The 57,671-nt window shown below is 28.9% G+C and carries 49 protein-coding genes (1 of these 49 only partly in view); 35 read left to right on the top strand and 14 right to left on the bottom strand.

What is annotated here, in order from left to right; all coding sequences use genetic code 11:
* Positions 1 to 96 precede the first annotated feature (96 nt).
* The 8 genes from BR69_RS0117620 to BR69_RS0117585 all read left to right on the top strand — a co-directional run bounded on the left by BR69_RS0117620 (position 97) and on the right by BR69_RS0117585 (position 5,389).
* Positions 97 to 732, top strand: a complete 636-nt coding sequence (locus BR69_RS0117620) for a hypothetical protein (protein ID WP_027634389.1) — start codon at positions 97 to 99, stop codon at positions 730 to 732.
* A gap of 418 nt (positions 733 to 1,150) precedes the next feature.
* Positions 1,151 to 1,390, top strand: a complete 240-nt coding sequence (locus BR69_RS0117615) for a helix-turn-helix transcriptional regulator (RefSeq protein WP_027634388.1) — start codon at positions 1,151 to 1,153, stop codon at positions 1,388 to 1,390.
* A gap of 1 nt (position 1,391) precedes the next feature.
* On the top strand, positions 1,392 to 1,844 hold the full coding sequence (gene def, locus BR69_RS0117610) for a peptide deformylase (protein ID WP_027634387.1): 453 nt from the start codon (positions 1,392 to 1,394) through the stop codon (positions 1,842 to 1,844).
* A 155-nt stretch (positions 1,845 to 1,999) separates the two neighbouring features.
* A complete protein-coding gene (locus BR69_RS0117605) occupies positions 2,000 to 2,707 on the top strand; it encodes a DNA alkylation repair protein (protein ID WP_027634386.1) in 708 nt (235 codons plus the stop codon).
* A 167-nt stretch (positions 2,708 to 2,874) separates the two neighbouring features.
* Complete coding sequence (locus BR69_RS0117600; RefSeq protein WP_027634385.1) at positions 2,875 to 3,261, top strand: hypothetical protein; 387 nt, start codon at positions 2,875 to 2,877, stop codon at positions 3,259 to 3,261.
* Positions 3,262 to 3,765: 504 nt separating this feature from the next.
* Positions 3,766 to 4,035, top strand: a complete 270-nt coding sequence (locus BR69_RS0117595) for a CD3324 family protein (protein ID WP_027634384.1) — start codon at positions 3,766 to 3,768, stop codon at positions 4,033 to 4,035.
* 215 nt (positions 4,036 to 4,250) lie between these two features.
* Positions 4,251 to 4,727, top strand: coding sequence for a GNAT family N-acetyltransferase (locus BR69_RS0117590; protein ID WP_027634383.1), 477 nt, complete (start codon positions 4,251 to 4,253; stop codon positions 4,725 to 4,727).
* A 95-nt stretch (positions 4,728 to 4,822) separates the two neighbouring features.
* The gene (locus tag BR69_RS0117585; protein WP_027634382.1) at positions 4,823 to 5,389 is read left to right on the top strand and encodes a GNAT family N-acetyltransferase; all 567 of its coding nucleotides are present in this window, start codon (positions 4,823 to 4,825) and stop codon (positions 5,387 to 5,389) included.
* 304 nt (positions 5,390 to 5,693) lie between these two features.
* Here the strand turns inward: BR69_RS0117585 and BR69_RS0117580 are convergent, their stop codons facing one another.
* The gene (locus BR69_RS0117580) at positions 5,694 to 6,875 is read right to left on the bottom strand and encodes a 3D domain-containing protein (protein ID WP_027634381.1); all 1,182 of its coding nucleotides are present in this window, start codon (positions 6,873 to 6,875) and stop codon (positions 5,694 to 5,696) included.
* Positions 6,876 to 7,330: 455 nt separating this feature from the next.
* On the opposite strand from BR69_RS0117580, the gene BR69_RS0117575 reads away from it, so the two are divergent.
* The 8 genes from BR69_RS0117575 (at position 7,331) to BR69_RS0117540 (ending at position 16,228) form a co-directional block, all read left to right on the top strand.
* A complete protein-coding gene (locus tag BR69_RS0117575) occupies positions 7,331 to 8,233 on the top strand; it encodes a MerR family transcriptional regulator (protein ID WP_027634380.1) in 903 nt (300 codons plus the stop codon).
* A gap of 156 nt (positions 8,234 to 8,389) precedes the next feature.
* Positions 8,390 to 8,770 (top strand): VOC family protein, encoded by a 381-nt coding sequence (locus BR69_RS0117570; RefSeq protein WP_027634379.1) that lies wholly within the window; start codon positions 8,390 to 8,392, stop codon positions 8,768 to 8,770.
* Positions 8,771 to 9,365: 595 nt separating this feature from the next.
* Complete coding sequence (locus BR69_RS0117565; protein WP_027634378.1) at positions 9,366 to 10,064, top strand: response regulator transcription factor; 699 nt, start codon at positions 9,366 to 9,368, stop codon at positions 10,062 to 10,064.
* A gap of 126 nt (positions 10,065 to 10,190) precedes the next feature.
* Positions 10,191 to 11,111: an ATP-binding cassette domain-containing protein gene (locus tag BR69_RS0117560; RefSeq protein WP_027634377.1), complete on the top strand. Its 921-nt coding sequence runs from the start codon at positions 10,191 to 10,193 to the stop codon at positions 11,109 to 11,111.
* A complete protein-coding gene (locus BR69_RS0117555; RefSeq protein ID WP_027634376.1) occupies positions 11,104 to 11,844 on the top strand; it encodes an ABC transporter permease in 741 nt (246 codons plus the stop codon). The genes BR69_RS0117560 and BR69_RS0117555 overlap by 8 nt, the downstream gene beginning before the upstream one ends.
* Positions 11,845 to 11,886: 42 nt before the next feature.
* A complete protein-coding gene (locus BR69_RS0117550; RefSeq protein ID WP_034850101.1) occupies positions 11,887 to 12,816 on the top strand; it encodes a sensor histidine kinase in 930 nt (309 codons plus the stop codon).
* Positions 12,817 to 12,998: 182 nt separating this feature from the next.
* Complete coding sequence (gene hydE, locus BR69_RS0117545) at positions 12,999 to 14,108, top strand: [FeFe] hydrogenase H-cluster radical SAM maturase HydE (protein ID WP_027634374.1); 1,110 nt, start codon at positions 12,999 to 13,001, stop codon at positions 14,106 to 14,108.
* A 737-nt stretch (positions 14,109 to 14,845) separates the two neighbouring features.
* Positions 14,846 to 16,228 (top strand): rhodanese-like domain-containing protein, encoded by a 1,383-nt coding sequence (locus tag BR69_RS0117540; protein WP_027634373.1) that lies wholly within the window; start codon positions 14,846 to 14,848, stop codon positions 16,226 to 16,228.
* 49 nt (positions 16,229 to 16,277) lie between these two features.
* Here BR69_RS0117540 and BR69_RS0117535 read toward each other — a convergent pair whose 3' ends face one another.
* The gene (locus BR69_RS0117535) at positions 16,278 to 17,474 is read right to left on the bottom strand and encodes an alanyl-tRNA editing protein (protein WP_027634372.1); all 1,197 of its coding nucleotides are present in this window, start codon (positions 17,472 to 17,474) and stop codon (positions 16,278 to 16,280) included.
* Between the two features lie 231 nt (positions 17,475 to 17,705).
* On the opposite strand from BR69_RS0117535, the gene BR69_RS0117530 reads away from it, so the two are divergent.
* The 9 genes from BR69_RS0117530 (at position 17,706) to BR69_RS0117490 (ending at position 29,811) form a co-directional block, all read left to right on the top strand.
* Positions 17,706 to 17,996, top strand: a complete 291-nt coding sequence (locus BR69_RS0117530; RefSeq protein ID WP_027634371.1) for a hypothetical protein — start codon at positions 17,706 to 17,708, stop codon at positions 17,994 to 17,996.
* Positions 17,997 to 18,127: 131 nt separating this feature from the next.
* Positions 18,128 to 18,895 (top strand): aminoglycoside adenylyltransferase domain-containing protein, encoded by a 768-nt coding sequence (locus BR69_RS0117525; protein ID WP_034850100.1) that lies wholly within the window; start codon positions 18,128 to 18,130, stop codon positions 18,893 to 18,895.
* 106 nt (positions 18,896 to 19,001) lie between these two features.
* Entirely contained in the window at positions 19,002 to 21,107 is a 2,106-nt protein-coding gene (locus BR69_RS0117520; protein ID WP_027634369.1) for a sigma-54 interaction domain-containing protein, read from the top strand.
* Positions 21,108 to 21,849: 742 nt separating this feature from the next.
* Positions 21,850 to 23,625 carry an indolepyruvate ferredoxin oxidoreductase subunit alpha gene (gene iorA / locus BR69_RS0117515; protein ID WP_027634368.1) on the top strand — a complete coding sequence of 592 codons (1,776 nt, stop codon included), beginning with the start codon at positions 21,850 to 21,852 and terminating at the stop codon, positions 23,623 to 23,625.
* A 1-nt stretch (position 23,626) separates the two neighbouring features.
* A complete protein-coding gene (locus BR69_RS0117510) occupies positions 23,627 to 24,205 on the top strand; it encodes an indolepyruvate oxidoreductase subunit beta (protein WP_027634367.1) in 579 nt (192 codons plus the stop codon).
* A gap of 163 nt (positions 24,206 to 24,368) precedes the next feature.
* Positions 24,369 to 25,280, top strand: coding sequence for a bifunctional enoyl-CoA hydratase/phosphate acetyltransferase (locus BR69_RS0117505; RefSeq protein ID WP_027634366.1), 912 nt, complete (start codon positions 24,369 to 24,371; stop codon positions 25,278 to 25,280).
* A 10-nt stretch (positions 25,281 to 25,290) separates the two neighbouring features.
* Positions 25,291 to 26,355, top strand: coding sequence for a butyrate kinase (gene buk / locus BR69_RS0117500; protein ID WP_027634365.1), 1,065 nt, complete (start codon positions 25,291 to 25,293; stop codon positions 26,353 to 26,355).
* A gap of 430 nt (positions 26,356 to 26,785) precedes the next feature.
* On the top strand, positions 26,786 to 27,667 hold the full coding sequence (locus tag BR69_RS0117495; RefSeq protein WP_027634364.1) for a sulfite exporter TauE/SafE family protein: 882 nt from the start codon (positions 26,786 to 26,788) through the stop codon (positions 27,665 to 27,667).
* A gap of 500 nt (positions 27,668 to 28,167) precedes the next feature.
* Complete coding sequence (locus BR69_RS0117490; protein ID WP_027634363.1) at positions 28,168 to 29,811, top strand: ATP-binding cassette domain-containing protein; 1,644 nt, start codon at positions 28,168 to 28,170, stop codon at positions 29,809 to 29,811.
* Between the two features lie 132 nt (positions 29,812 to 29,943).
* Here the strand turns inward: BR69_RS0117490 and BR69_RS0117485 are convergent, their stop codons facing one another.
* From BR69_RS0117485 to BR69_RS20800, 3 genes are all read right to left on the bottom strand, one after another.
* A complete protein-coding gene (locus tag BR69_RS0117485; protein ID WP_027634362.1) occupies positions 29,944 to 30,438 on the bottom strand; it encodes a hypothetical protein in 495 nt (164 codons plus the stop codon).
* A gap of 436 nt (positions 30,439 to 30,874) precedes the next feature.
* On the bottom strand, positions 30,875 to 31,492 hold the full coding sequence (locus BR69_RS0117480) for an NUDIX hydrolase (RefSeq protein WP_027634361.1): 618 nt from the start codon (positions 31,490 to 31,492) through the stop codon (positions 30,875 to 30,877).
* 62 nt (positions 31,493 to 31,554) lie between these two features.
* Positions 31,555 to 31,953 carry a GNAT family N-acetyltransferase gene (locus BR69_RS20800; RefSeq protein WP_242840715.1) on the bottom strand — a complete coding sequence of 133 codons (399 nt, stop codon included), beginning with the start codon at positions 31,951 to 31,953 and terminating at the stop codon, positions 31,555 to 31,557.
* Positions 31,954 to 32,808: 855 nt separating this feature from the next.
* On the opposite strand from BR69_RS20800, the gene BR69_RS0117470 reads away from it, so the two are divergent.
* Together BR69_RS0117470 and BR69_RS0117465 are read left to right on the top strand one after the other, a co-directional pair.
* Positions 32,809 to 39,312 (top strand): SpaA isopeptide-forming pilin-related protein, encoded by a 6,504-nt coding sequence (locus BR69_RS0117470; RefSeq protein ID WP_027634360.1) that lies wholly within the window; start codon positions 32,809 to 32,811, stop codon positions 39,310 to 39,312.
* A gap of 462 nt (positions 39,313 to 39,774) precedes the next feature.
* Positions 39,775 to 40,734 carry an arsenic resistance protein gene (locus BR69_RS0117465; RefSeq protein ID WP_027634359.1) on the top strand — a complete coding sequence of 320 codons (960 nt, stop codon included), beginning with the start codon at positions 39,775 to 39,777 and terminating at the stop codon, positions 40,732 to 40,734.
* Between the two features lie 70 nt (positions 40,735 to 40,804).
* On the opposite strand, the gene BR69_RS0117460 is transcribed toward BR69_RS0117465, so the two are convergent.
* Entirely contained in the window at positions 40,805 to 41,062 is a 258-nt protein-coding gene (locus BR69_RS0117460; protein WP_027634358.1) for a hypothetical protein, read from the bottom strand.
* Positions 41,063 to 41,422: 360 nt separating this feature from the next.
* On the opposite strand from BR69_RS0117460, the gene BR69_RS0117455 reads away from it, so the two are divergent.
* Positions 41,423 to 41,989: a YIP1 family protein gene (locus tag BR69_RS0117455; protein WP_027634357.1), complete on the top strand. Its 567-nt coding sequence runs from the start codon at positions 41,423 to 41,425 to the stop codon at positions 41,987 to 41,989.
* A 429-nt stretch (positions 41,990 to 42,418) separates the two neighbouring features.
* Here BR69_RS0117455 and BR69_RS0117450 read toward each other — a convergent pair whose 3' ends face one another.
* The 3 genes from BR69_RS0117450 to BR69_RS20795 form a co-directional block, all read right to left on the bottom strand.
* Positions 42,419 to 43,669, bottom strand: a complete 1,251-nt coding sequence (locus BR69_RS0117450; protein WP_027634356.1) for an MFS transporter — start codon at positions 43,667 to 43,669, stop codon at positions 42,419 to 42,421.
* Positions 43,670 to 43,933: 264 nt separating this feature from the next.
* Complete coding sequence (gene speD / locus BR69_RS0117445) at positions 43,934 to 44,761, bottom strand: adenosylmethionine decarboxylase (RefSeq protein ID WP_027634355.1); 828 nt, start codon at positions 44,759 to 44,761, stop codon at positions 43,934 to 43,936.
* A 754-nt stretch (positions 44,762 to 45,515) separates the two neighbouring features.
* Positions 45,516 to 46,007 (bottom strand): transglycosylase SLT domain-containing protein, encoded by a 492-nt coding sequence (locus BR69_RS20795; RefSeq protein WP_051623672.1) that lies wholly within the window; start codon positions 46,005 to 46,007, stop codon positions 45,516 to 45,518.
* A gap of 351 nt (positions 46,008 to 46,358) precedes the next feature.
* Between BR69_RS20795 and BR69_RS0117435 the strand changes: the two genes are divergently transcribed.
* Positions 46,359 to 46,877, top strand: a complete 519-nt coding sequence (locus BR69_RS0117435; RefSeq protein WP_027634354.1) for a hypothetical protein — start codon at positions 46,359 to 46,361, stop codon at positions 46,875 to 46,877.
* 356 nt (positions 46,878 to 47,233) lie between these two features.
* Here the strand turns inward: BR69_RS0117435 and BR69_RS0117425 are convergent, their stop codons facing one another.
* Entirely contained in the window at positions 47,234 to 48,271 is a 1,038-nt protein-coding gene (locus BR69_RS0117425; protein ID WP_027634353.1) for a M42 family metallopeptidase, read from the bottom strand.
* 261 nt (positions 48,272 to 48,532) lie between these two features.
* On the opposite strand from BR69_RS0117425, the gene BR69_RS0117420 reads away from it, so the two are divergent.
* On the top strand, positions 48,533 to 49,576 hold the full coding sequence (locus BR69_RS0117420) for a hypothetical protein (RefSeq protein WP_027634352.1): 1,044 nt from the start codon (positions 48,533 to 48,535) through the stop codon (positions 49,574 to 49,576).
* Between the two features lie 112 nt (positions 49,577 to 49,688).
* On the opposite strand, the gene BR69_RS0117415 is transcribed toward BR69_RS0117420, so the two are convergent.
* A complete protein-coding gene (locus BR69_RS0117415; protein ID WP_027634351.1) occupies positions 49,689 to 49,916 on the bottom strand; it encodes a hypothetical protein in 228 nt (75 codons plus the stop codon).
* A gap of 368 nt (positions 49,917 to 50,284) precedes the next feature.
* On the opposite strand from BR69_RS0117415, the gene BR69_RS0117410 reads away from it, so the two are divergent.
* Both BR69_RS0117410 and BR69_RS0117405 read left to right on the top strand, forming a co-directional pair.
* A complete protein-coding gene (locus tag BR69_RS0117410) occupies positions 50,285 to 50,764 on the top strand; it encodes a DUF1097 domain-containing protein (RefSeq protein WP_027634350.1) in 480 nt (159 codons plus the stop codon).
* Between the two features lie 61 nt (positions 50,765 to 50,825).
* Positions 50,826 to 51,308 carry a DUF1097 domain-containing protein gene (locus BR69_RS0117405; protein WP_027634349.1) on the top strand — a complete coding sequence of 161 codons (483 nt, stop codon included), beginning with the start codon at positions 50,826 to 50,828 and terminating at the stop codon, positions 51,306 to 51,308.
* 661 nt (positions 51,309 to 51,969) lie between these two features.
* Here BR69_RS0117405 and hydF read toward each other — a convergent pair.
* From hydF to BR69_RS0117390, 3 genes are all read right to left on the bottom strand, one after another.
* Complete coding sequence (gene hydF, locus BR69_RS0117400) at positions 51,970 to 53,154, bottom strand: [FeFe] hydrogenase H-cluster maturation GTPase HydF (protein WP_027634348.1); 1,185 nt, start codon at positions 53,152 to 53,154, stop codon at positions 51,970 to 51,972.
* A gap of 173 nt (positions 53,155 to 53,327) precedes the next feature.
* On the bottom strand, positions 53,328 to 54,740 hold the full coding sequence (hydG, locus tag BR69_RS0117395) for a [FeFe] hydrogenase H-cluster radical SAM maturase HydG (RefSeq protein WP_034850099.1): 1,413 nt from the start codon (positions 54,738 to 54,740) through the stop codon (positions 53,328 to 53,330).
* A 48-nt stretch (positions 54,741 to 54,788) separates the two neighbouring features.
* Complete coding sequence (locus BR69_RS0117390; protein WP_027634346.1) at positions 54,789 to 55,034, bottom strand: TM1266 family iron-only hydrogenase system putative regulator; 246 nt, start codon at positions 55,032 to 55,034, stop codon at positions 54,789 to 54,791.
* Between the two features lie 875 nt (positions 55,035 to 55,909).
* On the opposite strand from BR69_RS0117390, the gene BR69_RS0117380 reads away from it, so the two are divergent.
* The 3 genes from BR69_RS0117380 to BR69_RS0117370 all read left to right on the top strand — a co-directional run.
* On the top strand, positions 55,910 to 56,314 hold the full coding sequence (locus BR69_RS0117380; protein WP_027634344.1) for a hypothetical protein: 405 nt from the start codon (positions 55,910 to 55,912) through the stop codon (positions 56,312 to 56,314).
* 65 nt (positions 56,315 to 56,379) lie between these two features.
* Complete coding sequence (locus tag BR69_RS0117375) at positions 56,380 to 57,471, top strand: hypothetical protein (RefSeq protein ID WP_027634343.1); 1,092 nt, start codon at positions 56,380 to 56,382, stop codon at positions 57,469 to 57,471.
* A 1-nt stretch (position 57,472) separates the two neighbouring features.
* Positions 57,473 to 57,671: the beginning of a hypothetical protein gene (locus BR69_RS0117370; RefSeq protein ID WP_027634342.1), read on the top strand. It continues 884 nt past the right edge of the window; the window shows 199 of its 1,083 coding nt (coding positions 1-199); its start codon is at positions 57,473 to 57,475; its stop codon lies off the right edge, out of view.

Raw genomic sequence — 57,671 nt, 5'->3', positions numbered from 1 at the left:
ATATTAATTGTTTTATTATATGATAGGATATATAGTAATTATTTGTAAAAGGAACTTGATATTATGATAGGTTTTAATATGCAAGGAGAGAAAATGATGAGTAATAATTTATATTTTATAGATAAAGAAGATGGGCCTACTTCTTATTATATAGCTGGTGAAATGAAAGCGGATTTGAGTAAAGATAGGTATAAAACAACTCATATACTCTTAATACCTGAAAGTGAGAGAGAATTAGAAATCTATAAATTACTAGAGAAAAATTGTGATTTATTTTTTTGCAGAGATAGTGAGGCAATTAATTTATCATTTAAGTGTAGAGAAGAACTAGTAGTTTTTGCTACCAATAGCAGAGGGGGACTATATGTAAATATTGGAGGGTTCGGGAATATAGATGAGGATAATTATCCTGTTGGATATATTAGTTCCAAAGGAGAAGCTACTAAAATATCAAATAACCTAAGGGAGTTTATAAAATTAATTACCTTCTATCCTTTTTGGATAGACTTATTAAATTGTAATGGAGATGAAATAGAGAAAGCAGTAGAAAACTTGGAGAAAGAATTAGTTAGGGAAATACCAAGTTATTTTAAATATCAGAGAAAAATAGCAGATTTTTTTCATATTAAAAAAGATGAGAAGGCTATTGATACTTTATTTTCAAATATAAAAGAACAACCTTATTTTACTGTTTATTTGATGGCTACAAACTGTAATACCCCCATTCTCTAAAGGTGGGAGATAACAGTTGCTACGCCCGAGATGAGCTTATCTAACCTTCAGATGGTGAAGATAACACCATCTGAAGGAAGGTTCGTTCTATAAATTAGATAAATGATTACAGAACCATGATAATTTATTATGATTATCATGGTTCTGTAATCATTTAAGATTATTATGGTTTTAAAGTATCATATATAGTCTTAAAATCTATTGTTTTTATTAAACTGCTAAACTTAATATTTGAATGGTATGAAGGAATATATAGGAACTTATATTTTTTATTAAGCTTCTAAACCCTTTAATGATATTAATATAATAGCGATTTATAAATAAATTTACAATCTTTAATTGTAAGGTTAAGTTGACATTAGTATATTATAGATATATATTTAATGTGTAAGGTTAACCTTACATGGAGGGGTAAAATATGAAAAATAAAGTTAGAGAATTTAGAGAAGCAAGGGGACTTACTCAAGAGCAACTTGGTAAGCTTGTGGGGGTATCAAGACAAGCTATAAATGCTATTGAGACAGGTAAATTTGAGCCATCCATATGGCTTGCTTATGATATTGCTAGAATATATGATAGCAACATAGAAGAAATATTTCTTTTTGAAGAAAGTGAAAGAAAGCCAAATAACAAGCGGGCTTTAAAGGAGGTAATTTAAAATGGCACTAAGACAAATAAGACTCTTAGGTGATGATATATTAAGAAAAAAGTGTAAGAAGGTTGAAGTTGTAGATGATAGGGTTAGACAAATTCTTAATGATATGGCTGAGACTATGTATAATACAGAAAATGGTGGAGGTCTTGCAGCTTGCCAAGTAGGAATTCTTAAAAAACTTGTGGTAGTTGATATGGGACAAGGTCTTATAAAATTAGTTAACCCACAAATAATTAAAGCAGAGGGTGAGCAAAAAGCCCTTGAGGGATGCTTAAGTATTCCAAATAGATGGGGATATGTTTTAAGGCCAAATAAGGTTACTGTAAAGGCCTTAAATGAAAATGGTGAGGAAATAATAGTAACAGGTACAGGAGATTTAGCAAAATGTTTCTGTCACGAAATTGACCATTTAGATGGAGTATTATTTATTGATAAAGTCATTGAGTATATAGAATAAAAGAGTGAATTTTATTTTATGGTTAATAAGATTAAATTTATACTATATTAAGGATTGGGATAAGAATTAAAAAGAGTAAAAATTAATTAAACTAAAATTCAGTTGGGGTAAAAACTTCAGCTGAACTTTAGTTTAAACTATAAAGAAGGTGGAAAATGAACAAGGATTATATTATTGAAGAACTAGGTAGATTAGGTACAGAGCAAACGAAGAAAACATATATAAGACATGGAGCAAAGGAACCCTTATTTGGGGTAAAGATTGGAGATATAAAAACTTTAGTTAAATATGTAAAGAAGAATCAGGAGTTAGCACTAGAGTTATATGATACAGGAATTTTTGAGGCAATGTATTTGGTTAGCCTTTCTATTGATCCAAAGTTATTAACTAAAGAGGAACTTGAGAGGTGGATGAGTAAATCAAATTGGCCTTCTGTTTCAGAGGATATTATAGCAAAGGTGGCAGCTGAAAGTAATTTTGCATTAGAGCTTGCATCAGATTGGATAAAATCAGAAGATGAACTAATTGCCATTTGTGGATGGAATACTTATAGTAATTATTTATCTATTACAAAGGATGAGTTATTAAATTTAAGTCACATTAAAAGGCTCTTAAATTTAATAGAAGAAACCATACATGAAGAAAGAAACCGTGTAAGATACACTATGAATAACTTTGTAATTAGTGTTGGAGCCTTTGTTAAGCCTTTATATAATGAAGCTCTGTCTGTAGCTCACAATATAGGAAAGGTAAATGTGAACCTTGGTGAAACTGCATGTAAGGTACCAGTTGCTACAGAGTATCTTAAAAAGATAGAAGAAAGAGGAAGTATTGGTAAAAAGAAAAAGACATGCATATGCTAATAAAAGGAGATGAGAATCATTTCTTTTAGAAACATAAGATGAGAATTGGTCCATTAATTAAAAATTTATCTGATGGATATAAGCTTTAACGCCTCCAGCTTTTAAAAGATGGGGATAACAGTTGCTAAGAATAATTATATTTATTTCAATTAAAGGAGCATATTGAAATGAAAAATAAAAAAACAATCATCTTATCGTATCTCATCCCTATAATATCATTATTAACTTGCATTATTATAGGAGTAACTAAGCGAAATAATATTTATATGGAACAAAAAAACTATCCTACAATGTTTGGAGCTATTACTCAAAGTATTTGGGCTACACGTGGTATATTACTTATGGTATTGTTGTTTGTAATTTTAAAAATATTATTTTCTAATTTAGAATCATCTAAAAAATATATTTTTATATTATTATTACTGTTGTTTAATATTCCTCCTTTGTTTTTTATGCATATAACCTTTTCATTACTAGGAATTCATATTATTTTATCATTAATAGATCTATGTATTTTGTTTGTATTTTTAAAAAAACAGTCAAGCATTAACTGAAGAAATAAAGAGAAACCTATAAGTAGCATTAATGAGAAAGATATTAATTTATTGATCCATAATCCCTGATTTAATAAATCAGGGATTATGGATCAAGTTTTAGTAAACTAGAAGTTTAGAGTAAGTATTATAGGAACTTTAATATTTAGTGGAATCAATTTTATATATGTCTACTTTACAAAAGTAATATTCTTAAGGTGAGTACAAAAGTATTTCAATAAATGTTAAAATATAACTAAGAATGTATAATAAGTCTTTTAAGGTAGACGTAATTAAGGGGGGGGACCTTATGGGTAAATATACTGCTTGGAAGCTATTTTCATTATCATAGCAAAGACTGCTATGATAATGAAATTTACTTTTAGAATATTATAAAATCTTAGGTGAGATAGATTATAGTTTACCTAAGAGAATATTATTATGTGTATAAAATTAAATGGTACATTTAATTATTTTAAGTAGTCTTTGCTTTAATCTTTATATTTTATAAGGAGGAGCAAGACAATGGCATATGTTAAGGCTCAGAATGTAATACCGGAAGAAATATTAAAATTAATTCAAGAGTATGTAGATGGAGAATATATATATATTCCAAGAAAGAGTGGTAATGAAAAGTCTTGGGGCGAAAAGAATGGTACTAAAATTAGTCTTAAAGAAAGAAACCATGAGATATTTTACAAATATACTAAAGGAAAAACAATATCATCCTTATCAAAGGAATATTATCTTTCAGAAAACAGTATAAGAAGAATAATAAATAAGGAAAAATTATAATAGTTATAGTTATAAAGGAGTCTTTATTATCAGGTGTTGCCTTGGTAATAAAGACTCCTCTTCAGTTTTGAAGCCTTAGGTATTAATACATTATTAAGTATAAGTATAATCAAGTTCTCTTCTGAACTATTTAAGAGCTTTTAACACTAGGAGGGTGGTGATAGAATTAAATTACAAATATTAGCATTTAAATTAGCAGGTTTGGAGGGAGAGCTATGGAGTTTTTTTTAATAAAGAGAACTGAAGGCCATACTAAGGAATTTTTAAACTGGTGTTATGAGGGAATATATTCATTTTATGATAATAATATTCAGAAAGAAAAGATTGAGAATATTATTAGTTTAACAGGATCAGATATGGCCTTCACAGTAGTAAATGAAAAGGGAGAGTTGGTAGGGAACTGTGAATTTTATGATGTAAGTGATGAGGATGAGGAGACTATACTAGCAGTTGGAGTTCAAATGAAACCAAGCTTAACTGGAAATGGATATGGAGAAGAGTTTTGCAGAGCAATCATTAATGGAGGAAGAGAAAAGTTAAACTACAAGTATTTAGAATTAGCAGTAGCTGACTTTAATAAAAGGGCTAAAAGAGTTTATGAAAAGATTGGGTTTAAAGAAATTAGAGAAGAGTATTTTGTAATTAGGGGGGATAAGTACAGATTTATAATTATGGGGAAAACATTTAATTAAAAGCATTATTTTATCCTAGTTGAGTTAAGTGATTACTGGCAAGTGATAAAAGGGGTTATAAATTTTAGAAAGGTATATTCTTAGGGGGGATAGTTATGAAATATCTAAAAAAGCTAGTAGGAGAAAAGTGTTATCTTGCTCCAATAATTTATGAGGACTATGAAAAGTTTGCAGAGTGGTTTACAGATATTAAAACAGCTATTGGATTAGGTGATGCTGGTGGAAATTATTCTGTAGAGAGTACAAAGGGTTTCTTTGAACAATCTTTTAGTAATAATTCTAATCGGTTTTCTATAGTAGATTTAAATGAAGACAAGCTTATCGGTTTTTGTTGGCTTAAATCGATAGGGCATATAGATAGATCTACAGAATTAGCTATACTAATAGGAGATGAAAATTATAGAGGAAAAGGATATGGTATGGAGGCAATGAATCTTATTATAGATTATTGCTTTAACATATTAAATCTTCATAATGTAATGGTTGTAGCTTATTCTCATAATGAAAAGGCTATAGGAATGTATAAAAAGATAGGGTTCAAAGAGATTGGAAGAAGAAGAGAATCTCATTTTATAGGTGGAAAAGCTTATGATGAGGTTTATATGGATATTTTACCTAAAGATTATAAAGGGAAATCTGTAGTAGATACATATTTCTTATAGATTTATAAAAAGTATGTATTTAGGTCTTAAAAATCATATTTTTATCTGATGGTTAGATGAGTTCTATATGTATAAGTACTAGAAATCTAGGAGTATGAGTTCATTAGAAGGTGATGAAGATTTAAAGTAAGTTTATATAACTAGTAGACATCACTGGATAAATGAATACATATGAACTTATATATTAATAACTATATAACTGAGATAATAAATCTAGTGGGTATAAATTAACAAGACCACCATAAGCTTTAAAAAACTTATAGTGGTCTTTTAATTACAAAAGTTAAATAATAATCTTAATATTTTACCATTCTCCTGGATAAGCAAGAATTTGAACTGTTACAGATCTTCTTCCAAAAGCATAGCATTCTGCAGTAGAGTTCATGTATAAATCTATTTTATTTTTCTTTATAGCGGAACCGGTATCTGCAGCTATGGCAAGTCCATATCCTGATACATAAAGTTTTGTTCCTAAAGGTATTACAGATGGATCTACTGCTACAGTACTAATACCAGAAGGGTTTCTTACTGGCTTTAGTCCAGAAGCTGTTAAAAGACCATCATAGTAAGCTGTTGCTTCCATTGTTAAAGTCTTCTTAGCAGAACCAGTACCACGGTCAAAGTTAGTAGAATTATTATTACCTCCTACTGAAGGCTTTTCCATGGATTGTAGCTTGCTTGTACCCTTACCTATTGCCTCATTAGCCTTACTCTTAACGGATGAAGAGTTTAACTGAGGTAATAAGGATTTTAATGTGGATATAGCATCTCTAATATCATTTGCAGAAGCATTAGAAGAGTTTATTGTTGAAACTCCGTGAGATATTAAAGTATTTTCATTTTCTTCTATTACAGAGGAAGCATTTTTCTTCTCTGCATTTAGTTTATCTATAGCAGATTTTTGCTCACTTTTTTTACTTTCTATTTCATTTAGAGATTGTTTAGTTGACTCATGTAGTGAATTAAGCTCGTTCTTTTTGTTGTTTAATTCATCTACAGTAGAATCTAAGTCTTTCTTTTCAACATCTAAATCATTGATTAATTTCTTATCTAAGGAAATTACCTTTGTTACTGCATATGCCTTAGATACAAAATCAGAAAAATTTTCTGAAGATAATAAAAGTAGTAAAGGATTAGATGAGGTTTCGCTTTTATACATACCTCTTATTCTTTTACCTAAAATAACTTCCTTATCTTCTATATCTTTTCTTATCTTACTGATGTTTTTTTCAGTATCCTTTATCTTCTGTTCAGTAGTTTCAACTTCAGCTTTATTTTCTTTTAATTTATCATTTAGTCCGTTAATTTCAGCATTTAATTTAGATAATTCAGCATTTAAATCCACTATTTGCTTGTCCAATTCTTTAATTTGAAGAGCACTTTTTTCAATAGCGTCTTCAGGGCTAGCATTAGCAACAGCTGTTAAAGATAAACTATTGCACAATATAGCCAATGAAGTAAATGCTACTAAAATCTTTTTATGCAAATTTTCGTCCCCCTTATATTTCGTGTATTATTTAATAAATATCTTATATTTAAATAAGCCAATAAAAAGCTTATTGTATAAGTATATACAAATGAATGGAATTTTTCTAATTATATTTTTCTAATTATACTAAAAAATAACATATTATATGACTATAAAAAAATAAAAACAACAGTTAATTGCATACGATTCACTATTATTTTTAGGCTATAATATAGATATATCAATGGGTTTATAAAAATCAGGTAAAGTAAGGAAAGCTTATTTTATTTAACATATAATTCTAGATGTAAGAAAATTTACTTAGGAATATTTTTAAAAATATATGGTTATTTAAGAAGGTTTAACATAATATTTACTCTGAAATAAACCTTAATTAGGAAAAGTTTAGTTTAAATTTTAGTGTTGACTGAAGCCTTGGGGAACAGCTTATTATTTAAATAAGGGGTGATAATATGAGGATTAATCAAGTAGTAATAGAAACTGGATTAACAAAAAAAGCCATAAACTATTATGAGGAACAGGGGCTTATAAATGTGAAAAAGGATGAAAATAGCTATAGAGTATATACACCAGAGCATATTAAAGTATTAAAGGAAATAGCTTTATATAGAAAGCTTGATATATCAATTGGTAACATTAATAAGATATTAGAAGCTAAGGATAAAAAGTTAATATTGGATAAAATACTTAAGGAAAAAGAAAGTGAAGTTGTTAAAACAAAAATACAACAAAAATATATAGAAGATTTAATAAGGTCAAATGTGGGGGAAGAGGATATAAGGTTAATAGATGAAGAATTTAATCAATGGGAGAATAAAAGAGGTGAGTTTATAAAAAATGAGTTAGTAAGAGCTTTTCCTACAGGACTTGGAATGATTTTATCAATTCATTTTTCACCTTATTTAAATGAATCACTAGATACAGAGGAGAAGTATAAGGCTTGGATTAACATTATTGAGTTTTTAGATAATAGTGATGATATAACTGTACCAGAGGAATTAAAGAAGCATTATGAAAGCTTAAGTGAAAAGGACTTAGAAGTATTTACCCATACAAATAAAAAACTTATGGAATTTTCTTATGCTAATGAAAAGGAACTAGAGGAGCATAAAAAGGTTATAATGGAGACTGTGAAAAACACTGAGAGTATTTTAAATAGTGATGATGATTCAATAAAGAAGGCTTTAGAATCAGTGAATAAATTAAAGACGCAGCTAAAGAATTTTTTTCATAGCAGTGGGTATTATGAGGTTTTTATTCCTAATATGAAAGTCTTAAGTAAAGATTATAAGGAATATCATGAAAAGTTAAACAAGTTAAATGATAAATTAACTAAGGAGCTTGGACTTGGATAGAACTTCCTCTATGAAATAATAAATCTTATAAGGTAATATAAAAATAGAAAAATAAAATCCTATATTACTTAAATTTGTAATAAAGATAATGTAGTAGACAAATCTATAAAATTATATTAAAATAAGAACAAATGTTCTCGAAGAGGAGATGAAATAATGATAAACAAAATAGGAAAAATAACAATATACGTAAATGATCAAGAGGAAGCTAAGAAGTTCTGGACTGAGAAGGTTGGATTTGTAGTTAAATTTGAACAAGAAATGGCACCAGGAATGAAATGGCTAGAGGTAGGTCCAAGTGAAGAAGAATTTACAACTTTTGTATTATATAATAAAGAAGCAATGAAGGCACAGAATCCTTCAGTTAGTGTTGGCCACCCATCTATATTATTAAGTACTACTGATGTAGAGAAGGCTTATGAAGAAATGAAAGAGAATGGTGTAGAGGTAGGAAAGCTAATGGCTATGCCTTATGGAAAGATGTTTTCATTCAACGATCAAGATGGAAATAACTATCTATTAAGAGAAGATAAATAATATATTTATAGAATGAATCTTCATTCATATGGTGTTCTTTCCACCATATGAATGTTAGATAAGCTCATCTAGGGTTGTCGCAACTGTTATCCCTAAGCTTTAGAGGATGGGGGTGTTAAAGCTCCTAGCCATCATATAAAGTTAAGCCTAATTTATATGTGATTTTAGATTCAGCTTAACTTTATATAAACTAATTATAGAAGTTTATATATTACATTTAGATCATTGAAAGTATTTAAATTTATATAGATAAAGGCTTATTAAAAAAGGCTATCTCAAATTGAGATAGCCTTTTTTATGGTAATATTATTTAGGAGAATTAATTGAAGTAATTTCCTTTTTTTATATAGTTATAGATTCTGAAGGACTGAAGTTAATGATTAATAAGTTACCATAAATAAAAAAGAGTGTTAGGGATTATAACAATAGAATAATAGATATGTGGAAATCATTAGAATAAGTGATATAATAAATTAACTAAATTTTGTTAAGAAATAGAGATATTTAATATAAGATTAAAATAATTTTATATATAAAAAGAAAGGGGGGAACTTTAGTGAGTAAAAGCAATAGGCTTCATCACTAAAGGATATTTATGAATAATATAAATATATTAGTTGTAGAGGATGATTTAGATATAAATAATCTTTTATGCAAAATATTAATTAAACAAGGTTATAGTATAAGATCTGCATATTCAGGATCAGAGGCTAAGATGTGTATAGAGCAGTATGATTTTCACATTATACTACTTGATTTAATGTTACCAGGAATAGAAGGAGAAGAGATTATTAGATATATAAGACAATTAAAAACTATGCCTATAATAGTGATTTCTGCAAAGGATAATCAGGATACCAAGGTAGAGGTATTAAGACTTGGAGCAGATGATTTTGTTTCTAAGCCTTTTGATACCAATGAAGTTTTAGCAAGGGTAGAGGCACAGCTAAGACGATATATGGTGTTTTCAAATTCTAAAAATAAGGAAAGAATATTAATGTATAAGGATTTAGTTTTAAATAGAGACACTGTAGAGGTTACCTTAGATGGAAATAAGGTTTTACTTACAGCTAGGGAGTTTTGCATATTAGAACTTTTAATGGCAAACCCAAATAAAGTTTTTACAAAATCAAATTTATTTGAAAAGGTTTGGAATGAGGAATTCTTAGGTGATGATAATACAGTTAATGTTCACATAAGCAATCTTAGGTCAAAACTTTCCAAAATTCAACCCGAAGTTGAGTATATTCATACAGTTTGGGGAATTGGTTTTAAGATAAGTGATAGAAATTAATACTTTCTTAAGTTTTTCTTTAAGTTATCTTGTAAGTTATATTTTAATATATAGTTAGGCGCTTTCAGAGAAATTAATTAATTATTTTAATATACCTTATTCAAGAAAAGGAGAGGAATTTAAGTTATGGATACAGTACTTAAAACTAAAAATTTAACTAAAAAGTATCATAATCAATTAGCAGTGAATAATGCTAATATGGAAATAAAGCAAGGCGATATATATGGACTTGTAGGAAAAAATGGGGCGGGAAAAACAACTCTGCTTAGGATGATAAGTGGGCTTACTATTCCAACGAGTGGAGAGATAGACTTATTTAACGAGACTTCTCCAAAGGGATTAAATAAAGCTAGAATGAGGACAGGTGCTATAATTGAAACTCCAAGTTTCTTTCCTTATTTATCTGCAAAGAAAAATCTAGAGTATTATAGAATACAAAGAGGAGTAGTGGAAAAAGATTCTATAGATTATGCTCTAAAACTCGTAGGATTAGATGATACAGGAAATAAAAAGTTTAAGAATTTTTCACTAGGAATGAAACAGAGGTTAGGGTTAGCTCTTACCATAATGTCTAGTCCAGATATACTTATTTTAGATGAGCCTATAAATGGACTTGACCCTACAGGAATTGTAGAATTTAGAGAGATATTATTAAAACTAAATAGAGAAAAAAATACTACAATACTTATATCAAGTCATATATTAAGCGAACTTTCTCAACTTGCAACTGTTTATGGATTTATCAATGATGGGGTATTTATAGAACAGATATCTTCTAAGGATCTAGATGAAAAATGTAGAAGATCCCTAGCCATAAAAGTAAATGATGCAGGGAAGGCAGCAGCTATTTTAGAGAGAGAGCTTGGATGTAGTGAATATGAAGTTTTAAACAATAATGAAATAAGATTATATGACCTTATAGAGTCTCCAGAAAAAGTATCTAAGGCTCTTGTAATTAATGATATTATGCTTTACTCAATTAGTTCAGTTGGAGTAAATTTAGAAAACTACTTTATAGATTTAATTGGAGGTGGACATAATGCTTAATTATATAAGAGCAGATCTTTATAGAAACTTTAATAGAAAATACTTTTGGATATATACAGGGATATTATCTCTAATAGGATTTTTGACTATAATTCTATTTAAAATGACAGGAGCTCTTCCAAATAAAGATCTTAACTCAGCTCTTGGAGTCATTACATTAGTTCTTATTATACCAATATACTTAATACCAGCTTTTATTGAGATGGTTACTAGTGATGAGCAGAAAAGTCAAACCTTTAAGAATGTGGTATCCTTTGGGGTTACAAGAAATACTTTAGTAATCTCTAAAATTATTTCTACAATTATTCTTGCTGCATCATCAGCTTTTATTATATTATCAGTGTTTTTAATAAGTGGACTCATAGTTTTAGGTGGACCTAGTAATTTACTTTTAGAGTTTACTATAAGATTTTTAGCGGCTAGTGTATTGTGGATAGGAGCAATAGCTGTAGGAACATTTATGGCATTAATTTTTAATAGCAGTAATATTTTTGCCTTTGCATATGCAATGATATTTTTAGTTACAAGGACTGTAATTGGGTTATTAGGAATATTTATTTCTGATAAATTCAGCTACATTAATGATATACTTATTACAACTAAGTTAGATGCTTTAATTAAGCTACCTTTAAGTAATGGTACTGTAAGTGATGCCATATTATTAGGAGCTGCATATACTGTGGTCTTTACTGTACTAAGTATGATATTATTAAAAAATAAAGAAATTAAATAATATATCTAAGGTTAAAAATATTAAAAGAAAGGGGTGACCTATATGCTTATAGTAATAATTATTTTTCTTACAATTATAACGGGTATATTTGCCACCCTTTATTTTTTCATAAGGGAAGAAATAAAAAGCGTAAAAAATCAGCTTAACTCTATAAATAATATCAAAACAAATTCAAAGGTATTGTTAAGAACAGGAAGAAGTGAAATTGAAAAATTAATTTTAGAAATAAATAAAACCATAGAGTTAAAACAAGAAATTGAAAGTAACTATAAGAAGATGGATTTAGAGATTAAACAATCAATTTCCAATATATCTCATGATTTAAGAACTCCTCTTACATCAATAATGGGATACCTTCAGCTTATGGAAGATACTAATATAAGTGAATCAGAAAGAAAAGAATATATGAATATAGTTAAGGAGAGAACAAAGGCTTTACAAATGTTAATAACTAGTTTTTATGACTTATCAAGACTAGAAGGAAAAGAGTATAAGTTTCAGTTTGAATTAATCAATTTATCTAATTTACTATGTGATTCCATGGCATCATTTTATAATGACTTCATAAATAAAGGTATTGAACCTTCCATCGATATAGAGGCGGAGGCCCCTATGATTCTTGGAGATGAGAATGGGGTAAAGAGGGTATTATTTAATTTAATACAAAATATATTAAAACATGGGAATGGTCCAGTAGAAATAAGTTTGAAAAAAGATGGTAATAATATAACTACTACCTTTACTAATGAAGCTAAAGACTTAAGTGAGGAAGATTCAAAACTTTTATTTCAAAGATTCTTTACAACAGATCGTACTAGGAGCGGGAAAAGTACAGGAATAGGACTTGCAGTAACAAAGGAACTGGTTAATCAGATGGGCCATGATATTCATTCTGAGTTAAAGGATGGTAGGCTTAGTATAATTATAATATGGAAGATAAAAGATATAGAAAATAACAGTAGTAGCAACTAAATAGTAGCTACTATTTTTTTATAAACAGTATTATTAATTATATTGACAATGAATAGTAAGAAAAATTATTCTATAATAAAGAATATGTATTTATTATATTTGATATAATTATGTAAAGAATAGATATAGTATAATCTTGACCTTAGAAAGAATAATTGTGTGTTAGTGATTGAGGTGTAATTATGAAAGTTAGAAGTATAATAGACAAGCTGTATAAAGAAAATAATGCTACTAGTGAAGAGCTTTTATTTATCCTAAATAATTTGAATCCAGAGGATAAAGAATACCTGGTAGAGAAGGCTCATGAAACAAGGATGAGAACCTATGGTGATAAGGTCTATATGAGGGGACTTATTGAGTTTACTAACTATTGTGTACGTAATTGTGTTTATTGTGGTATTAGGGCAGAAAATAAGGATGCAGATAGATATAGACTTACAGAGGAACAAATTTTAGAATGTGCAGATTTAGGGGACTCTCTTGGGTATAAAACCTACGTACTTCAAGGGGGAGAAGACCCTTATTTCACAGATGAAAGAATGGTAAGTATAATTAAGAACATAAAAAAAAGACATCCTAAAAACGCCATTACTATTTCATTAGGAGAGAGAAGTTATGAGTCCTATGAAAAGATGTTTAAGGCTGGAGCAGATAGATATCTTCTAAGACATGAAACTGCTTCAAAAGAATTATATGATAAATTACATCCTAATGCTACCTTTGAAAATAGAAGAAAGTGTTTAGGGGATTTAAAGGAAATAGGATATCAAATTGGGGCTGGGTTTATGGTAGGAATACCAGGACAGACCAATGAGGATTTAGTAAAGGACCTTTTATATGTAAAGGAACTTCAGCCTCATATGTGTGGAATAGGGCCTTTTATTCCTCATAAGGATACTCCTCTTAAGGATTATGAAGGGGGAAGTCTTGAGGATACTACAACAATGCTGGCCTTAATTAGGCTTTTACTACCAGCTGTATTGCTTCCAGCAACTACAGCTCTTGGAAGCATTGATCCACAAGGAAGAGAAAAAGGAATAAAGGCTGGAGGAAATGTAGTTATGCCGAATCTTTCTCCAACTAATGTACGTGAAAAATATTCCTTATATGATGGAAAGATATGCACAGGGGATGAAGCAGCAGAATGTAGAAAGTGTATAGAAGGAAGAATTAATAGAGCAGGTTTTAAGGTGGAGATAACAAGGGGAGACAATGTTACCTTTGCACAGGAAAATAATATAGATCAAAAACCAGAGCCGGTGAATAATATTAATCTATCTTTTGTGAAGTAATATAGTGGTATTATGTTAAATATTAATTTATACTAATGAGATCTGATGGTTAAGTTTCAATTATCATATGGTATATCTATAAAGGTTTTTTAATTTAAATATGAGTGTAAGTTAAGGACTATGGAGTGACTTTAACTATGAGAATATGCATTTATTATGAATATTTAAGGGAAAGGGTAAATTTTTAATATTTTTATAGAAGTCATATTATCTAGAGAAATTATAAATAAAGTAGAACCAGCTATATTTTAGTATTATTAAGATTACTAAAGTATAGCTGATTTTTATTACTTAGATTTAGTATTCATCTATAATCTTAATTAAGAAGAGGGCTGTCTCAAGATTTTAAAACTCATTTACTAATAATTAAAATCTAGTAAGTGCAACATATTAATAAAGATTCACTTTATTTTTTATTTTTTGATAGATATGTATTAGAGTAAGAAAGCTATTTTATGATTTATTAATTTCTAGAGAGTAATATATGACTAGCCTTTCTTATTAAATTAAGTATTGATAATATCTATAGATAGTATATGAATTATTTAATAAAAGAATAACTGATTCTTTTAAAAGATGGTATTATAAATAAGGAATAAAAAATAAATTAAAAAGGATTAATAATAATAATATCTTTAAATATGATTATTAAGTAGCTTATTTAATTTTTATATTTAAGGATATAAGATACACTTTAGAATTTTTTATTAAGTTTAAAGTTTTAGGAGGAAATTACGGTGAGTAAAACAATAAGAAGTTTAGCTGTTGTTTTAGGATTGTCTTTAACTATATTTGCTTTATCTGCATGTGGTAAAAAAGAGGAGCCTAAAGTAGAAGTTAATACAAAAACAATCTCTACTAGTGATCTTAAAGATAAGGTAGGCAAAAGTGATTGGGTGATCGTAGATACAAGAGAGAATGATGCCTTTAATGGTTGGAAACTTGATGAGGTAACAAGAGGAGGACACATAAAAGGGGCAACAGATTTTTCTTCTGCTTGGCTCAAGGTGGACTCTAAGGAAAAGGATGCTACATTAGATGAGGCTTTAAAAACTAAGGGAATATCAACTGATAAGAATGTAGTTCTTTATGATGCCAATGGAAAAGATGCTAAGGAAGTATCAGAGTATTTAGCTAAAAAGGGATATAAAAATTTATATACATATGACGTTAAGGATTGGGCTAAGGATACAAGTCTTGATATGGAAGCTTATCCAAATCATCAAATGGTAGTACCTGTATCATGGGTAAAGGACTTAGTAGATGGAAAGAAACCAGAAACTTATAATGGAAAAGATTTCAAAGTATTTGAGGTTAGCTGGGGAGATGAAACAAAATCACCAGACTATTTAAAAGATGGTCATATAAAAGGAGCAGTACATATAAATACTGATGAAATTGAAGAAGGACCTCTTTGGAACCGTCTTTCAGATGATAAGCTTATAAAATTTGCTGAAGGTAAGGGAATAACATTAGATACTACAGTAGTATTATATGGGCCAGATAATACAGCAGCATATAGAGTTGCTTCTATATTAAAGTATTTAGGAGTTAAAGATGTTAGAGTATTAAATGGTGGAACTGCAAAATGGAAGGCAGCTGGATATGAGCTAGAAAAAGAGTCACAAAAAGCTACTCCAGTAGAAGCATTTGGAACAACTACACCATTAAATAAGGGATATATAATTGATATGCCTCAGGCTAAAGAAATATTAGCTGATAAAGAAGGCAGTAGATTAGTAGATATAAGAGCATGGGATGAACATATAGGTAAAATCTCAGGATATGATTATATTAAGGCAACAGGACGTCCAGCAGGAGCAGTTTGGGGTCATGCTGGTAAGGATTCATCAAGCTTACAAGATTACAGAAACTTAGATAACACTATGCGTAATAAAGATGAAATAATAGCTATGTGGAATGAATGGGATATTAAACCTGATCAAAAACTATCCTTCTTCTGTGGAACAGGCTGGAGAGCAGCAGAAGTATTATTATATGCTGATGTTATAGGAGTTAAGAATGCTTCAGTTTATGATGGTGGATGGAATGAATGGAGTGGAAACACTGGAAATGAAGCAGGTCCTGTAGAAACAGGAGAGCCTAAAAAACAACAATAGTCAATATAAAAAAAGTAGCTGACCTTTAAGGTTTAGCTACTTTTTTATATTAACTGTTTTTTATTTTTATAAAGGCAGTATTTAAGGCAGAATCTATATTACCATTGTCTTTTCCACCACCTTGGGCTAGGAATTCACTTCCACCACCTCTACCATCAATTAAAGTAATCACGTCCTTAAGAAGGGTGTTCATATTAAAGTTTTTTATATCCTTTGATTTTGAAAATATTAAGTTAGCCTTATCAGAAGATTTAACTGCTATTAAAGCAATGGTTTTAGGGTTTTCTGTGATCCTTGAAACTAGCTTATTTATGTATTTCATATCCTCATTATCATATATTTCTTTAACTATGGATATATCATCTATTTTCTCAGCAGAATCTATGATTTCACGAGTTTTATAGTTAGTTAGCTCTACTAAGGATTTTTTATTGACTTCTATAGCGTTTTTAAGTTCTTCATGTAAGCTTTTAATTCCCTTTATAGCATCTTCTTCGTTGGTATTTAAATATCTACATATAAGATTCATATAATGATCTTTTTTTAGAGAGTCCTGAACAGCTCTATTACCTGTTAAGAATTCTACTCTAGTAGCATTCTTATGTTTTTCCCATTTTCTTATTTTTATAGTTTGAAGTTCTAGGGTTGAGGAAGGGTGGACTCCACAGCAAGCATTTATATCTAAATCTTCTATTATAACTACTCTTATTTGCTCATCTGTTTTTGGAAGATCTCGTCTTAGATTTAGTTTTTTTAGTTCTTTTTTATTTGGTGTTAAAAATTCTACCTTTATATTACTGTGAATAATCTCATTTGCCATAGTTTCAGCTTTTCTAATGGTTTCTTCATCTAATATACCTTCTATATCTACTGTACTAATATCTTTACCTAGGTGAAAACCACAAGTATTAGCATTAAAAAGTTTAAAGAAGCATCCGGAAAGTACATGCTGGCCTAGATGTTGCTGCATACCATCAAATCTCTTTTTCCAATCTAGAGAGCATTTAACTCTATGAATTTTAATAGGCTTTTTTTCAGTAACATGATATATAACTCCATCCTTTTCATAGATCTCTATAACTGGAAGGTTCTCTATAAGTCCTTCATCACAAGGTTGACCTCCTCCGCCAGGAAAGAAAGCTGTTTTATCTAGAACCACGTGAAATTTATTATCTATTTCTTTTATATCTAAAACCTCTGCCACAAACTCTTTAATATATTGATTTTCATAATAAAGTTTTTCCACTTAACACGACTCCTTTATTAGTTCATTATGTAATTAATACTATTGTATCTATAAATTGAAATTAATTAAAGTCTAAGAAATATATAAGAACATAAGATGAGGTATATAAGATAAGACATATAAGGATAAAATTGGTACAATAGAGATGTATAGTATAAGTTCTATTCTTAAACTGTAAGAGTCAATGTATTTAGATAAAGAAAGTTTTAGGTAAGATATTAGGAGGGAAATATGTTTAGCATAATAAATAAATATAAAATATCTATTCTTTGGACAATAAGTCTAATAGTATTGTTTGGAAGTATATTAATAGCTCAGTTTAAGCCGTTTAATCAGGTAGCATCAGCTGTAATTATATTTATCTCATTTGGTTCTGCACTCCTTGCAATGATTTTTATGAATTTAAAAAGAAATAATAAAGATTCAAGAATTAAGGTAGTTATATATGCTATATTAATAGGAATTCTTTTTCTAGAACGAATCTTCCTTCAGATGGTGTTCTTTCCATCATCTGAAGGTTAGATGAGTTAATCTAGGGTTGTCGCAACTGTTATCCCCAACCTCTCAGAGGATAGGGGATTACAGGTGGTAGCCATCAGATAAGAGCATTTATAAAGTTATTTTAAGTAGCAATGAATAAAAGAGAGGTATTTATGAGAACTATAGAAAATATATTAAAGGAATTTAAAAATAAATATTGTAATATACTTAGAGAAAACCTTGTGGGTATTTATCTTCATGGTTCGTTAGCCATGGGATGTTTTAATTATTACACCAGTGATATAGATATTTTAGTAGTGGTTAATAAAGATATGGAATTAGAAATTAAAAGAAAACTTATTAATGTGATCTTAGAATTATCTAAAGATGGGCCTGAAAAGGGATTTGAAGTAAGTGTCATCCTCTATAAGCACAGTAAGAATTTTATTTATCCAACACCTTTTTTACTTCACTATTCAAAGGAATATAATTATAGATATTTAAGTGATTCTGAATTTATCTGCGGGAATTCTGTGGACAAGGATCTAGCAGCCCATATGGTGATAACAAGGAAAAGAGGGATTTGCCTAGTAGGAAAACCTATAGAAGAAGTATTTCAGGAAGTTCCAAAGGAGTATTATATTGATTCTATTATAGGAGATATTGAAGGGGCAAGGGAGAGTATAGTAGAGAACCCTATATATAATATTCTTAATTTATGTAGAGTATTATATTACTTAAAAGAAGAAGCCATATGCTCTAAAAAAGAAGGAGGACAATGGGCTTATTCTAATATGAATAAAAGATATAAGGAAATTGTAAAGTCAGCTATGGAATTGTATGAGAATAAGGATAAGAAAATAGAATTTAGTTCAGAGGAATTAGTTGATTTTGCAGATTTTATCCTTAGAGAAATTAAAGGGCATATAAATATTATTTAATATGTGTTTTATATAAGAGGAAATAATTAAGGTGTATAGAAATTACATAGTAAAATGTAATCTTAAAAATTAATTATTTAAACAAAGGGGAAAAGAGGGGGAAACAATGGAAAAAACTTTAGCTCTTATAAGTAATGCCTTAGAAACAGCTAATGTATATTGTGAGCAAATAGAAAGTTTATTTGAGAATAATGTTAGGGTTAATAAATATATAATTAATGATAATGCAATTAAAGATAATTTAAAGGAAGATTTAATACTAATTCCGTCTTATGACGTATTTCAAAGGATAAAATCTAATATAAGTTCTAGTAGTCAGGTTTTATTTTATAAAAGAACCATTTCAAAAGAAGGATTAAAAACCTTAGCTAATCTTGAAAAAGATACAGAAATAATATTTGTAGATGAAAATATAGATATGGCAACTGCAATGACATCAATAATTTATGAAGTAGGACTTAGAAGATTAAATATTATACCAGTATCTTTAGAAGAGAGTAAAACTCTTGAAAATAAAATTATAGTAACTTTAAGTCACTTAAAATCTAATATTATTAAAAGAAATAGGGTAATAAATATTGGAAGTAGTTTTTTAGATGGTATTACCATAATAAATATTGGATTTAGATTAAACCTAGATCATATAATAGCTAGAAAAGATATAAGAAGAAATTATAAGGATTTTGTTCCAGCTAATATTGGACTTCAAAGGGTACTTACTAAGCTGAATAAATTTAATGGACAGTTAGAGGAATTACTTAAGGTTATAGATGATGGGGTTATAGTTATAGATCCAAAGGGACATGTACTTTCTTACACAGAGGGAGCACAGGAAATAATGAAGGTTAGTGATGAGGAAGCTTATAGTAGAAATGGGATAGAAGTATTTTCAGATATACCTTTTCTAGAGGTTATTAAAACAAGAAAAGAAATTAAAGATAGACTTATAAAAATACATAACCACGATGTAATAATGTCAGTTATTCCTATAATTAATTCTAAGAGACCTTATGGTGCAGTAGCCATTATTAAAAAATTTAGTGAGGCAGAATTAAAGCAGCATAAACTAAGAGTTGCTTTAATTGGAAGGGGATATAAGGCAAAATACAGTTTTAATAATATAATTGGAGAAAGTGAAGTTATAAAAAAGGCAAAGGATGATGCCTTAAAGATGGCGAAATCTAACTCTACCATAGTTATAACAGGGGAAAGTGGTACTGGTAAGGAGCTTTTTGCCCAAGCTATTCATAATAGTTCTAAAAGGAGAGAGTATCAGTTTGTAGCTGTAAATTGTGGAGCATTGCCTGAAAGTCTTTTAGAAAGTGAATTATTTGGGTATGAAGATGGGGCTTTCACAGGAGCACGTAAGGGAGGAAAACCAGGACTTTTTGAATTAGCTCATAGGGGAACTTTGTTTTTAGACGAAATTGGAGAAATGTCTTTAAATATACAAGCAAGGCTTTTAAGAGTTCTTCAAGAAAGAGAGGTTATGAGAATAGGTGGGGACAGGATGATAAATGTAGATATACGTTTAATAGCAGCCACCCACAAAGATTTATTAGATATGGTGGATAAGGGGGAATTTAGGGAAGACTTATATTATAGATTAAATGTACTTAAACTTCATGTGCCTAGATTAAATCATAGAAAAGATGACATAATGCTTCTTATAGAAAAATTTAAAAGAGAATTTAGATTTGACTTTAAGTTAAGTGATGAAGCTAAAACAGCTTTTTTAGAACATAACTGGAGAGGAAATATTAGAGAACTTAGAAATTATATAGAACATATAACTAGCCTGGAAATAAGTGAGGTTAGTGTAGCAGATTTACCTTTTAATGTGGATAAGTCTTTTAGAGACTATAAAAAAGAGAAAAATAAGAATTTATATGAAGATAGAAATAGAGAGATATATGAAGATGAAGATAAGGAGCTATTTAATAATATAGCTAAGAGTTTAGGAAAACATTTCAATCGACACATACTAGTATTAGAGGAACTAAAAGAAGGTTTTTATAAAAATAAAAGATTAGGAAGAAGAAGTATTTTAGAAGGGCTTAACAATAAAAATGTTTTTATAACTGAACAAGAGATAAGAGGAATACTAGGAAGCTTAGAAGAATATGGAATTGTTGAGATATTTAAAGGAAGAGGGGGAACCCTTATAACAGAGTTTGGAATAAGCTTTTTAGACTATATGGAAAATAGATAGGCTTATTAAATATTTTAATATATAAGCTAAAGGTTTATCTTATAAGAATAATGTAAAGATAATTGGAAAGGTAAGTTAATAATTAAGAAGTGTTTATAGGGAAATTAAGGACTATTTCATAATGCATAGATATGTATTATGAGATAGTCTTTTTTATGGGGTAAAAGGGAGAATAATATAACCCATTGAACCTATTGAACCGATTACATAGACTTATAATCAGAAAGCTAGGAAAAATCCATATAAAAGATAAAGTTTTATTAAAAAAAGTTTCTTATTAGTTTTATGTTTATTGGAAATAAGTTTAAGAAGAGATAATGGGAGAGAAGAACATTATAACCTTGTATTTAAGAGATTTATGATGAACTTAAAAAATCTATATATAGACACTATTTTCTAAGTTTGTGGAATTAAAAGGAAAAAGTTTTAAGTTTCAAATAATAAATTTTGAAAACTATTTCATATTGGCATAGGAGTTGCTTTAGTATTTTACAGATTATGAATACAATGAAGTTTTTATAATCACACCTTAGACATGTTTAAGGATAACTAATGGCTAAGTTAGTGTATTTTGTGTTATGGAGCTTTAAAGATTTATTAAAAAGTAAACCTTTAGTTGTAAGATTTAAGATAGAGTATATTTATTTAAATACACAGAATGCATTAGCTTTCTTTCATTAAGTGTTATCCATCTGTCTTACATAAAATAGTGATTTATGAATGATTAAAGGGGAGTGTTTGTATGAAAAAATTACTTACAGGTAATGAGGGAATCGCCCTTGGTGCTTATGAGGCAGGAGTAAGCTATGCTAGTGCATATCCAGGAACTCCAAGTACAGAGATATTAGAGAATATTTCTGCATATAAGGGAGAAATAATAGCTGAATGGGCTTCAAATGAAAAAGTTGCTTTAGAGAATGCTATAGGAGCTTCTATTGCAGGAGCTAGAACTTTAGCAGCTATGAAGCATGTTGGAGTAAACGTTGCAGCAGACCCATTATTTACTTTTGCTTATACTGGAGTTAACGGGGGACTTGTTTTAATATCAGCAGACGATCCAGGATTACACTCATCACAAAATGAGCAAGATAACAGAAACTATGCAAAGTTTGCTAAATTAGCAATGTTAGAGCCAAGTAACAGCCAAGAGAGTAAAGACATGGTTAAGGCTGCTTTAGATATAAGTGAAAAATTTGATACACCAGTACTTTTAAGAATGACTACAAGAGTATGTCATGGTAAGACTCTTGTAGAAGAGGGAGAAAGAATAGCACAAACTAAGAAGCCATATGTAAAGAATCTTCAGAAGTTTGATGCTGTACCAGCAGTAGCTAAAAGGTTACATGTTGTGGTAGAAGAGAGACTTAAAACATTAGAAGATTTCTCTAATAATACTGAGTTAAACTATGTAGAATTTAATGATAAAAAGATAGGAATAGTTGCTGCAGGAGTAGCTTACCAATATGCTAAAGAAGTCTTTGGAGATAAGGCATCTTACTTTAAGGTAGGATTTAGTTATCCAATGCCAATGAATAAGATTAGAGAATTTGCATCTCAAGTTGAGAAGTTATATGTAATAGAAGAACTTGAGCCATTTATGGAAGAGCAAATTAAAGCTTCTGGAATTCAGTGTACAGGTAAAGAATTAATTCCAAGAGTAGGGGAGTTAAATCCAGATATAATTGCTGAGGCTATTTTAGGAGAAAAAAGAGAAGTAATTGAGTACGATAAAGAATTAGTTGTAGGTAGACCACCAACACTTTGTGCAGGATGTCCTCATAGAGGATTCTTTGTAGAACTTGCTAAAAAGAAAAATGTAATGATAACAGGAGATATAGGGTGTTATGCATTAGGTGGTATGGATCCTTTATATGCTAAGGATACTTGTATATGTATGGGAGCTAGTATCAGTATGGGACATGGTGCTCAAAAAGTATTCAATAAATTTAATGAGAATATGAGAACAGTATCAGTTATAGGTGACTCTACTTTCTTCCATACAGGAATAAACAGCCTTATAAGTGCTGTTTATAATAAAAGCAACACTGTAGTATGCATACTTGATAACAGAATCACTGGTATGACAGGTCACCAAGAAAACCCTGGTACAGGTTATACCCTTCAAGGAGAAGAAACTAGCATAATAGATATAGAAGCATTAGTAAAAGCTGTTGGGGTAGAACATGTTAAAACTGTAAATCCTCTTAACTTAGAAGAAGTAAGAGAAACTCTTAATAAGGCAATGGAATTAGATGAGGTTAGCGTAATAATAACTAGATGGCCATGCGTATTAAAGAGAAAGTCAGAGGCTGATAAGAAAGAATTTGGAGATAAGTTCTCAAAATGTGTGGTAAGTGATAAGTGTGTGGGATGTAGAGCTTGCGTTAGAACAGGATGCCCTTCATTACACTATGATAAGGATACTAAGAAGGTAACTATAGATAAGAACCAATGTGTTGGTTGTGAAGTTTGTAAGCAAGTATGTCCAGTAAAAGCTATAAGTAAGGTTGGTGAATAAGATGTCAGATATAAAGAGCGTATTATTAGTAGGTGTTGGAGGACAAGGAACAATATTAGCAAGTAAGATATTATCTGCAGGTCTTTTAAAGGCAGGATATGATGTTAAGATGTCAGAGGTTCATGGTATGGCACAAAGAGGGGGAAGTGTTACTACTCAAGTAAGATATGGCAAGGAAGTTTTCTCTCCTATAATAGGAACAGGACAAGCAGATATAATAGTTTCCTTTGAAGCAATGGAAGCCTTAAGATGGATTGAAAATCTAAAGGTTGGAGGAAAGGTGGTAGTTAACGATTATAAAATACCTTCAGCTCCAATACTATCAGGAAAATTTGACTATCCAGTTAATGTTATAGATGAATTAAAAAGAAGAGCTAATACAACAGTTGTAGCTGCATCAAAGCTTGCAGAAGAAATTGGAAACATTAAGACTATGAACATCATTCTTTTAGGGACATTAATTAAATCTATGAACCTAACTGAAATAGAGTGGGAGAGCATAGTAAAAGAAAATGTTAAAGAGAAGTTTATTGATATAAACTTAAAGGCTTTAAAATTAGGTATGGAATTAGGACAATAAAAATTATTTTAATAAATTAAAAACTTATAGATAATTGGGGATTTTATGCTATGTGATTAGTTATAGAATGATTTCAAAATTTACTAAAAATAGTTACATGGTATAAAGCAACCCCTATTATCTAAAGAGTATTTTCTACTAGAGGGTAAAAAGGAGAAGGATTATGGCTTTAAAGGATTTTAATGAATTAATAAAAAAAGTACAAGGCTTTACAGCTAAGAAGAAAGTAGCAGTAGTTGTAGCAGAAGATGAGCATACCCTAGAAGCTGTTTTTCAAGGGGTAGATAATAATATAGTAGACCCTATACTTATAGGGAATAAAAAGGCAATAAAAGAAGTTCTAGATAACTTAAATAGAAATATAGACCATGAAAACATCATAGATATATGTGACCATAGTGAGGCAGCAGAAAAAGGTGTAGAACTAATAAACATAGGTAAGGCAGACTTCTTAATGAAGGGTAAAATTCAGACTAAAGATCTTTTAAAGGCTGTAGTTAATAGAGAAAAAGGACTTAGAACAGGAAGCATAATTTCTCATATAGCTATTAATGAAGTACCTACCTATCACAAGATTTTAATAACTACAGATGGGGGCATGAATCTAAATCCTAGTCTAGAAGAAAAGAAACAAATCATTGATAATGCAGTTAATACTTTATTAAACCTAGGCTATGAAAAGCCTAATGTAGCAGTTTTAGCAGCAGTTGAAAATGTTAATCCTAAAATGATTGAATCAGTGGATGCTAAAGCGTTAAAGAATATGAATGAAGATGGAGTTATAAAAAACTGTTTTGTAGAAGGACCTATATCTTATGATTTAACTTTCAGCAAGGAAGCGGCAGAGATAAAAGGTTTTTCAAGTCCGGTAGTAGGAGAGGCTGATATTTTAGTAGTTCCTAATATAACTGCAGGAAATATTCTAGGAAAGGCTCTTATTCATTCTGCTAATGCTAAGATGGCAGGGTTAATTGTTGGAGCTAAGGTTCCTATAGTTCTTACATCTAGAGGATCTAGTGCAGAGGAGAAATATTTATCTATTGCCCTAGCAGCAGCAGTATCAAAGAAAGATTAGGGGGATTACTATGAGTTTTAAAATACTTGCTATAAATCCAGGATCTACATCCACAAAGGTTGCTGTGTATGAGGATAATAAGGAAGTTTTTCAAAAGAATATAGAACATGCCTCAGAACAGCTAGCCAAGTATGATAATATTGTAGATCAATTTGAAATGAGATATGAAGAAATTCTAAATATATTAAGGGAAAATAACTTTGATATAAATGAATTATCAGCAGTAGTTGGGAGAGGGGGACTTCTTCCGCCTGTAAAGTCAGGAGCTTACAGAGTAAACGAAGCTATGGTAAATAGACTTAAATACAACCCAGTTGTGGAGCATGCTTCTAACCTAGCGGCTATAATAGCCTTTAGTATATCACAAAAACTAGGAATAGAATCTTATATTTATGATTCCGTAGCTGTAGATGAATTAGAGGCCATAGCTAGAATTTCTGGAATGAAGGATATTGAAAGAAAGAGTTTTTCTCATGTATTAAATATGAGAGCAGTGGCTATGAAAGTATCTGAAACCATAGGAAAGCCTTATGGAGAATTAAATCTTATTGTAGCTCATTTAGGGGGAGGTATATCTATTAGTATTCATAAAGGTGGAAAAATAATAGATATAGTTTCTGATGATGAGGGTCCTTTTTCTCCAGAAAGGGCTGGTAGGGTTCCGTGTAAAGATTTAATAAGCCTTTGCTATAAAAATGATGAAAAGATTATGAAGAAGAAGCTAAGAGGAAAAGGTGGACTAATATCTTATTTAGATACTAGTAATGCTTTAGAAGTAGAAGGAAGAATAAAAGATGGAGATGATTATGCAAAGCTTGTGTATGAGGCTATGGCATATCAAATTGCCAAAGGAATTGGAGAACTTTCTACAGTTGTTAATGGAAAAGTAGATGGGGTAATAATAACTGGAGGAATAGCTCACTCAAAACTTATGACTGGTTGGATTAAGGACAGGGTAGAATTTATTGCCCCTACTTATATTGTACCAGGAGAAAATGAACTTGAATCCCTTGCTTTAGGTACATTAAGAGTTCTTAAAGGGGAAGAAGAGGCAAGAGAATATAATCTAGATTAATAAAAAATAAAATTATTAAAGCCCATAAAACTTAATTTTCACAAAGATATATTTTAAATTTCTAAGTCTCCCTTATAATGTTAGTATCTTAGGGGTTTATCCTGAAAATTTATGTACTCACATTCATCTTATGGCTAGGGCTGTAACACCACCATCCTCTAAAGGTAGGGAATAACAGTTGCTATGCCACTAGATTAACTCATCTAACCTTCAGATTGTGTAGAGAACACCATCTGGAGGAAGATTCGTTCTATATTAAAGCTCAGTAAAATTTTCTACATCCAAGGATAGATCATAAATAGAATTCTAATAATTTTATAAGGGAGATAAACAATATTTTAGAAAGATAGTGTTTAAAAATATAATAAGTGAATAACAAGGATTAAAAATAGATAACCACTTAAAGTTTATAAAATTAGGGGGAAGTGTTATGACACAGGTTGTATTTGCTATACTTATATGTATAACTTTATATTTTGGAATATTATTTGTAAAAGATTTCATAAAAACTAAGAAGGAAGGTAAGCTAGAAAAGGGAAACTTTTTAGCCTTAGGTCTTTCAGGACTCATAACAAATTTTTTAGGAGCCTTAGGAATCGGAGGGTTTGCAATATTAATGGCAATACTTAGATTCTTTAAGTTATCAGAAGATAAAACCCTACCAGGAACTCTTAATGTATCTTGTACTATCCCAGTAGTTGTGCAAGCTATGATATTTATAACTGTTATAAAGGTTGATGCTTTAACCTTATTTTCTATGCTAATATCAGCAGCAATAGGAGCTTTTGTTGGAGCTGGAATAGTGTCAAAGTTTGATGAGAAAAAGGTACAAATAGGTATGGGAATAGCTTTGGCTATGGTTGCATTAACCATTCTTTTAGGACAACTTAACCTTATGCCAGTAGGTGGAACAGCATCAGGATTATATGGTGGAAAGCTTATATTTGCTGTAATGGTAAACTTTGTACTTGGAGCATTAATGACTTTAGGTATAGGTCTTGTAGCACCTTGTATGGCTTTGGTATGCGCCCTTGGAATGGATCCAAAGCTTGCATTTCCTATAATTATGGGATCTGCTGCTTTTGTAATGCCGGTTGCTTCAGTTAAGTTTGTATCAAAGGGAGTATATGATAGAAAAGCTTCCATGGCAATTACATTATTTGGTCTTGTAGGCGTATTTATAGCTGTTTATCTTGTTAAAAATATGAATATGGTAGTGTTAAAATGGCTTGTAATAGTTGTTTTAATATATACTTCTATAAATATGTTTAGAGCAGCTGTAAAGAATAAAAGAAAAAAAGCCACTAGTTAGTAAATATAAACCTCTATAAACCGATTTATGGAAATCGTAAGAGACTTTCTATAAGAGATAGTTCTATTGATTTGAAGATTAAAACATCTTATTTTTAGGTATGAAAATAGTAATGGTTATATTATTAGTATTTAGAAATTAAATACGGCAGTAATGGGATAAGCACGGTATGAATTTATGAAATAAAACTTTTTATAAAGTAAAATATATGATTGAATTTTGATTATATATGAAAGCCTATATATTAAATTGCTTTGCAATCTAATATATAGGCTAATTTATTTTATATTAGGTTTTAGTAGTTAAGATAGAATAATAAATAGATTTTTAGAGTCCAATATGTTAGGAGAAATTTTCTGAATTAGAATAAAGAGTCTACTAGCGCTTCAGTAGAAATCTAGAAAGACAATTTATTTGAAAAATATTGAAAATAAATAATAAAATGGTATACTGTTTTTAATGATTTAACATTAATTGGTTGCATAGAGAGGGGAATACACTTGAAAAAATATTTGTATCAAATAAAGTTTTTTATTTTTATGAGGGTTTTATGTGATGGAATTATGGCATTATCCATAGCGGCATTACCAGCACTACAAAAACAGTTATTTGATTTGTTAACAGGTGATGATGTGAGAATAAATTCTTTTGTTACAATAATAGTTATATATGCTATATGTCTGTTATTAGAAGTGGTGTTTTGTTATTTATCAATGATTTTTAACTGGAAGGGTAATTTGAAATTTGAGCAATCATTAAAAAAAGATTTCTTTAGATCGATTTTCAGTTATAAATATGAGGAGTTTTCTAAAAAGGAGATTGGAGAATATATATCTATTCAAGGAAATGATATAACAGCTCTTGAACAAGATTATTTAACACCCTTGGTAGATATAATACAAGCTACTAATAAAATTATAATCTTTGGTATATTTTTATTCTTAAATGTAGATTGGAGAATTTCAATTGTAATACTTTTAGGATCTGTATTTACCATAATAATCCCAAAGGTTGCTTCAAATCATTTAGCTAATAAACGAAATGCTTATTTAAATCAAATGGGTCTTTATGTTTCAAGAATTAAAGATTTTCTTGAAGGATTTAAAGTTATTCAAAGTAGAACAAGAAATAGTATGAATATAGAACATGAGAAGTCATTAAATAAAACAACTGCTATGAGATTTAAATATGGTAAATTTAAATGTTTAACAATGGCTTTAGAGCATTTAAGTTTAAACTTTGTAAGTGCAGTTGCTTTTATAATTGCAGCAGTTTTATTATTTAAGAAGGAAATAACCCTAGGTACATGTGTAGCCACCTTTGGTTATATTAATAGTTTTATTGGACCTATTAATGATTTTATGTATGATTTTAATGCTGTAAGTTCTTTAAAGCACACAAAAGAGAAAATACTTTCCTATCTAAAAGAAATTCCAAATGATAACTTAACTATTAAAAAGGAATTTAATGACCATATTATATTTGAAAATGTAAGCTTTGATTATAAAGGTTTTTCATTAAAAAATCTTAGTTGTAAATTTGAAAAAGGTAAGAAATATGCATTGATTGGACATAATGGTTCTGGAAAATCCACTTTAATTAATATGCTTATGGACTATATTACCCCAACCTCTGGTATCATTAAAATTGATGGAGAAAATATAAATTCTTTAGATTCAGCGAGTATTATGTATTGCCTTAATCAACATGAACATATATTCTTAGGGGACTTTATGGACAATGCCACAGTGTTTTCCTCTTACAGTGAATCAGATGTAAATAACACAACTAATAAATTAAAACTTAATATAGTAGATGTTATAAGATCTAAAAATAATTCTGATAAGTTAAGTGGAGGGGAGAAACAGACATTAGCAATTATAAGAATGCTCACTGCAAATACAGATATATGTCTTATGGATGAACCTTTTTCAGCCATTGATGCAAAAACAACTGAATTATTAGAGGATACTCTTCTTAATATGAAGGATAAAACTATAATAATGGTTACTCATAAATTATCGGAGGACTTACGCAAATTTGATGAAATACTTCTTATGGAAAATGGAGAAATAATTCAAAAAGGGTCATTTGAAGAAATTTACAAAACAGAACAGTTTAAAAATTTAAAAAAAATTTCTTGAGTTCGAATATGAGTAATCAGTGTTAGTATAATAATGGTATATATAATGAGAAATACAAAAGAGAGTAAGAGGTAACTTGTATTACTTAGATTACTCTCTTTAGTTTATAAACTTTTAAAAGCACATAAAAACTTATTTGAATTTTTTAAATATATCTATGGGAGTATCTTCAGAAAATCCAGTAAACTCATCTATGGTATAGTCATATACTAATTCATTTTTCATAACTATAAATAGGGCAGAGCTATCTGCTTCTTCTTCTGGAAGTTTAGGTATATATAAATAAACTTTTTTTATGGATTCTTTGTCTTTATATATTTCTTTATAGGTTACTTCATAGGTAGGATTACCAAAGGTATTTAGTACAAAATCTTGAGATTTGCCAATAAGATCTTCTTTAGCAGTCTTATTAAATTTTTTAAGGTAGGTTTTAGGAATTGGACCATTTATAAAGTGCATACTTTCCTTAGCAATATAAATTTTTTCTAATGGATTCTCTTCAGTGCTTTCAGCAAGTAAGGTTTCAGGTAAAACATTTAAATCTGTAGGAACAAAAAATATTAGATATCCACTTATTATAATTAATATTATAAATATACTTAGCAAATACTTTTTTGCTTTCTCCATAGGGTACCTCCTAATAAATTTTTAAAATATGAATTAAAACTAAGTTAGATAAGATTAGATAAGTTAGAAATATTTTATTTAAATAAAGAATTTACTATGATTATAGCCTTAAAATTAAGAAATATAAGAGAGAAGAATATGATTTAGATAATATTATTGTACAATATAATAACATATTTTTCCAGTGGATAAAATTTTATATGAGTAAATGAGGTGAGAATTAATTAAAAATATATTTTACTAATCATATTATGAATTAAGTATATAATAGGACAACTTCTTTATATTTATATATAATCCATTAGTTTATAAATGAGACTATGATATGAATGGGTATAGGGTTTAGATATTTATATTTAAGGTATATACCTCTTTAATGATTATAAGGAGGTATATACCTTAAAAGATAGAAGAAATTATATAGTTACAAGTATAATTAATCAAATATGGTGTCTTTATTAGGATCAGTTAAAAAGTCGAAAATCATCTCTATTTGAGTTCTAGTATTTCTACCTAATGAAAGAGGAGGCAATTCCTCTAGGGAGAAAAAACCTACATCACTGGTTTCAATGCCAGGGCATATCTCTCCAGATAGAAATTCACATAATATGAAAAGTTTATATGTATGATAAGGGGATGGCGGGTGAGGATGACATTTTTTATCAAGAACAGCAAGAAGCTTTTTAGGCTTTGTTAAAATAGATGCCTCTTCCTTAATTTCTTTAACTATAATTTCAGAAGGGGATAGTCCCACATCAGCCCATCCTCCAGGTAAGGACCATTTATTATCTAATTCTTCTTTAACCATAAGAACTTTATTATCCTTAAATACAACCCCTCTTATATCTACTTTAGGAGTTGCATAACCAGTTTCTCTAGCAAATAAGTCTTTAATTTCTTCTATGGGAGTGTGAGAGATTTTATTCATAATTTCAGAGCTAAGATATCTAAGTTCTTCATATCTCTCTATATCATACTTATCCTTACAATAAGTCAGTCCAGATTGAGATAAGGCTTGAAGTTTTTTAGCTACTTCTATTAAATAATTACTCATAAATTAACCCTCCAATAATTATTTTCAAATTTAACATAATTTAATTTCTTGAGATAGTTAAATTAAGATAATCTATAAAATCCATTATTTTCACTACAGTGAAATCCAAAACTTTTATAGAATTTATCTAGGTCTTTAAAGGCAATCAAGCCAATAATGGCCTCCTTTGAATAATTGGTTTTTATATGATTTATTAAAGCATTCATAATTTTACTACCTAATTTTATACCTTGGAACTTAGGGTCTACTATTATATCTTGAATATAAAATACAGTTCCAGAGTCTCCAATAATTCTTCCAAATCCAATGATACTATGATTGTATTCTAAGCATATACAATATAAAGAGTTTTTAAGACCTACTTCAATACTTTTATCATCAAGTATTTTCCAACCTACAGATTTTCTTAATCTTATGTATTCTTCCCTAGAAGGAGTTCTTTCCTTTAGTGTTATATTCATAATTAAAACCTCCATAAGCATATTTAAATATTATTCATAATTTTACCATATAGCGCAATACATTGGAACTTAGGATCTAGGATTATATTTAGAATATAAAATATAACCCTGTAACATCCAAAAAATGTATAAAATCAATGGTATTAAAATTATATTTTAAGCATATATAATTGTCCATAATCTGAGGATCAAGCATTTTCTCACATTTATGTATCCTTTATTAGAAAAAATCACTTTTTTAAGCCATAAATTATACATTAAAGCCTGAATGAATATTATTACAAAATAAATATATTATAATGATATTCATTTCATAATAATATCTATTTTATAATAATATTTATTTTATAAAGAGATTAATGTGAATATTATAATGAAATGGGTTTTTTAATATTAATCTTTAAAAAATATGTAAATGGTTGGGATTTTTGTAACAAATATATTGACAGGTATAAAGTTATTAAGTTACTATATGTATAGTGAAAAAACACTGATAAATTGCATAATTATGGAAAATATCGACAAATTATGCATAGATATATAGCTTAATATAAGAAATAATATATTTAGGGTATAAATCCTATGGATTTATACCCTGTTTTATGGAATTGTAGAACAGCATAAATTTTAATAGAACCAATTTACAGTGTAGTATTTATGAAAAAGTAAATTAAAATTAAATCTAGAAAAATCATATATAAGATTATTATAAAAAGTATAAGTAGTTATATGTTTTTATAATAAAAGTACACTTGATAGGTATAAAATAAAAAATTAAATAATATAGATTTTAGCTTTAGACTTAGATAGAGATGACTTGAATAGTATAATAATCTATTTAATAAGGAGGTTACAATGAAAAAAAGAGAACAATCTATAATTGCTATGTTGCTTGTCTTTATTTTTCAATTTTCAATTATTGCTCCTACAATTAAGGTTAATGCAGAAGGGTTTTCTAATACGTTTCAGTTTATAACAGGTATAACCTTAACTGATGAAAAGGGAAATATTATTGATGGAAATTCTAAGGACATATCAAAAAAAGCAGAGATTATAATAAGCTATAAATTCGAAATTCCTAAAGGTGTTTCTGTAAAAGAGGGAGATATATATAATATTAAAATACCTAAGGAAATAAAGATTATAAAAGAAATGAACTTCGATATAACGTCGGATGATGGTGAAGTTATTGGTAAATGCACCATTGGAACTGATGGAAAGGTTAATATTGTCTTCACAGATTATGCAGAAAATCATTCAGATGTTTCAGGATTCTTTTATATACATACACAGTTTGATGATAAGAAAATAGGTGGTAAAAATCCAGTACCTATAGAGTTTGATCTTGGACAAGGTACAAATCCAATTATAATTAACGTAAATTTTGAAAAACCAGTAGTACCAAAGACTTCTATTAAAAAAGAGGGAAGCTATGATTCGGTTAAAAATGAAATAACATGGAAGGTAACTACGAATCCAGAGAATGTAGAGGTTAATAATGCACAAATTATTGATAGCATAAATGAAGGACAGGAATTTATAGCTGGCTCTGTTGAACTAAATGGAGCTAAAGCAGATGAAAATAATTATACTTATGATCCAGAAAGTAAAAAATTAGTATATAAGTTTCCAGAACTTATAAATAAGAAACAGGTTTTAACTTTTAAGACAAAGGTCACTGATCCAAAGGCTTTTGATTCAGAGGGAAAGAAAACTTATCAGTATAATAAGGCTACTTTGAGTCATGATGGAGAGGATAAAGTTTCAAATGAGGCTTCAGTTGAAGTAGTGGCAGATTATATTAGAAAAAATGGATCCTATGATCCAAATACAAAGAGGATAAATTGGGTTATTGATGTAAATAACAACTCAAGACATATACCTAATGCAGTGGTTATAGATACAATACCAGATGGACTTACCATAACTAATGGATCTGTAATGATTGATGGAGTACAAACTAATGATTATGAGATGGAAGGACAGAAGTTCATATATAAGTTTAAAGAAGAGATTAATGAACCTCATAGAATAACATTTTCAACAGATGTTACAGATGAAGAAGCTCATAATTCTAATACCTCAAAGAGATATAATAATACAGTAAAAATTACGGGAGATGGGGTCCCAGATAATGCAGTTGATTCTAAGATAATAGGAGTTCCAACTAGTATAATAAAAAAACAAGGAGTTGGATATGATTCTTCTACAGGAGAGATAACTTGGAAGATAACAGTAAATTCTAATAAGATAACAATTAATAATGCAGTGGTTACAGATAATATTAGAGTAGGGCAAGAGTTTGTTGAAGGATCAGCTTCTATAAGTAATGGAGCATCAAATGATGGTTTTACATACACTAAGGCAGCAGAGGTCGATAAAGATAAGACAGGAACCCTTACTTATAAATTTGATAAACCTATATCAGAAGTTTATACAATAACTTTTAAAACCAAGGTTACTGATCCTAATGTCTATGCAGGAAATAGAGATGAAAATTATTATAATGTTGCTACCTTAACAGGAGATAATATCAGAACCTCAAATGATCAAGGGGAGCAAAGGGTATTTAGCCGAGTGATTGATAAGAGGGGGAGTGACTATGACTACAAAACGAGAGAGATTACTTGGAGGGTTGTAGTTAATGAGAATAATACAAAACTTCCTAATGCTTATATTATTGATACTATAAATAGTGGACAAGACTTTATTCATGATTCACTAACTTTAAATGGAAGTCCTGTTAGTAGAGATGATTATTCCTATGATGAAAAAACAAAAACTTTAAGATATAACTTTAAAGATACTATTACCACAGAGCAAGTAATTACTTTTAAAACAAAACTTACAGATATATCAGATTTCAATACTAATGGAGAAAAGGTTTATGAAAATAGTATTAAACTAATTGATGACTTGGTTCCAGGTGGAGTAGAAAGTACTGGATATATAAAGGTGAAGAACACCATAATTGGAAAGAATGCAGAATACACTGAAGGTAATTCTTATATTGATTGGAATGTAAATATCAATACAAATGAAATTTTAATAAGAGATGGATATATTGAGGATAATCTACAAGAAGGTCTTCAATTAGATACTACTTCAGTAAAATTATATAAGCAAATACTAAATTCTGATGGTTCGCTTACAAAGGGCGAGGAAGTTGAATTAAATGAAAATAGTGTTAAATATGATTCACAAACAAGAAAGTTTATATTTAACTTACCTAGTGAGATTAAGGAAGGATACATTTTGACATTTAGAACAGATGTTGCAGATAAGTCAAAATCCCCATTTAAGAATTCAGCTTCTTTTGTTGGAACAGGAACTACAGAAAGTTCTATCTCTGCTGATGTTAACGTGAAATTCCAAGGTGCAGGTGGAGGAGGTGGTGGAATAAGTGGAAGCATTAAAATTATAAAAGTTAATGCGGATAATTCCACTGAAAAGCTAGAAGGGGCAGTTTTTGAGTTAATTGATAGATATAATAATGTTATAAAAACTGCAACTACAGATTCGAATAATGGAGAAGTTGTATTTGACAAAATTAGATTAAATATGGATTATTCCATTAGAGAAAAAACACCTCCAGTAGGATATAAATTAAGTAATGAGGTGTATAAGTTCCAAATTACAAAAGATAATAAAGATAAAAATCTTGTATACACATATAAGAATGAAAAGATTAGAGGAAACATAGAGTTCCAGAAGAATGGAGAAAGCGGAAAGCTACTTCAAGGTGCAGAATTTAAACTTTATAAAGACACAGATACTGATTTTAAAAATCCAATAGATGTTGCAACTAGCGATGAAAATGGACAAGTACATTTTAAAAATGTAGACTATGGAGATTATAGGATAAAGGAAACAAAAGCACCAGAAGGATATAATATTTCTGATCAAGTTATAACTGCAGCTATTCGTGAAGATGGAGCTACAGTACATGCTGATCCATATATAGTTAATAATACAAAAATAAGAGGAAATATTCAAATTGAAAAACAAGATGAAGAGGGGAAGCCTCTTAAAAATGCAGAATTCACATTATTTGATTTAAAGGAAAATGAAATTGCTAAATCCATATCAGATGGAAGTGGAATTGCAGAGTTTAAGAATATTGAATATGGAAAATATATAATAAAAGAAACAAAGGCACCAGAAGGATATAACCTTTCAGAGGATAAGGTAACTGTAGAGGTCACTGATAATGGAAAGGTTCATAAGGCAGGATATATTGAAAATGTAAAGATTAGAGGATATATTCAAATAACAAAAATAGATCAGGATAAAAATAGAGTTAAGGGAGCAGAATTTACTCTATATGATCTAGATAAAAATGTTATAAAGACTGTGGTATCAGGGGAAGATGGAATTGCACTCTTTGAAAATATAGACTATGGTAGCTATATAGTAAAGGAAACAAAGGCACCAGAAGGTTATATTGGATCAGAGGAAGAAATAAATATATCAGTTGTAGAGCAAGGCGTGGTTTATGCTTACAAGGTTGATAATACTAAGATAAAAGGAAATATTCAAATTAAGAAGACAGATAATAGTGGAAATATTCTTCAAGGAGCAGAATTTACCCTATATGATTCAGAGAATAATGTTGTAAAAACTGCTATATCAGGAGAAGATGGACTTGTAACTTTTGAAGATGTAGATTATGGAGACTACACAGTAAAAGAAACAAAGGTACCAGAAGGCTATGTAGCATCAAAGGATGAAATAAAGATAGAAGTTAAAAATCATGGAGCTATTTATTCTTATGATGTTGAGAACACTAGAATAAAAGGAAAAGTTCAGATTAAGAAAACAGACAACAGTGGGAATGTTCTTTCAGGAGCAGAATTTACTCTTTATGATAATAATGGAAATGTAGTAGAAACTGCAATAAGTGATAACAATGGAATGGTCACTTTTGAAAATGTAGATTATGGGAACTACATAGTAAAGGAAACAAAGGCACCAGAGGGGTATGTAGCGTCCGAGGATGAAATAAAAGTAGAAGTTACAGGACATGAGAAAGTTTATTCTTATGATGTTGAGAACACTAGAATAAAAGGAAAAGTTCAAATTAAGAAAACAGATAACAGTGGGAATGTTCTTTCAGGAGCAGAGTTCACTCTTTACGATAGTAATGGAGATGTAGTAGAAACTGCAATAAGTGATAACAATGGAATGATAACTTTTGAAAATGTAGACTATGGAAACTACACAGTAAATGAAACAAAGGCACCAGAAGGTTATGTAGCATCAAAGGATGAAATAAAGATAGAAGTTACAGGACATGAGGCTGTTTATTCTTATGATGTTGAGAACACTAGAATAAAGGGAAAAGTTCAAATTAAGAAAACAGATAATAGTGGAAATGTTCTTTCAGGAGCGGAGTTTACTCTTTACGATAGTAATGGAAATGTAGTAGAAACTGCAATAAGTGATAACAATGGAATGATAACTTTTGAAAATGTAGACTATGGAAACTACACAGTAAAGGAAACGAAGGCACCAGAAGGTTACGTACCATCAAAGGATGAAATAAAGATAGAAGTTAAAGACCATGAGAAAGTTTATTCTTATGATGTTGAGAACACTAGAATAAAAGGAAAAGTTCAGATTAAGAAAACAGATAATGGTGGAAATGTTCTTTCAGGAGCGGAGTTTACTCTTTATGATAGTAATGGAAATGTAGTAGAAGCTACAATAAGTGATAACAATGGAATGGTAACTTTTGAAAATGTAGACTATGGAAATTACACAGTAAAGGAAACAAAGGCACCAGAAGGTTATGTGGCATCAAAGGATGAAATAAAGGTAGAAGTTAAAGATCATGAAGCTGTTTATTCTTATGATGTTGAGAACACTAGAATAAAGGGAAAAGTTCAGATTAAGAAAACAGACGATAGTGGAAGTATACTTCCAGGAGCAGAGTTCACTCTTTATGATAATAGTGGAAGTGTAGTAGAAACTATAGTAAGTGATAGCAATGGAATGGTAACTTTTGAAAATGTAGACTATGGAAACTACACAGTAAAAGAAACTAAAGCACCAGAAGGCTATATAGCATCAAGTGAAGAGATAAAGGTAGAGGTTAAAGATCATGGAGCTGTTTATTCCTATGATGTTGAAAACACTAGAATAAAGGGAACAGTTAAGATTAAGAAAACAGACAATAATGGAAATGTTCTTTCAGGAGCAGAATTCACTCTTTACGATAATGGTGGAAATGTAGTAGAAACTGTAGTAAGTGATAGTAGTGGAATGGTTATTTTTGAGAATGTAGACTATGGAAACTACACAGTGAAGGAAACAAAGGCACCAGAAGGTTATGTAGCATCAAGAGATGAAATAAAAGTTGCAGTTACAGAACATGAGGCTGTTTATTCCTATGATGTTGAAAACACTAGGATAAAGGGAAAAGTTCAAATTAAGAAGACAGATAATAGTGGAAATGTTCTTTCAGGAGCAGAGTTTACCTTATATGATTCAGAAGATAAGACTCTAGAATCTAATATATCAGGGGAAGATGGACTTGTTACCTTTGAAAATGTGGACTATGGAAACTATATAATAAGGGAAACAAAGGCGCCAGAAGGCTATGTAGCATCAAAGGATGAAATAAAAGTAGCAGTTACAGAACATGAGGCTGTTTACTCCTATGATGTTGAGAACATTAGAATAAAAGGAAAAGTTCAAATTAAGAAGATAGATAATGGTGGAAAACTTCTTGAAGGAGCAGAGTTTACTTTATATGATTCAGAGAATAATGAAGTAGCAACTTCCTTATCAGGAGAAGATGGACTTGCAACCTTTGAAGATGTAGACTATGGTAGTTACACAGTTAAAGAAACAAAAGCACCAGAAGGCTATATAAAATCTAATGAAGAAATAAAGGTAGAAGTTAAAGAACATGATGAAGTTTACTCTTATAATGTTGAAAATACTAGGATAAGAGGAAAGATTGAAATTAAGAAAACAGATAATAAAGGAAATGTTCTTGAAGGAGCTGAATTTACCTTATATGACGCTAATGGTGAAATAGTAGCTACTTCAATAAGTGATCATAATGGAATGGCTATATTTGAAGATGTAGATTATGGAAACTATATTATAAAAGAAACAAAAGCACCTAGGGGATATATCTTAAGTGAGAATAATATAGAGGTTAAGGTTCATTCTACAGAAACACAAAGTTTTACTGTGGAGAATCAGGAAGAATTTGTTCCTATTGGGAAGACTCCAGGAATATTAGGACTTCCTCAGACTGGAAGTCTTATAAATACTACTACTTTAATAATAATAGGAGTTTTATTAATTCTTTTAGGAAGTACTTTTGTTTTAAAGAAAAGAAGATAATTATATTCTATAATTAAATGTTATTGTAGAGAATAGCCTAAATATTACAGTAGGGTGGGTTAAGTTTATTTAACCCACCCTACTGTTTTTATTTTATGGCCAAAATATATTCTGGAAAGTAAGGTGAAATACAATTTTTAATAAGGCATTAACTTACTCATTAGAAAATCTTTGATTGATACTGATTTATACAATAGTTAAATCCAGCAATTTAAATGAGTTAACATCTGTATAAGTTATAAGATAAAAATCCTATATAGGTTTTTGATTTAAAACTTATCTTATGCACTACTTAAAATCTAAGGTTTTAAAGTATTTAAGTGCAAGTATAAGTTAAGACTCAAGCTAAAAATTCTATAGAAATTGATTAATTATAGATTGTAACTAATTGATAAATACTTTGCAATTGATAACCAATATCGGTATAATTATAACTATACTTTTAAGAAAGGTTATTTAAAAATGGATAGTGTTAATAAGTTTCAAAGTTTAATTATATTAATTATGGTGGTACTGGGGATAGTATTAGGTCAGATTTATGTAGTGCAAGTTTATTCTGAATATGTAATAATGCCTGCATTAATGATAATGCTATTTTTAGTATTTATACAAATACCATTAAAGGATATTAAAGACTCATTTAAAAATATAAAATTTACAGTGACATCTATATTAATAAATTTTATATGGACACCCATTATAGTATTTATTTTAGGAAAAATATTTTTAAATAATAGTCCAGAGTTATTAATAGGATTTATAATGCTAATGGTAACTCCATGTACTGATTGGTATTTAATATTCACGGGAATAGCAAAGGGCAATGTTGCTCTAGGAGCATCAATTTTACCATTAAATTTTATACTTCAAGTACTTTTACTTCCTATTTATGTACTTTTAATTGGAGGATCAAGTGTAAGAATTAATATGGTAAATCTTACAGAAGGGGTTGTTATAAGCTTATTTATTCCTCTTTTATTAGCAACTGTATTTAGGAAAGTTATTAACAATAAAAATGGACTAAAGTATTTTGAAAATAAAATACTTCCAAAGGCCTGTGATTACCAAGGATATTTTTTGAATTTGGCTATAGTTTCCATGTTTGCATCTCAAGGAAAAATATTATTAAGAAATCCACAAGTGCTTTTAAAACTTTTGCTTCCTGTATTATTATTCTTTGCAATTAACTTGATTATAGGACAAGTTATTGGAAGAAAAATAAAACTATGTAGGGAAGACAATGTTGCTTTAAATTTAGTTACATTAGCCAGAAACTCTCCTATAGCATTAGCTATAGCAGTTTCAGCTTTTCCTAATGAGCCTCTTATATACTTAGCACTTATAATTGGACCATTAATAGAACTGCCAGTGCTATTCTTAATTTCTAAAATATTGTTAAACATAAATAATAGAAATACATAAAAAAGGTTAAATAAAATAATGTTTGGAGTTTCCAAGCATTATTTTATTTAACCTTTCATTGGATTTAATATTACTTATCTTCTTTTCTTAATCCATAAAATGCAGTTATAATTCCTAAGAGAAGAAAGATACTAGAAAAAACTATTAAAAAGAAAGAATCATTGTTATCCAACATAGGGTTATTAGATATAACTCCAATACCTATTCCCGTAAGGGTAAATTCTATACCAAGTATCATAAGAGTCTTAGCACTTTTGTTGTTAAAAAAGCATATAACAAATAAGTAAATAACAGCTATTACGGAACATAATATAAAAATAAAAGCCATAAAGCCACCTCATGTATTTTTTTCTAATTATATCATGATTAGGAAGTAAGGTTAAGATATTTAGTAAAGGTTATAGGAAAGGGATAAGGTTATATGTTACAATCATTATAGATACTAATTGAATAATAATTGTAGTAGAAGTATAGAATTTTCATGAAGTATCTTAATATAGTTTTTATGATTATTGTTATATTAATCCTAGGATTAGTTATAATACTAGAATATAGATAAGTAAAAAGTAAGAAGAGCTTTAAAAATTATAGAGGATGTTAGAGGCTCATAATTGAGAGAGTACTTTATATAATAAGAAGAACAAAGTGACACCTTTAATATAAAACTAAAAGATGAGGAGTGGTAGATTTGATTATAGTAGATAAAATAATAAATTTCTTTACAAATCCTATAAGAGAGTTTAAAGGATATAAGGAAAGAAAAACTGTAGGAGTGAATCTTTTAATAGTAGTAGTTTTTAGTGTGATTTTAGCACTTTTAAGACCAGCATTAGCATTAAGGGACAGTGCAATAAGTAACCTTGATGAAGAAGCAAGAAAAATGGTAATAGAGTTCTATGAGAAGGCAAGTCGTCCGCAGGTATCAATACCAACAACCATATTTGCTACCTTAATAGCTATTATTATAAGTAGCTTTATATATTATTTATTTGCAAAAAACTTAACTGAAAATAAGGAAAGAGTTATAGGATTTATTGATACATTAGAGGTTTACACATTTTCCTATATAGCACTTTTAGTAGGTGATATAATAATAAGTTTAGTAAAGGTAGAACTCCTATCTATACCATTTCAAATTTGGTTCTATATACTTTTGGTTTTAGGCTTTGAAAATGCACTAGATGTACCTAGGAAAAAGTTTATATGGGTTGCAGCAGTACTATTTATATTAACAAATCTTAGAGTGTTTTACTAAGATAAAAATAGACTTTAGATTTATATAGGCATTTATAAGGATTTATATTAAACTAAAGCCTAGAAGATAAGTATATATTTAGGTTAGAGCATTATATATGGTTATAAAGAAAGTAGTAATTAATTTAATAAGATAGATAAACTAGGGATATTTCTTAATAGATTTATAAGAAATATCCTAGTTTTTTTATAATAAGTAAATCAAAAAGTAAATTAAAAATTTCTCATATAGGATTCTAAGTTTTAAAGTTAATTTATACGCCTATTCAAAGAAAGATAATTCAAGGATATTTTTAATGAATAAGTTAATTCTTTATATTAAACCCCTATATAACCTGTAAGAAATAAGTTAACTTACACATGTCTTAAGTTTTTGAAAATATAGAGTTTAGATATTGTAAAAATAAGTGTTGAGTCAAAAATCCTATAGTTATTTTAGATCATAGGTGATTTTTTCACTGGATTTATCCACCTTCATAAAGAAAATAAATCCAAGAATAAATAATACTATTAGACTAAGAACACCAGATCTTGAGTTACCAGTTACCTGGCTTGTTATTCCCATTAAAAGAGGTCCAAATATTGAAGAAAATCTTCCGAATATATTATATATTCCAAAGAACTCTGTAGACTTTTCTTTAGGGATAAGTTTTCCAAAGTAAGATCTGCTTAAAGCTTGAATACCTCCTTGAGAGCTACCTACAAGTAAGGCTAATATCCAATAGTCAAGCTTAGTAGTTATAAAATATCCATAAATAGATATTATGGTGTATATTATTATAGCAACAAATATCATAGTTCTAGCAGAAAACTTCTTTGATAGCTTTCCATAGAGAATAGTAAAGGGAAAGGCAACAAATTGAAGAACAAGTAATATAATCATTAATGTAGCTCCATCTATGCCAAGGTCAAGCCCATAGGCAGTAGACATTTTTATTATAGTATTTACTCCATCAATGTAAAAGAAATATGATATTAAAAAAAGAAATATATTTTTATAGCCTATTATATTTTTGAAAGTATTAAAGAGACTTGAAAAACTATCTTTAATAATATGTTTTGAAGGTTCTATATAGTAAGTCTGGTTAACATTTTTAATCATAGGTATAGAGAAGAAGAGCCACCAAAGGGCAGTGATAATGAAGGAAAGTCTTGTGGCAGAGGAAGTAGTTAATCCTAATAAGCTAGGATTCTTAATAAAAAGTATGCTTATTATAAATGGTATACAGCTTCCTATATATCCAAAGGCAAAACCATGAGAAGAAATCATATCCATGTTTTCTTCAGAGGTTACATCAATAAGAAAAGCATCATAAAATATATTGGAGCCTGTAAATCCTATAACACTAAAAATATATATAAATATACATAATATCCAATTTCCTTCTTGTACTACTGAAAGTAGTGCAGTGGACATAACTCCTAGTATAAGAAAAGAGGAGAAGAATTTTTTCTTTCTACCTTTATAGTCTGCAATAGCTCCTAGAAGCGGGGCTAGTATTGAAATGATTAAGGTGGCAATGGAGTTGCTATATCCCCAATAAGCTGTAGAGGTAGCACTATTAATATTATTTGCAGCTACTTGTTTAAAAAATACTGGAAGTATAGCAGTGGTAATTACTATAGAATAAGCAGAATTTGCCCAATCATATAAAATCCAACTTTTTTCTTTCTTGGTCATAAAATACCTCCTAAAATATCCCCTTAAGATTAATCAATATAATTATATGTGGATATTAATATAATTATATTACATAGATATTTTATTTAAACAATATGTAGAGGAATTAACCTTAAGGCAGTAAGACTTAACATTTATAATAAGGATGAAGGGATCAAAATTTTTAAAATTAAAGGGATAATAAATAATGGAACTAAGTCTTTAAATCGTCTTAATTCCATTATTGTATAGACAATATTAATAAAAGCACAAAAACCTACCTCTCTATTTAGAAATGTTTATACCATAAAATATTTCAGCCATTTCCCTATTTAATTTTTCTATTATGTTATCTCTTTCAGTAGGGGATAACTGTTCTTCATCTAAATCAAAAAGATAGTTAGGAAGATTCATAGCTTTTATTTTCATTTTAGTGTGGAATATATTAGATTGATACATGTTAACATCTATTAGATCATATCTATTTATGGTTCTTTTAGCTATATAGTTTTGAATAGAATTTATGTCATGATCTATATAATGCTTCCTTCCCTTCACATCCCGAGTAAATCCACGGACTCTATAATCTATGGTGATAATGTCAGAGTCAAAACTATCTATTAAATAGTTTAGAGCTTTAAGGGGGGAAATCTCACCACAGGTAGACACATCTATATCCACTCTAAAGGTACTTATATTATTTTGGGGGTGGGTTTCAGGATAAGTATGAACCGTAACATGACTTTTATCAAGGTGTGCTACCACACTACTTGGTAGTGGAGATAATCCACTATTTATAATACCTTTATTACAAGAGGGGTCAAGTACATATAAGGGAACTTCTTCTTCTGATATAAGTAGTGTAACACTTGCACCTTGAGGATCATAATCTTGTTTTGCTACATTTAAGACGCAAGCTCCTATGATTTCGGTAACGTCACTTAAAATTTTAGTAAGCCTTTCAGAATTATACTGCTCATCAATATATTCAACATATTTCTCTCTATCTTCTTTAGTTTTAGTGTAGCAAATATCATAGATATTAAAACTTAAGGTTTTGGTTAAGTTATTAAAGCCGTATAGTTTTAGTCTTCCTCCGGGTTCTTTTTTCAATTAATCCGTCAGCCTCCTTTAATAAATTATAGGATTTAATATATGAAATGAAACTAAATTTAAGGTAGTTAGGAATTAACTCTATTGAATATTAATGAGTAGGTCACTTTAGAATTCTTAGGTTAAGCTTTGATATAATTTGAATTATAAATTTTATTCTTAATAGTAGTAAAGAGAAGTTTCAAAATCACAATGTTATATAATTTTTAATTTTCACAATTTAAAATTATACCTTTACCCTACATTTTGTCAATATGAAAATTTTAGTATCTAAGGTATAAAAAATATACCCTAGAGCCTATTACTCTAAGGTATATCTTTTAAGGTATCTTTATTTAGAATTTTCCTAATAAAAGGAAGAAGTTAGCGGTTTAAAATAATACATTGTATTTAATAATTCATATGAAAGGTTTATTAATAGATGATAATATATATTTAAATATATATAACTTATAAAATAAAAAAACCTTTGCTTGATTCTAGCAAAGGATATAAATCTAAGAAAATTATTTATGCAAAGGCATAAATTTTTACATATATCCTTACCAGTCTCTCGTACTGAATTAAAGGTAAAATATTAAATTATAGCTTAATATTATCATAGAAAATTTTATAATGTCAATATATGAAAAGTAATATTAATAAAGTTATTCTAATAATATTACTTTTTATATGAAAGTAAGCCTGAAATGATAAATATGATTAGATCATTTCAGACTTATTCTAAAAGTTATCCATGGGTTTGTTATAAATATTATAGTCCAGGATTTAATATTTTATAAATCTTAGCTCTTTTCTCTATTTTAGGAACATAGTATTTTTGGGAATAGTCTTTCATAAGCTCTTTTCTTTCTTCTTCTTCTGATCGTATAGTCCAGTTCATTACCATTTTTTCTGTAGTTTTATATTGAGATATAAAGAATGCTCCAAGCTTTATAGAAACTTCAGGGTTAGCTAGAGTTTTAGGATCAAAATTCTCAATACCTGCCTTATTTGCAAGATCCTTTGCGAAGTCATCTCTCATATTTAATATACCATTGCTTTTTCCAGCCTCATAATCTTTCTTTTCGAACCTAGTTTCAAAGTTTATAAGAGAAGCTAGAATGGATGGATCTATATTATATTCTTTAGAATATTTTTTTATATCATCTTTAAAATCTATTGGATAAATTGCAATTTTTGCAACTAAACCTCCACCTATTAAAAGTACCAAAATTATTGATATTATAGAAATTAATTTTTTCACTATATGTCCTCCTTACCTTTTTCTTAGGTATAGTTTATCAAAGATTAATTCTATAAGACATTTAATAAGATTACAAAATATATTATAAAACTTACATTTTTGTAATGTTAATAATATATTAAGAGGATAGAGAATCAGATAGAGATTTGTAATAAATATTTGTATAGAAATATATTATTATATTAATAAAGTTTTCATGGAGAACATATGGAAAAAACATAGTAGGTGAAAGAACGTTAAATTATGTAAGGTACTTATTAAAAATATATATGAACTAGGATAAAGATTACACATATGATAAACTATGTAAAAGAGTGTTGCTTAAAATAATATATTTTAAGGAGGGATAACTTGGTTAAGAGAAAAAGGGTTATGATGATAACAATTATAATAATATGTATTACACTAGTATTTTCAGGAGGAATTTATATAGTTTTTAATAAAGTGGTAAAACCATTTAATACCTTAACTTATAAGGAAATTGTTAAAAATAAGGTAAGAGATAAGACTTTAAGTTATAGTTATTTTTCAAGTAGTAGAAAGAAGGAGAATAATAAAAATTTAATAACACAAAGCTTTAAAAGTTTTTCAGGAGTAGATGAATTCGTTAGGTTTTCTGGAATTCAGGGTTCAGATATAAAACTTCATTATGATTCTAATATAGAAAATGGAGAATTTAATATAGTTTTATTAAATGAAGATTTGGAGATTATATCAGTCTTAGATGGTAACCGTAAGGATTTATATACAATAAAAAATGTAGTAGAAGGAAAATATATAGTAAAGATAACAGGAAAGGAAGCTAAGGGAAATGTTGGTATAGAATTGATATCTAATAGTCCTGTGGTTTTATATGATGATAATAAATAATAAGTAGTATAAATAAAAGAGACATGTTTCCATAAAGCTTGGGGGAACATGTCTTTTTTATCCTATATTAATTAGGTATTGACTTCCATTACAAGGTTTAGATACAAATTAAACTATCCATTAGTGGAGAATAAGAATATCTTCATTAATGGATAGTTTAAATTTATATGATGGCTATAATCTTTAATACCCCCATCATCTTAAAAGGCGGAGGGTAATAGTTGCGATAGCCCTAGATGAGCTTATCTAATCTTCAGATGGTGGAAAGAACACATGGTTGAAGAAAACCCAACTAGTGAATCTTTAACATCTAACATTCAGATGGTGGAAAAACACCATCCGAAGGAAAATTCCTTCTATTCTTTTAAGATATAATTTATAAGAAGTTTTAATGTATTTTCTATGGAAGATATATGAGTTCTTTCATAGTGGTGGGTTCCATGAACCCCAGGACCTACTAAGGCTACCTTCATATCAAGGCCACGTGAAATAGCTTGAGAAGCATCAGAACTATAGCTATTAAATACATCTATAACATAATCTATACCAAAATCTTCAGCTATAGTTATAAGATCATTGGTAAAATCATAATCATAGACAGTATGCTTGTCCTTAGCTGCTATTGTAGTTGAATATTCACTGGAATTTTGACCTTCTCCTACAGGTGCTATATCTATTGCTATAAGTTCTGTAGTTTTTTCAGGAATAAAGGAAATACCATGACCTATTTCTTCATAGTTACTTATTATAAAATTTAATGTGTGTTTTGGAGTAAGCTTATTTTCTTTAAGATATCTACATATTTCAACTGCCATTGAAACAGCACATTTATTGTCTATATATCTTGATTTTATAAATCCACTTTCAGTTACTTCGAAACCTGTATCTATAGATATAATATCTCCTACATTTATGCCTAATTCTAAAACGTCATTTTTACTGCAAATTCTCTCATCTAGTCTTATAAACATAGTATCTTCATTTCTTTCCACAAGAGAAATTGACTTTCCGTATATATGGGTAGAACTTTTAATAGGCATTATAGATCCTCTTATTTTCTTTCCCTTTCTTGTTATTACATTACAGTTTGCACCTTCTATGGAGTTATATATTCCTCCCCCTAGTTTTTTAAATTTTATTTTACCATCAGGAAGGATTTCTTTAACCATAGCTCCAAGGGTATCTATATGAGTACATATTGTTAGTTCTTCTTTTGTATTTTTACCAATAAGAGTGGCTATTAAAGCGCCTTTTTTAGTAAAAGATGTACTAAGTCCTAGTTTCTCAAAGTCATTTTTAACAGCTAAGATAGCATTTTTAGTATAGCCTACTGGACTTTCTATATCTAAGTATTTTTTCATATTTTCTACAACGTTTAATAAATCTATCTTCATTGATTAAGACCCCCTTAAGTCTAAATGTTTCTAAATATATATTACTATAAAAAGGGAACATAAGAAAGGATGTACACATATAGCTTATATAAGATATAAAAAGTATCATATTATTTTTAATAAAAATATAGAATAGTTAAGGAATTTCAAGCATAGATTTAAATAAATATAAATCATAGTTAATGCTTAAAAAGGTACTATGGAATAGAAAATAGTATAAAGACTTAAGGAAATTTATAGAAGTTAATTAGGGGGGATATAATGATTTATTTTATGAGTGGAGAAATAGATAAGAAAGAGGTTGAAGGAAATATTTGGAGTTACATAGAAGGTAAGTATAAAAACATAGAGGAAATAGAGAAGCATAGCTATAAAAGAGGTGAAGATTTTAATCATACTACAATCCTGTCTAGAAGCGAAGCAATGGAGGATATAATAATCCTATTTCAAGCTATATTATATAATTTTAAGGGAATAGAAAAATTATTTTATGTTTTTACAGATATGAAAGAAAAGGTATTAAAAGATTTAAATAATATAGAGACTATAACTAACTATGATTTTGAAAAAATACTTTTTAGGCATTTAGAAGAATATTGTAGTAAAAATATTGGCATAAATGATTTTAATCCAATATCCATTAAAAAGACTTATTATTACTATAGTGAAAAATACGAATTTTTAATGGATTATAAAGGCTACTATACCTACTTAAATGGAGATAAGTATTATTTAAAAGAGAGGGAAAAATATAAGTCAGTAGACTATATAAAAAAGTCTATAAATCCTAAAGGAGAGATAGTTTATTATATAGGTAAAAATTCAAGTGTAAAAGAACCATGGATTAATGAAGAAATAGTTCTCTTAGGTGAGGAAGAAAAATATATAAACTTAAAGCTTTTAAGAGCAAATTCATATGATTATAGAGAGAGGTTCTTAGAGGGAAAAATATATAATCATATGCCAATTGTAACTTTTAGGGATTTACAAGGAATTTACAAAGGTAAGGGAAGTTTAAAAGAGAAAAATACTAGGTTTCTTTTAGTAGATAGCTATTATAGATATATGGATATAGAAATATTAGGAGAGATTAAAGCTTCAAGTAATATAGTATCAGTAGGAACTAGAGGATTTGGAGAAGGATTTTTTATAAATACTAAGGCATACACTTTGCCTAATTCTAATACCTTATTAACCCTTTATAATGATGCAGGTAATGAGGATAGATTATATTTTAAGCCAGAATTATATGTGGATCCTAATAGGGTTATGGAAAGGCTTAAAAGTCTATGTTATAAAATATAAGACTTATATAATTAACGGGTTGTGCTAGTTAAAAAATTCTACGTAAAAAACTCTAACAAAATTAATTAATAAAAATAAAGGCTCTAAGTAAAATTACTTAGAGCCTTTATTTTTATTGATCTACTAATCTTTGTAGCCTTTGAACTTTTTCAGCTAGTCCAGGAATCTTTTGCATAGCCTCAACCTGAGCTTGAGGATTCTTCATTCTACCTATTTCATTCATCTTAGCATCTATACCTGGAAGAGCCCTAATCTCAGCCAAAAGTTTAGTTATTTCTTTAGAGATTTTAGGATCATTAAGCTTAGCAGCAAGTTTACCCATATTTAAATTATTGAACATATACAATCCTCCATAATATTATTATGGTATAAAATACCTATACTTTATATTATTTGTAAAATAATAATTGGTGAATTATATTATAAGTAAAGTCTTAAATATATTTATTTTTTTTAGAGGGGATAATTTGAATATACTAGAGGCTTATACATATTTTAAATTAACGAAGTGTAGTAGCTTATAAAATTAAATGCTTTAAAATAAAAATATATTAAAAAGTTAATTATATAATAGAGTTTTTAATATAAGGATACGGTTGACTAATATGTAAAATTTTTATAATATTATCATAAGCTTTGTAAAGGTTTTATCTTAACTTTAGTTTTAGGGTAAACAATTAATTACTAATCTAAAGGGGGTTCAAAAACATGGATGGATTAATGATGGGTGCAATAGTTATGGCACTGATAGGGACTGTATGGACTGTGGTCAGTGCCAAGTTAGCACTTATATCTTGGGTAGGTTTCATAGGGTGTACAAGCTATTTTGCATCTGGAGGGGGAAAGATAGGACTTAAAAAATCCATTATAGCAAATCTCACTGGAGGATTATGGGCAATATCTATAATAGCTCTTCAAAACTATTTTGAAATAGCTAATCCTTCAATCATAATAACTGCTATATTTTCCTTTATAATGGTTTTTCAATGTAAAATAAAAAGCTTATCCTTTGTACCAGGAACTTATTGTGGTGCCTGTGCCATATTTGGAACTAATGGAGATGTAAGAGGAGCCTTTATTGCTTTGATTATAGGTGGGGTAATGGGATACGTTTCAGATACCCTGGGAAAATACCTATATTCTTTGATAAAGAATAATAAGAGGATAACACCAAGTTCTATTGAGTAGGAGTTAATCTTAAATAGTATTGTTAAATGATATAATACTTAGAATTTAAGGGGGAAAAGTGTTGGATAAATATACTGTAAGGTGTTTTATAATAGCAGGGATGGCTACTTTATGGGCTGTAGTAAGTATAAAACTAGATATTCTAACATGGGTTGGATTTATAGGATGTGCTAGTTATTTTGCATCTAAAGGAGGAAAAGGGGGATTAAGGGATTCAGTAATAGCTAATATAACTGGAGTTATTTGGGCCATGGTTATGTTGAACCTTCCTAGTAGGTTTGACTCTCAATACTCTTATATAATAATAACGGCGATTGCATCCTTCTTTATGGTTTATCAAGCAAAAATTAAGTCTTTAGCTTTTACTCCAGGAACATTTTGTGGATCGTGTTGCATATTTGCAACTGGCGGAGACTGGAGGGGCGTAATACTTGCCTTATTGTTAGGAGCTTTTATAGGATATATGGCAGATTGGGTATCGAATTATATGGGGAATATTCTAGAGAAAAAAGGGTTTATAAAAATGGAGTCTCCAAATATATAAAAGATTTAATGAAGAATATGATAATTTAAGGTGATTAGGAACTATTTTAAAATCAGCATATGTTTTAAGGTAGTTATGAAAATATATGAATTTTTAGGGGCTGAGGCACTAAGAATAAATACTACAATATATTGTATGTAAATTCTTTACTTCTACAGTCCCTAATTAGCGTTCTAATAATATATTTCAATAAATATTTATACTTATATTAAATTAGTATTTATATAGAAATCTATTATAGGATTCCTAAATCTAAAATTAACTTATACATGTTATTTATTCATTTATAAGTAAGACTTTTAAGGTATTTATAAGTTAAGAACTCACATATTAACCCTATATAAGATCTAAATTATTAAAGAGTATATACTATGAAAGTAGTTATTATTACAAGTAATTAATATTTTTATTTATAAATAATAGGAGAGAATTATAGCCTTCAATATAGTATCTTTTTATCTATTGGTAAGTGAAATAAAGGTTATTCACAAAGAATAAAAATTATCCACAGAATTTTGCGAGAATTCTAATAAAAAATAATAAAACTGTGGACAACTTTTAGGAATTCCACAGTTCTATAAGGCTTTTTTAAAACATACTTAAAAAGTGTATCACAGCTATTTATTAGTGTAAATAAAAAGTTTAAGCTTTAGTCTAGTACTTAAAACATAGTAGTTACCTTAGTTAATATTCCATTAAGTTCTGCGATTAAAACACCAAAGTTAGTTATAGGAACATTTTGTTCTTTGCATCTACTTAATCTTGAAAGGAGTTGTTTCCTTGTGAACATACAACTTCCACAGTGAACTATAAGACTATAAGGAGTTAAGTCCTTCGGAAAATCTCCTCCAGAAGTAACATCTATTAGGATTTCTCCTCCAACTTTTTCTTTAAGCCACATAGGGATTTTTTCTCTTGCTATATCATTTTTCAAGGCATGATGGGTGCAGGCTTCAGCTATAAGAATCCTATCTCCAGGCTTTAATATATTAACTGCTTTAGCACCACTGGTAAACATGTCTAAATCACCCTTGTATCTTGCCATAAGAATAGAAAAAGATGTTAAAGGAATGTCCTTTGGTAATATCTCATTAACCTTCTTAAATATTTGGGAGTCTGTAATTACAAGGTCAGGCTGTTTATTTAAAGAGTGTAAAATACTTGGGAGTTCACTATCTTTAACTGTAAGAGCCATGGCATCATGATCTAAAATATCCCTTATAACTTGAACTTGAGGAAGAATAAGACGCCCTTTGGGCGCCTGTATATCCTGAGGGGCTACCACTACCACCATATCCTTTGCCTTTAAGATATCTCCAACTATTGTGTCTCTTTCAAAGTCAGAAGGGGCATTTTCAATTATTGCTTCTTTTAATTCCCCTATATTAATTTTATTTTTAGCACTTATTTTAACAAAGGGTATTTCAAATTTTTTCTTTAAATCTGTATCATCTATATTTAAAGAATCTATTTTATTAATTACTCCAATGGTAGTAATATTTCTTTTCTTTAGTTCTTTATACCATTCCTCTTCCATTAAGTAGTCAGAAGATGAGGTGAATACAAGAAGAGCAATATTAGTTTTATCCATTATTTCATAGGTTTTATCTATTCTAAGTTTTCCTAGAGCTCCTTCATCATCAAGACCAGCGGTATCGATTATAACTACAGGTCCTAGGGGAAGAAGTTCCATAGACTTAAGTACTGGATCTGTAGTAGTTCCAGGAGTATTAGATACTAGGGAAAGTTCTTGATTTGTAACTGCATTTACAATACTAGACTTACCAGCATTTCTTCTACCAAATAAGGAAATATGAAGTCTATTGGCTCTTGGAGTATTAATCATATTTAAATTTCCTCCTTAATATATGATGTAGCATAAAATTTACAACTAGTTTTTTAACTTATATCATGGTTTTTACCCCATCTAAATTATTATAAAAGCATAGACTTATTACGTTGAATCTAAAAATATAAGAAATCTAGGATCTTAAAAATAGTGATACTTAATACTTATAACTAAAATCTTAAGTCTCTTTCTCCATTTTCTATCCTTGTAAGTCTTTCTTTAGCTACTTCTCTAGCTTTTTCATTTTTAATTTCTGAAAGACCTTTTTTTATTACATCATCTCCTAAAGCCTTAGCTTCATCATCACCATAATCCAGAAGATATTCCTTAAGTGTAAGAAGGGCATTAGGTTGACACACATTACATATTTGTCCACTCTTAGCTAAATGCATGAATCTATCACCAGTTCTTCCTTCTCTATAGCAAGCGGTGCAGTAACTTGGAATATATCCATCCTTACATAAATTTTTGATAACCTCTAAAGGACTTCTATTATCGCCTACTTCAAATTGAGGCTTTTGTTCAGTCTCTACTCTTTGGGAATCAGCATATCCACCAACTCCAGTACATGAGCCAGAGCTTATCTGGGAGACTCCAATAGCCATAACTTCTTCTCTAAAATCAATATCTTCTCTTGTTGATAATATTATTCCCACATAAGGAACAGTAAGTCTTATTACTGCTACTAATTTCTTAAAGTTTTTATCATCTACAAGATGAGGATAATTTTCAAGGGACACATTTTCAGCAGGTCTAAGTCTTGGAACAGAAATGGTATGAGGACCAACTCCTGTTTCTTTTTCTAAATGCTCTGCGTGAAGTAGCATAGCTATGGTTTCATATTTATAATCGTATAATCCATATAGAACTCCCATACCTACATCATCAATACCAGCTTGTCTTGCTCTATGCATTGCAGTGGTATGATAATCATAGTTATGTTTAGGACCCTTGGCATGAAGCTTTTCATAGGTAGCTCTATGATAAGTTTCTTGGAATAGGATATAAGTTCCTATGTCAGCATCCTTAAGTCTTTTGTAGTTTTCAATTGTAGTTGCAGCCACATTTACATTTATTCTTCTTATACTTCCATTATCAAATTTTAGGGAATAAATTGTTTTTATACAGTCTAGTACATAATCAATAGGGCAATTAACTGGATCTTCTCCAGCTTCTAATGCAAGTCTTTTATGTCCCATGGACTCAAGGATTTTAACTTCATCAGCCAGTTCATCCATAGTAAGTTTCTTTCTTTTAAAGGAACAGTTAGAATGCTTGTATCCACAGTATTCACATTCATTTACACAATAATTAGAAACATATAAAGGTGCAAATAAAACTATTCTTTTTCCATAGATTTTATCTTTTACTTCTCTTGAAATCTTGTACATTTCAGAAAGTAAAGTCTCATCTTCTATATTAAGTAAAATGGCAGCCTCTTCATGGGTAAGACCAGAAAAAGTTTTTGCCTTATCTAAAATACCTTTTACATAATTCATATCCTTTGATAGTTCCTTAGATTTTTCCATAGTATCCTTAATATAAGAGTCTACTATAAAATCATCAGCTTTATATTCTTTCATAATTACACACTCCTTCTAAGACTTTAATTAAATTACACACTTTTAAATTTATTTCTTAGTAATTGCGGATTTTACATTAATACCTTCTATTTTTCCAAGCTTTCCAGTAAGAGAGCTTATATCATCTGTAGTCCCATCTACTATTAAAGAGATAACAGATAGATTCTTTTCTTTATAAGGTACTCCCATTCTTCCAACTATTATATTAGAAAAGTTATGAAGAATATCATTAACCTTTGGGGCCATATCTAATTTCTCCACCACAATTCCAATAACGCCAACTCTTTTTTCCATAGTAAAAAACCTCCAAAATCAAAAAACTTCTTCCAATATGGAAGAAGGAGATAATCTTTAAAAGTTTTTCTTAAAAATTTTAATTCAAAGCTATTATTACTAGATTAAGTATTCTAATAGGTTAAAGGGTTTAATCTAGTAAAATTTTAGTTTTATAGCTAATATATTTTGTTAACTTCAAAACTATCTAATAATAATAAAATATATTTAACTAAATAAACTGATACTATAAGTATTTTAAATTAAACTATTTAAGAAACTCTTATATTTATCCATCTTCCTTTTATTAAGATTTAAATCCTCATAATTAGAATTGGTATTTAAAAATATCCCTTTACACAGAAAATACTATGAAAAAGAGAGAATTAATGAAAAAATTTCTATTTTAATTATAACTCAATTAGTTTATGCCCTCAATAAAAACTAAATATATGGTTAATGAAATAACAATTAAAAAATATATTTATAAAATTTTTATGACATTTCAAGTTTAATTATGTACATTTTAAGGAAAATCTATGGATATAATTGTAATTTCAATATATTATAATTAAGGGAAGTAGATTATTATAGAGATAAGCAGGGAAGGATTATGAGGAGTAAAATTAGGGTATTATGGGTTTTATGTGTGATTATATTTATTACTTTTACTATTTTTATATGTTTAATTAATTTAGGATGTGTAAGGAATATTGTATTTCATTGGCTTATTAAATTAGTGAGACACATTAAAAGAATATATGCATTTATAGCTATAAAAAGTGAATTTATAATATTTAAGAAGGCATTTTATAAAATTTATGGATGAGCCTCCTTTATAAAGTAGAATACCTAGGCAAAAAATGGTATACTTTACTTATAAAGGGGGTTTTATTATGAAAAAAAATAAAAAGCTAATATTCACTCTTTTAGTATGCTTAGCAGCCTTAGGAGGCATTATATACAAAAATTTCACCAGTGATAGTCCAGGGGTAGAGGTAATTATATATAATGAAACCTCAAAAGATATGGTTAATATAGAGATAAATTATAATCTATCAGAGGGACCTATACCCGTAGAGAAAATAGAAAAAAGAAATAATAAATCTATAAATATAAATCCTAAGGAAGAATTTACTGAAAGTATTTTAAAAATGAAGATTCCAGAATATAAGGATGGGGAAGAATTTATTTTAATTAAAGACTATAAAAAGAAAGATAAGGGGAAGCTTCAGGTTTATATAAGGGAAGATAAAAATAGCAATATAAAAGTAGATGTTAAGGAGAAGTTTTTAAAGTAGAAAGGAATATATTTAAATATAAATAATACATAGGATATAAGAATTAATAAGGGGGAAGTTATTCAGTGGGAGTGGGGAGAAAGAGGGTTTGCCTTGTTGGATCGGTTATAATTCTTTTAATCATATTATTATATTTTAATTTAAACAAGGATGGAAAGGATATTCCACTAAAAGCTTACAGGGAAATGAAAACTATGAAAATATATAAGGGTGGTATTAGTGGGAAGACTTTAGATAACAAGGATGATATTAATGTTTTCTTTAATGATATAACTAAACTAAAGAAAATTAAGCCTTTAGAAAGGGATAACAATAAAGAGATAAATATAGAAATCTACTCAGAAGAAAATAAGTATGAAACCTTAACCCTTGGGGAGGAGTATTTAGTTTATAAGGATAAGCACTATGGAGGAAATGATATAAAAAGTCTTAGAAACAGAGCGAAAAATACTATAATATCTAAGGGGAATTTGGAAGATGTTTTAAAACAATCAAATACTATATTAATAGCAGAGGATATTAGTGCTTATGGTGAACATTTTAAGGAGAGGTATTTAAAAGATATTTTTAAGGATAAAAATATGGAGTTTAAGGAATATAATGAAAAACTTAAAGAAGAGTGGAGGTTTCCAAGATATAAAATAGTCACTAGAATAGATTTTAATAAAAATTTAGGATTTGATCCTTTTAGTAAGACTTTAATTGACAGTGAGGAGAATACAGTTCTATATGTAATAGATAATAATAATATACTTATAGAAAACTTTTTAGGGGAAAACTTTACTTTAGTTGGAGAGACCGGTTTTTATAATATTATAAAGGATAATATTCTTAGTGTAAAAAATAATAAAAAGGGTGATTTATATTATTTATTTGAAGGAACAAGCCTTAAGGTAAGATTTGGAGAGAAAACCTTAGATTTAATTAAAGATAAAGAGAAAATAACTTCAGTAATTACAGGGGTTACAAGAGAAGAAGTGAGTAAAGACTATAAGTATAAAAATGAAAGTTATACACTATGGTATAATTTTGAAGATAATAATGAGATTGAAGTTAAGGTTTATGATAATTATGTAGAATATGATAATCATAAGTATGAAATAAAGAACGTTTTATATACCCTAGAGAATTTATTAAAGAAAGTAGGGGGGATTTAAAATGTTCATGAATAAAAAAAGAGTTAAAATAACTAAATCCCTTCTTATTATATTATCCTTAATAATAATTGTTACAGGAGCTATGATTCTATATAGGAAACCTAAAGAAAAAGAGGATTTAAGAGATAGAGTGGTTTTAAATCAGGAGACTGTAGCTTATAATAGTGAAAGTATTAATAGAGCTTTAAAGCTTATGGAGG

This window comes from Clostridium hydrogeniformans DSM 21757 (assembly GCF_000686705.1).
Taxonomy (GTDB): domain Bacteria; phylum Bacillota; class Clostridia; order Clostridiales; family Clostridiaceae; genus Clostridium_Z; species Clostridium_Z hydrogeniformans.
The sequence above is the reverse complement of the archived record's forward strand: the minus strand, read 5'-3'. Positions and strand labels throughout refer to the sequence as shown.

Excerpts from the sequence above, each read along its gene's own strand:
- BR69_RS0117620 (WP_027634389.1), top strand. The coding sequence starts at position 97 with ATGAGTAATAATTTATATTTTATAGATAAAGAAGATGGGCCTACTTCT.
- BR69_RS0117615 (WP_027634388.1), top strand. The coding sequence starts at position 1,151 with ATGAAAAATAAAGTTAGAGAATTTAGAGAAGCAAGGGGACTTACTCAA.
- def (WP_027634387.1), top strand. The coding sequence starts at position 1,392 with ATGGCACTAAGACAAATAAGACTCTTAGGTGATGATATATTAAGAAAA.
- BR69_RS0117605 (WP_027634386.1), top strand. The coding sequence starts at position 2,000 with ATGAACAAGGATTATATTATTGAAGAACTAGGTAGATTAGGTACAGAG.
- BR69_RS0117600 (WP_027634385.1), top strand. The coding sequence starts at position 2,875 with ATGAAAAATAAAAAAACAATCATCTTATCGTATCTCATCCCTATAATA.
- BR69_RS0117595 (WP_027634384.1), top strand. The coding sequence starts at position 3,766 with ATGGCATATGTTAAGGCTCAGAATGTAATACCGGAAGAAATATTAAAA.
- BR69_RS0117590 (WP_027634383.1), top strand. The coding sequence starts at position 4,251 with ATGGAGTTTTTTTTAATAAAGAGAACTGAAGGCCATACTAAGGAATTT.
- BR69_RS0117585 (WP_027634382.1), top strand. The coding sequence starts at position 4,823 with ATGAAATATCTAAAAAAGCTAGTAGGAGAAAAGTGTTATCTTGCTCCA.
- BR69_RS0117575 (WP_027634380.1), top strand. The coding sequence starts at position 7,331 with ATGAGGATTAATCAAGTAGTAATAGAAACTGGATTAACAAAAAAAGCC.
- BR69_RS0117570 (WP_027634379.1), top strand. The coding sequence starts at position 8,390 with ATGATAAACAAAATAGGAAAAATAACAATATACGTAAATGATCAAGAG.
- BR69_RS0117565 (WP_027634378.1), top strand. The coding sequence starts at position 9,366 with ATGAATAATATAAATATATTAGTTGTAGAGGATGATTTAGATATAAAT.
- BR69_RS0117560 (WP_027634377.1), top strand. The coding sequence starts at position 10,191 with ATGGATACAGTACTTAAAACTAAAAATTTAACTAAAAAGTATCATAAT.
- BR69_RS0117555 (WP_027634376.1), top strand. The coding sequence starts at position 11,104 with ATGCTTAATTATATAAGAGCAGATCTTTATAGAAACTTTAATAGAAAA.
- BR69_RS0117550 (WP_034850101.1), top strand. The coding sequence starts at position 11,887 with ATGCTTATAGTAATAATTATTTTTCTTACAATTATAACGGGTATATTT.
- hydE (WP_027634374.1), top strand. The coding sequence starts at position 12,999 with ATGAAAGTTAGAAGTATAATAGACAAGCTGTATAAAGAAAATAATGCT.
- BR69_RS0117530 (WP_027634371.1), top strand. The coding sequence starts at position 17,706 with ATGTTTAGCATAATAAATAAATATAAAATATCTATTCTTTGGACAATA.
- BR69_RS0117525 (WP_034850100.1), top strand. The coding sequence starts at position 18,128 with ATGAGAACTATAGAAAATATATTAAAGGAATTTAAAAATAAATATTGT.
- BR69_RS0117520 (WP_027634369.1), top strand. The coding sequence starts at position 19,002 with ATGGAAAAAACTTTAGCTCTTATAAGTAATGCCTTAGAAACAGCTAAT.
- iorA (WP_027634368.1), top strand. The coding sequence starts at position 21,850 with ATGAAAAAATTACTTACAGGTAATGAGGGAATCGCCCTTGGTGCTTAT.
- BR69_RS0117510 (WP_027634367.1), top strand. The coding sequence starts at position 23,627 with ATGTCAGATATAAAGAGCGTATTATTAGTAGGTGTTGGAGGACAAGGA.
- BR69_RS0117505 (WP_027634366.1), top strand. The coding sequence starts at position 24,369 with ATGGCTTTAAAGGATTTTAATGAATTAATAAAAAAAGTACAAGGCTTT.
- buk (WP_027634365.1), top strand. The coding sequence starts at position 25,291 with ATGAGTTTTAAAATACTTGCTATAAATCCAGGATCTACATCCACAAAG.
- BR69_RS0117495 (WP_027634364.1), top strand. The coding sequence starts at position 26,786 with ATGACACAGGTTGTATTTGCTATACTTATATGTATAACTTTATATTTT.
- BR69_RS0117485 (WP_027634362.1), bottom strand. The coding sequence starts at position 30,438 with ATGGAGAAAGCAAAAAAGTATTTGCTAAGTATATTTATAATATTAATT.
- BR69_RS0117480 (WP_027634361.1), bottom strand. The coding sequence starts at position 31,492 with ATGAGTAATTATTTAATAGAAGTAGCTAAAAAACTTCAAGCCTTATCT.
- BR69_RS20800 (WP_242840715.1), bottom strand. The coding sequence starts at position 31,953 with ATGAATATAACACTAAAGGAAAGAACTCCTTCTAGGGAAGAATACATA.
- BR69_RS0117470 (WP_027634360.1), top strand. The coding sequence starts at position 32,809 with ATGAAAAAAAGAGAACAATCTATAATTGCTATGTTGCTTGTCTTTATT.
- BR69_RS0117465 (WP_027634359.1), top strand. The coding sequence starts at position 39,775 with ATGGATAGTGTTAATAAGTTTCAAAGTTTAATTATATTAATTATGGTG.
- BR69_RS0117460 (WP_027634358.1), bottom strand. The coding sequence starts at position 41,062 with ATGGCTTTTATTTTTATATTATGTTCCGTAATAGCTGTTATTTACTTA.
- BR69_RS0117450 (WP_027634356.1), bottom strand. The coding sequence starts at position 43,669 with ATGACCAAGAAAGAAAAAAGTTGGATTTTATATGATTGGGCAAATTCT.
- BR69_RS0117425 (WP_027634353.1), bottom strand. The coding sequence starts at position 48,271 with ATGAAGATAGATTTATTAAACGTTGTAGAAAATATGAAAAAATACTTA.
- BR69_RS0117420 (WP_027634352.1), top strand. The coding sequence starts at position 48,533 with ATGATTTATTTTATGAGTGGAGAAATAGATAAGAAAGAGGTTGAAGGA.
- BR69_RS0117415 (WP_027634351.1), bottom strand. The coding sequence starts at position 49,916 with ATGTTCAATAATTTAAATATGGGTAAACTTGCTGCTAAGCTTAATGAT.
- BR69_RS0117410 (WP_027634350.1), top strand. The coding sequence starts at position 50,285 with ATGGATGGATTAATGATGGGTGCAATAGTTATGGCACTGATAGGGACT.
- hydF (WP_027634348.1), bottom strand. The coding sequence starts at position 53,154 with ATGATTAATACTCCAAGAGCCAATAGACTTCATATTTCCTTATTTGGT.
- hydG (WP_034850099.1), bottom strand. The coding sequence starts at position 54,740 with ATGAAAGAATATAAAGCTGATGATTTTATAGTAGACTCTTATATTAAG.
- BR69_RS0117390 (WP_027634346.1), bottom strand. The coding sequence starts at position 55,034 with ATGGAAAAAAGAGTTGGCGTTATTGGAATTGTGGTGGAGAAATTAGAT.
- BR69_RS0117380 (WP_027634344.1), top strand. The coding sequence starts at position 55,910 with ATGAAAAAAAATAAAAAGCTAATATTCACTCTTTTAGTATGCTTAGCA.